This window comes from Acinetobacter indicus CIP 110367, from assembly GCF_000488255.1.
Taxonomy (GTDB): domain Bacteria; phylum Pseudomonadota; class Gammaproteobacteria; order Pseudomonadales; family Moraxellaceae; genus Acinetobacter; species Acinetobacter indicus.
Genome location: NZ_KI530745.1, coordinates 805,854 through 863,524, shown reverse-complemented (window position 1 = coordinate 863,524; position 57,671 = coordinate 805,854). Strand labels below are relative to the sequence as shown.

Annotated in this window: 48 protein-coding genes and 8 pseudogenes (2 of these 56 cut by a window edge); 27 read left to right on the top strand and 29 right to left on the bottom strand. The window is 45.6% G+C overall.

The genetic code is table 11. The features are described 5' to 3' along the window. The 11 genes from pcaF to P253_RS04140 all read right to left on the bottom strand — a co-directional run. Positions 1-744: the 5' portion of a 3-oxoadipyl-CoA thiolase gene (pcaF, locus tag P253_RS04190; protein ID WP_016658114.1), read on the bottom strand. Its footprint begins 462 nt before the window's first position; the window shows 744 of its 1,206 coding nt (coding positions 1-744); the start codon lies at positions 742-744; its stop codon lies off the left edge, out of view. A gap of 134 nt (positions 745-878) precedes the next feature. After that, entirely contained in the window at positions 879-1,532 is a 654-nt protein-coding gene (locus P253_RS04185; RefSeq protein WP_016658115.1) for a 3-oxoacid CoA-transferase subunit B, read from the bottom strand. Between the two features lie 19 nt (positions 1,533-1,551). Then, a complete protein-coding gene (locus tag P253_RS04180) occupies positions 1,552-2,238 on the bottom strand; it encodes a 3-oxoacid CoA-transferase subunit A (RefSeq protein ID WP_016658116.1) in 687 nt (228 codons plus the stop codon). Between the two features lie 24 nt (positions 2,239-2,262). Continuing rightward, positions 2,263-3,489: a benzoate/H(+) symporter BenE gene (benE, locus tag P253_RS04175; protein ID WP_016658117.1), complete on the bottom strand. Its 1,227-nt coding sequence runs from the start codon at positions 3,487-3,489 to the stop codon at positions 2,263-2,265. A gap of 53 nt (positions 3,490-3,542) precedes the next feature. Continuing rightward, positions 3,543-4,328: a benzoate diol dehydrogenase BenD gene (gene benD, locus P253_RS04170; protein ID WP_005178084.1), complete on the bottom strand. Its 786-nt coding sequence runs from the start codon at positions 4,326-4,328 to the stop codon at positions 3,543-3,545. 18 nt (positions 4,329-4,346) lie between these two features. Next, positions 4,347-5,363, bottom strand: coding sequence for a benzoate 1,2-dioxygenase electron transfer component BenC (benC, locus tag P253_RS04165; protein ID WP_005178083.1), 1,017 nt, complete (start codon positions 5,361-5,363; stop codon positions 4,347-4,349). A gap of 95 nt (positions 5,364-5,458) precedes the next feature. Continuing rightward, positions 5,459-5,950, bottom strand: a complete 492-nt coding sequence (gene benB / locus P253_RS04160) for a benzoate 1,2-dioxygenase small subunit (protein WP_005178081.1) — start codon at positions 5,948-5,950, stop codon at positions 5,459-5,461. Next, on the bottom strand, positions 5,947-7,332 hold the full coding sequence (benA, locus tag P253_RS04155) for a benzoate 1,2-dioxygenase large subunit (protein WP_005178080.1): 1,386 nt from the start codon (positions 7,330-7,332) through the stop codon (positions 5,947-5,949). The genes benB and benA overlap by 4 nt, the downstream gene beginning before the upstream one ends. A gap of 75 nt (positions 7,333-7,407) precedes the next feature. Continuing rightward, complete coding sequence (gene catA, locus P253_RS04150) at positions 7,408-8,328, bottom strand: catechol 1,2-dioxygenase (RefSeq protein ID WP_016658118.1); 921 nt, start codon at positions 8,326-8,328, stop codon at positions 7,408-7,410. A 166-nt stretch (positions 8,329-8,494) separates the two neighbouring features. Next, entirely contained in the window at positions 8,495-8,785 is a 291-nt protein-coding gene (gene catC, locus P253_RS04145; RefSeq protein WP_005178078.1) for a muconolactone Delta-isomerase, read from the bottom strand. 11 nt (positions 8,786-8,796) lie between these two features. After that, entirely contained in the window at positions 8,797-9,906 is a 1,110-nt protein-coding gene (locus P253_RS04140; protein WP_016658119.1) for a muconate/chloromuconate family cycloisomerase, read from the bottom strand. A 118-nt stretch (positions 9,907-10,024) separates the two neighbouring features. Between P253_RS04140 and P253_RS04135 the strand changes: the two genes are divergently transcribed. The 6 genes from P253_RS04135 to P253_RS04105 all read left to right on the top strand — a co-directional run bounded on the left by P253_RS04135 (position 10,025) and on the right by P253_RS04105 (position 18,329). Next, positions 10,025-10,939 carry a LysR family transcriptional regulator gene (locus P253_RS04135; RefSeq protein ID WP_005178075.1) on the top strand — a complete coding sequence of 305 codons (915 nt, stop codon included), beginning with the start codon at positions 10,025-10,027 and terminating at the stop codon, positions 10,937-10,939. Positions 10,940-11,230: 291 nt separating this feature from the next. Continuing rightward, positions 11,231-12,613: an aromatic acid/H+ symport family MFS transporter gene (locus tag P253_RS04130; protein ID WP_005178072.1), complete on the top strand. Its 1,383-nt coding sequence runs from the start codon at positions 11,231-11,233 to the stop codon at positions 12,611-12,613. 106 nt (positions 12,614-12,719) lie between these two features. Beyond that, on the top strand, positions 12,720-14,033 hold the full coding sequence (locus P253_RS04125) for a DcaP family trimeric outer membrane transporter (protein WP_016658120.1): 1,314 nt from the start codon (positions 12,720-12,722) through the stop codon (positions 14,031-14,033). A 372-nt stretch (positions 14,034-14,405) separates the two neighbouring features. After that, entirely contained in the window at positions 14,406-15,428 is a 1,023-nt protein-coding gene (locus tag P253_RS04115) for a ferredoxin reductase (RefSeq protein ID WP_016658121.1), read from the top strand. 17 nt (positions 15,429-15,445) lie between these two features. Then, positions 15,446-16,609, top strand: coding sequence for a fatty acid desaturase family protein (locus P253_RS04110; protein ID WP_016658122.1), 1,164 nt, complete (start codon positions 15,446-15,448; stop codon positions 16,607-16,609). A gap of 316 nt (positions 16,610-16,925) precedes the next feature. Next, the gene (locus P253_RS04105) at positions 16,926-18,329 is read left to right on the top strand and encodes an iron-containing redox enzyme family protein (RefSeq protein ID WP_035363023.1); all 1,404 of its coding nucleotides are present in this window, start codon (positions 16,926-16,928) and stop codon (positions 18,327-18,329) included. A gap of 98 nt (positions 18,330-18,427) precedes the next feature. On the opposite strand, the gene P253_RS15730 is transcribed toward P253_RS04105, so the two are convergent. From P253_RS15730 to P253_RS04090, 3 genes are all read right to left on the bottom strand, one after another. After that, complete coding sequence (locus P253_RS15730) at positions 18,428-18,592, bottom strand: hypothetical protein (RefSeq protein ID WP_016658124.1); 165 nt, start codon at positions 18,590-18,592, stop codon at positions 18,428-18,430. 81 nt (positions 18,593-18,673) lie between these two features. Next, positions 18,674-19,555, bottom strand: coding sequence for an SDR family oxidoreductase (locus tag P253_RS04095; protein WP_228128862.1), 882 nt, complete (start codon positions 19,553-19,555; stop codon positions 18,674-18,676). A 94-nt stretch (positions 19,556-19,649) separates the two neighbouring features. After that, positions 19,650-19,889, bottom strand: coding sequence for a DUF2171 domain-containing protein (locus P253_RS04090; RefSeq protein ID WP_016658126.1), 240 nt, complete (start codon positions 19,887-19,889; stop codon positions 19,650-19,652). A 659-nt stretch (positions 19,890-20,548) separates the two neighbouring features. On the opposite strand from P253_RS04090, the gene P253_RS04085 reads away from it, so the two are divergent. Then, positions 20,549-21,790, top strand: a complete 1,242-nt coding sequence (locus P253_RS04085) for an MFS transporter (protein ID WP_016658127.1) — start codon at positions 20,549-20,551, stop codon at positions 21,788-21,790. Positions 21,791-21,945: 155 nt separating this feature from the next. On the opposite strand, the pseudogene P253_RS04080 reads toward P253_RS04085, so the two are convergent. Continuing rightward, positions 21,946-22,878 (bottom strand): annotated as a pseudogene (locus P253_RS04080) (IS5 family transposase). 399 nt (positions 22,879-23,277) lie between these two features. Between P253_RS04080 and P253_RS04075 the strand changes: the two are divergent. Continuing rightward, a pseudogene (locus P253_RS04075) lies at positions 23,278-23,757 on the top strand (KGG domain-containing protein); the annotation flags it as partial. Between the two features lie 242 nt (positions 23,758-23,999). Here the strand turns inward: P253_RS04075 and cynS are convergent. Next, positions 24,000-24,449, bottom strand: coding sequence for a cyanase (gene cynS, locus P253_RS04070; protein ID WP_005178047.1), 450 nt, complete (start codon positions 24,447-24,449; stop codon positions 24,000-24,002). 292 nt (positions 24,450-24,741) lie between these two features. Here cynS and P253_RS04065 point away from each other — a divergent pair, with 292 nt between their 5' ends. Together P253_RS04065 and P253_RS04060 are read left to right on the top strand one after the other, a co-directional pair. Continuing rightward, complete coding sequence (locus P253_RS04065) at positions 24,742-25,551, top strand: formate/nitrite transporter family protein (protein WP_005178046.1); 810 nt, start codon at positions 24,742-24,744, stop codon at positions 25,549-25,551. A gap of 62 nt (positions 25,552-25,613) precedes the next feature. After that, positions 25,614-27,368, top strand: a complete 1,755-nt coding sequence (locus P253_RS04060; protein WP_016658129.1) for a bifunctional protein-serine/threonine kinase/phosphatase — start codon at positions 25,614-25,616, stop codon at positions 27,366-27,368. Positions 27,369-27,499: 131 nt separating this feature from the next. Here P253_RS04060 and P253_RS04055 read toward each other — a convergent pair whose 3' ends face one another. Together P253_RS04055 and P253_RS04050 are read right to left on the bottom strand one after the other, a co-directional pair. Then, the gene (locus P253_RS04055) at positions 27,500-28,177 is read right to left on the bottom strand and encodes a type 1 glutamine amidotransferase domain-containing protein (RefSeq protein WP_005177934.1); all 678 of its coding nucleotides are present in this window, start codon (positions 28,175-28,177) and stop codon (positions 27,500-27,502) included. Positions 28,178-28,309: 132 nt separating this feature from the next. After that, positions 28,310-29,194, bottom strand: coding sequence for a LysR family transcriptional regulator (locus P253_RS04050; RefSeq protein WP_016658130.1), 885 nt, complete (start codon positions 29,192-29,194; stop codon positions 28,310-28,312). Positions 29,195-29,371: 177 nt separating this feature from the next. On the opposite strand from P253_RS04050, the pseudogene P253_RS04045 reads away from it, so the two are divergent. Continuing rightward, positions 29,372-30,274: pseudogene (locus P253_RS04045) on the top strand (aldehyde dehydrogenase family protein); the annotation flags it as partial. A gap of 553 nt (positions 30,275-30,827) precedes the next feature. Here P253_RS04045 and P253_RS04040 read toward each other — a convergent pair. The 5 genes and pseudogenes from P253_RS04040 to P253_RS04020 form a co-directional block, all read right to left on the bottom strand. Then, positions 30,828-31,928, bottom strand: coding sequence for an ABC transporter permease (locus tag P253_RS04040; protein ID WP_016658132.1), 1,101 nt, complete (start codon positions 31,926-31,928; stop codon positions 30,828-30,830). Further along, complete coding sequence (locus P253_RS04035; protein ID WP_016658133.1) at positions 31,925-33,055, bottom strand: ABC transporter permease; 1,131 nt, start codon at positions 33,053-33,055, stop codon at positions 31,925-31,927. Before P253_RS04035 ends, P253_RS04040 begins: the two co-directional genes overlap by 4 nt. Next, positions 33,055-34,185 carry an HlyD family secretion protein gene (locus P253_RS04030; protein ID WP_005177920.1) on the bottom strand — a complete coding sequence of 377 codons (1,131 nt, stop codon included), beginning with the start codon at positions 34,183-34,185 and terminating at the stop codon, positions 33,055-33,057. Before P253_RS04030 ends, P253_RS04035 begins: the two co-directional genes overlap by 1 nt. Before the next feature lie 11 nt (positions 34,186-34,196). Continuing rightward, positions 34,197-35,657 (bottom strand): annotated as a pseudogene (locus tag P253_RS04025) (TolC family protein). Between the two features lie 171 nt (positions 35,658-35,828). Then, positions 35,829-36,317, bottom strand: a pseudogene (locus P253_RS04020) (IS3 family transposase); the annotation flags it as partial. Between the two features lie 27 nt (positions 36,318-36,344). Between P253_RS04020 and P253_RS04015 the strand changes: the two are divergent. Further along, positions 36,345-36,829: pseudogene (locus P253_RS04015) on the top strand (IS3 family transposase); the annotation flags it as partial. Positions 36,830-36,840: 11 nt separating this feature from the next. On the opposite strand, the pseudogene P253_RS15725 reads toward P253_RS04015, so the two are convergent. After that, positions 36,841-36,942 (bottom strand): annotated as a pseudogene (locus P253_RS15725) (transposase-like zinc-binding domain-containing protein); the annotation flags it as partial. 54 nt (positions 36,943-36,996) lie between these two features. Between P253_RS15725 and P253_RS16105 the strand changes: the two are divergent. After that, positions 36,997-37,134, top strand: a pseudogene (locus P253_RS16105) (IS982 family transposase); the annotation flags it as partial. A gap of 78 nt (positions 37,135-37,212) precedes the next feature. On the opposite strand, the gene P253_RS04010 reads toward P253_RS16105, so the two are convergent. Continuing rightward, the gene (locus P253_RS04010) at positions 37,213-37,821 is read right to left on the bottom strand and encodes a MarC family protein (RefSeq protein WP_016658135.1); all 609 of its coding nucleotides are present in this window, start codon (positions 37,819-37,821) and stop codon (positions 37,213-37,215) included. 12 nt (positions 37,822-37,833) lie between these two features. Then, the gene (locus P253_RS04005; protein WP_016658136.1) at positions 37,834-39,870 is read right to left on the bottom strand and encodes a choline transporter; all 2,037 of its coding nucleotides are present in this window, start codon (positions 39,868-39,870) and stop codon (positions 37,834-37,836) included. A gap of 231 nt (positions 39,871-40,101) precedes the next feature. Between P253_RS04005 and betI the strand changes: the two genes are divergently transcribed. From betI to P253_RS03985, 4 genes are all read left to right on the top strand, one after another. After that, positions 40,102-40,686, top strand: a complete 585-nt coding sequence (betI, locus tag P253_RS04000) for a transcriptional regulator BetI (RefSeq protein WP_035363085.1) — start codon at positions 40,102-40,104, stop codon at positions 40,684-40,686. A 17-nt stretch (positions 40,687-40,703) separates the two neighbouring features. Beyond that, positions 40,704-42,179: a betaine-aldehyde dehydrogenase gene (gene betB / locus P253_RS03995; RefSeq protein WP_171066688.1), complete on the top strand. Its 1,476-nt coding sequence runs from the start codon at positions 40,704-40,706 to the stop codon at positions 42,177-42,179. A gap of 16 nt (positions 42,180-42,195) precedes the next feature. Then, entirely contained in the window at positions 42,196-43,863 is a 1,668-nt protein-coding gene (betA, locus tag P253_RS03990) for a choline dehydrogenase (RefSeq protein WP_016658139.1), read from the top strand. Between the two features lie 157 nt (positions 43,864-44,020). Then, complete coding sequence (locus tag P253_RS03985) at positions 44,021-44,794, top strand: TorF family putative porin (protein ID WP_005177899.1); 774 nt, start codon at positions 44,021-44,023, stop codon at positions 44,792-44,794. Between the two features lie 23 nt (positions 44,795-44,817). On the opposite strand, the gene P253_RS03980 is transcribed toward P253_RS03985, so the two are convergent. Then, entirely contained in the window at positions 44,818-46,209 is a 1,392-nt protein-coding gene (locus P253_RS03980) for an ATP-binding protein (RefSeq protein ID WP_016658140.1), read from the bottom strand. Positions 46,210-46,211: 2 nt separating this feature from the next. Further along, positions 46,212-46,883: a response regulator transcription factor gene (locus tag P253_RS03975; protein ID WP_016658141.1), complete on the bottom strand. Its 672-nt coding sequence runs from the start codon at positions 46,881-46,883 to the stop codon at positions 46,212-46,214. Between the two features lie 109 nt (positions 46,884-46,992). Between P253_RS03975 and dsbD the strand changes: the two genes are divergently transcribed. The 5 genes from dsbD to P253_RS03950 all read left to right on the top strand — a co-directional run bounded on the left by dsbD (position 46,993) and on the right by P253_RS03950 (position 51,970). Beyond that, positions 46,993-48,975, top strand: coding sequence for a protein-disulfide reductase DsbD (dsbD, locus tag P253_RS03970; protein WP_016658142.1), 1,983 nt, complete (start codon positions 46,993-46,995; stop codon positions 48,973-48,975). Next, a complete protein-coding gene (locus P253_RS03965) occupies positions 48,972-49,814 on the top strand; it encodes a TlpA disulfide reductase family protein (protein WP_016658143.1) in 843 nt (280 codons plus the stop codon). The genes dsbD and P253_RS03965 overlap by 4 nt, the downstream gene beginning before the upstream one ends. A 12-nt stretch (positions 49,815-49,826) precedes the next feature. Continuing rightward, positions 49,827-50,567 (top strand): thiol:disulfide interchange protein DsbG, encoded by a 741-nt coding sequence (gene dsbG / locus P253_RS03960; protein WP_016658144.1) that lies wholly within the window; start codon positions 49,827-49,829, stop codon positions 50,565-50,567. Positions 50,568-50,839: 272 nt separating this feature from the next. Further along, entirely contained in the window at positions 50,840-51,763 is a 924-nt protein-coding gene (locus tag P253_RS03955; RefSeq protein ID WP_016658145.1) for an Abi family protein, read from the top strand. 3 nt (positions 51,764-51,766) lie between these two features. Then, on the top strand, positions 51,767-51,970 hold the full coding sequence (locus P253_RS03950) for a hypothetical protein (protein WP_016658146.1): 204 nt from the start codon (positions 51,767-51,769) through the stop codon (positions 51,968-51,970). A 153-nt stretch (positions 51,971-52,123) separates the two neighbouring features. On the opposite strand, the gene P253_RS03945 is transcribed toward P253_RS03950, so the two are convergent. Beyond that, the gene (locus tag P253_RS03945; RefSeq protein ID WP_016658147.1) at positions 52,124-53,131 is read right to left on the bottom strand and encodes an OmpA family protein; all 1,008 of its coding nucleotides are present in this window, start codon (positions 53,129-53,131) and stop codon (positions 52,124-52,126) included. Positions 53,132-53,790: 659 nt separating this feature from the next. Here P253_RS03945 and P253_RS03940 point away from each other — a divergent pair. The 5 genes from P253_RS03940 to P253_RS03920 form a co-directional block, all read left to right on the top strand. Next, positions 53,791-54,777 carry a DUF1852 domain-containing protein gene (locus tag P253_RS03940; protein WP_016658148.1) on the top strand — a complete coding sequence of 329 codons (987 nt, stop codon included), beginning with the start codon at positions 53,791-53,793 and terminating at the stop codon, positions 54,775-54,777. 28 nt (positions 54,778-54,805) lie between these two features. Then, positions 54,806-55,834, top strand: coding sequence for a methionine synthase (locus P253_RS03935; RefSeq protein WP_016658149.1), 1,029 nt, complete (start codon positions 54,806-54,808; stop codon positions 55,832-55,834). A gap of 109 nt (positions 55,835-55,943) precedes the next feature. Further along, positions 55,944-56,435: a flavin reductase gene (locus P253_RS03930; protein ID WP_016658150.1), complete on the top strand. Its 492-nt coding sequence runs from the start codon at positions 55,944-55,946 to the stop codon at positions 56,433-56,435. A gap of 41 nt (positions 56,436-56,476) precedes the next feature. Further along, on the top strand, positions 56,477-57,277 hold the full coding sequence (locus tag P253_RS03925; RefSeq protein WP_016658151.1) for a sulfite exporter TauE/SafE family protein: 801 nt from the start codon (positions 56,477-56,479) through the stop codon (positions 57,275-57,277). 352 nt (positions 57,278-57,629) lie between these two features. Next, positions 57,630-57,671, top strand: partial view of a TonB-dependent receptor gene (locus tag P253_RS03920; RefSeq protein ID WP_016658152.1) — the start only. 2,148 nt of this gene lie beyond the right edge of the window; 42 of the gene's 2,190 nt are visible here — the first part of the coding sequence; the start codon lies at positions 57,630-57,632; its stop codon lies off the right edge, out of view.

Here is a 57,671-nt window from a genome sequence, read left to right as displayed (position 1 = left end):
CACAGTACCATCGGCTTTGACCACAGGTTTGAGTTTCGCCAGACCTTCTAACGTGGTTGATGCACGTGGATGCTCATCGGTATCGACCACAACTGGTTCGCCTTTACGCTGTGGAATGACCACAGGTACGATTTCATTTTTAAAGAAACCTTTGGCTTGGGCAGCAGCAGTACGTTGCTGGCTTTCAAACGCAAACTTGTCCTGATCTTCACGGTTAATGTTGAACTGTTCTGCCACGTTTTCTGCAGTTTGTGGCATGGTTTCAACACCATACATTTCTTTCAGTTTCGGGTTAATGAAGCGCCAGCCCATGGTGGTGTCTTCAATTTTCTGGCTACGGCCATAGGCAGATTCAGATTTACCCATCACAAATGGTGCACGTGACATGCTTTCTACACCACCCGCCACAATCAGATGTGCTTCACCAGCTTTAATGGTACGCGCTGCCATGGCAACCGCATCCAGTGATGAGCCGCATAAACGGTTTAAGGTTGTTGCAGGCACCTGATGCGGCACACCCGCCAATAGCGCAGACATACGGCCGACGTTACGGTTGTCTTCACCGGCCTGGTTGGCACAGCCGTAAATCACGTCATCTACTTTTTCCCAGTTAACACTTGGGTTACGCTCCATCAGCGCCTGAATGGGAATGGCACCCAGGTCATCTGCACGTACAGGAGCAAGTCCACCTGCGTAGCGACCGAATGGGGTGCGAATAGCATCAATGATATATGCGTTTTTCATTTTTTCTGTTTCCTAAATTCTTTTTTAATCCCCCTAAATCCCCCTTTAGAAAAGAGGGACTTTTCCTCCCTTGCTTGCGCTGAGTTTTTAAAGCCGTGCTTTAAAACTCGCTCAGGGAGGTTGGGAGGGATTACTTAACCCTGTGTCGCATCAATCAGCTTCGCACCGGTCAGGGATTGCAGCTCTTCAAATGACAGACCGTCAACTTTCTCAATCACTTTCATGCCTTCAGCAGTCACATCAATCACGCACAGGTCGGTATAAATACGATCTACACATTTCAGGCCAGTTGCTGGATAGCTCAGCTCCGCTACAATTTTCGGCTCGCCTTTTTTAGTCACGTGATCGGTAGTGATAAAGACTTTCTTGGCACCAACTGCAAGGTCCATTGCACCACCTACTGCAGGAATTGCATCTGGGGCACCAGTATGCCAGTTGGCCAGGTCACCATTTTCTGCAATCTGGAAGGCACCCAATACGGCGATGTCCAAGTGACCGCCACGCATCATCGCGAAAGAATCTCCATGATGGAAGAAACAGCCACCGGTTAGCATGGTTACATATTCTTTACCGGCATTGATCAGTTCCGGATCTTCTTCACCTGGCGCAGGTTTTGGACCAAAGGCCAATAAACCGTTTTCAGAATGCAGGAATACATCTTTATCTGCAGGCAGGTAGTTTGAAATTTTGGTTGGCAGGCCAATCCCGAGGTTGACATAGGCACCATCTGGAATGTCTTGGGCAACGCGTTCAGCAATCTGGTCACGTGTTAATTTGGTATAGCTCATCGTGTTCTCCTTCACGTATTTATGCTGATTGTTCAGGCTGTTTGGCAGCAACTGACACCACATGCTGTACAAAAATACCCGGAGTGATGATGTGCTCAGGATCAAGCTCACCCAGTTCAACCACTTCAGCGACCTGTGCAATGGTGACATCTGCCGCCATGGCCATAATCGGGCCAAAGTTACGAGCAGATTTACGGTACACCAGGTTGCCCCAACGGTCGCCTTTGTAGGCTTTAATTAAAGCAAAATCGGCTTTAATCGGGTTTTCCAGAACGAATTCTTTGCCTTCGTAATTTAAGGTCGGTTTACCTTCAGCCAGTAAAGTACCAAAGCCAGTTGGGGTGTAGATTGGGCCTAAACCCATACCTGCAGCCTGAATACGGCAAGCCAGGTTACCTTGCGGCACCAGTTCCAGCTCGATTTTGCCAGCACGATACAGTTCATCAAAAATATAAGAGTCAGACTGACGAGGGAACGAGCAGATGATTTTACGTACAGCGCCTGCTTTGAGTAATTTGGCCAAACCGTAGTCGCCATTACCGGCATTGTTATTGACGATGACCAAATCCTTGATGCCCAGTTCAATCAGGCCATCAATCAGTTCAGCAGGCTGACCTGCAGTACCGAAACCACCAATCATGATGGTTGAACCATCTTTAATTTGAGAGAGCACATCTTTTAAAGATGCTGAGCTTTTATCAATCATAGTTGTTTCCTAGTCAAACAAACTTCATTGACCCGTGCTTTTGCTTGGGCTTGAAGGTGAGGTCAGTCCTGATAAACCGGTTCTGCTTAAAATGACATGAGCCAGAATACCCAGACAAATTCCCCAAAAAACTGAGCTGAGACCTAAAAACTGCATACCCGATGCAGTTGCCAGGAAGGTAATAAGTGCTGCGTCACGCTGGTTTTCCTGATGCATGGCGGCATTTAAATTGATGCCAATGGCTCCTAGAAGTGCCAGACCGGCCAATGCTGCCACCAATTCTTTCGGGAGCAGGCTAAACAGCATCACAATGCTGCCGGCAAATAAACCGCCTAAAATGTAGAACAGGCCGTTGGCAATCCCGGCGATATAGCGCTTTTCTTTCAGTTCATGCGCGTCTTTGCCCATGCACAGCGCGGCGGTAATTGAGGCCAGGACAATAGTGATCCCGCCAACACACGCCACCGCCAGCGAAGCGATACTGGTGGTGGTAATAATGGGTTTAGCCGGCGTGTCGTAGCCACTGAGCTTTAAAATGGCCATCCCCGGTAGAAACTGACCAGACAGGCTGACTAAAATCAGCGGTAAGGCCAGGTTAAGGGTCGAGTTCCAGGTCCATTCCGGCGCAATAAACTGCGGCACTGCCAGGCTAAAACTCATTTCGACCGGATTCATGGTGCCGAGCAACAGGCTCAGGCCAATTCCAGTCAATAGCACATACAGCATGGCATAGCGCGGACTAAAACGTTTGGCCAGTAAGAACGCCAGCAACATGCCAAATACAATAAACGGCATGTTGTTACTGGCGGTAAACAGACCAAAGCCAAACTGGCACAAAATGCCGGCCATCATGCCTGCTGCAACCGCTTGCGGAATTAAGGCCAGCAATTTGTCGAAATAACCGGTAATCCCAATAATGAAAATCACCACGGCTGAGGTGATGTAGGCTGCAACGGCTTCGTTCAGGGAAATATCAGGAAAGAGGGTGACCAGCAAGGCCGTTCCGGGTGCCGACCAGGCGGTGACCACCGGAACTTTGAATTTAATTGAAAGGAAGATACCGGCAACGGCTGCGCCAATAGAAATGCCCCAAATCCATGAAATCATCATGGCATTGGACACTTGAGCCTGTTGGGCTGCCTGGAAGAAGATGATTAAAGGACCGGCATAGGAAATCAGTACAGCTAAAAATCCTGCAACTGTGGCTGATAAGGACCAGTCTTTTCTTAAGGTATCTAACAGGTGACTCATTGTTTGCCTCCGTGCAAGTCTGGCAATGATCCTGTACAAAAAAGATGATCAGGTTAACCCTGATCACCACCGCCGACAGGAACAACTGTGCCTGTCACATATGACGCATCGTCAGATGCCAGGAATAAAATAGCATTGACTTGTTCTTGAATGGTGCCGTAACGGCCAAGGAAGGTACGATCAATGGTCTGATCAACCACTTCCTGCATCCATGCCTGTTCTTGTTCAGACAATGGGGCAGTGTTACGTGGCACTTTACGTGGTGGTGCTTCAGTTCCACCAGTTGCCACGGCATTAACACGAATACCATCTTTCGCATGTGCAAAAGCCAGCGATTTGGTCAGGGCATTGACGCCGCCTTTAGAGGCAGAGTAAGGAATACGGTTAATACCACAGGTGGCAATAGATGAAACGTTTACAATGGTGCCTTTCTGATTTTTCAGCATTTCCGGCAATACTGCGCGGCAGCACCACATGGTTGGGAACAGTGAACGGTTCACTTCCTTGATAATTTCTTCTTCAGAAAATTCCTGGAAAGGTTTCATCCAGATGGCACCGCCGACGTTGTTGATTAAAATATCAACGCGGCCGTAAGTGTCGATGGCTTTGGCAACCACTGACTGCGCGCCAGCATAGGTTTCCAGGTCAGCATTAATGGTGACCGCATCACCACCGGCGGCCTGAATCTCTGCCAGCACTTCTGCGACATATTCAGAACGGTCGGCCATGACCACCTGGGCGCCTTCGGCTGCCACTTGTAGGGCAACCCCGCGACCGATGCCTTGGGCAGCACCAGTCACAATCACCACTTTATTTAAAAATCTTTGACGATCAGACATTGCGGGATTACTCGATTTTTAGTTAGCAGAGAATTTTTCGAACAGGAAGTTGGCCGGTTTTACACCTTCGCCATCTAACCAGCCGCGTACCGCTTCAACCATTGGTACTGGACCACACAGATACACATCAACATCGCCGCCATTGAGCCATTCGTTGTCAATATGACCAGTCACATAGCCTTTACGCTCATGTGCAGATTCCGGGTTTGCCACAACAGTGCGGTATTCGAACCATGGGAATTTGGCTTGCAGTTCGTTCAGTTTTTCCAGCGCAACCAGGTCAAAGTCATTGGTCACACCAAACACAAGACGCACTGGCTGATCTGAACCTTTTTCTTCCAGTACTTGCAGCATTGACATGAACGGGGCAATACCTGTACCACCCGCAAGCATCAGTACCGGACGCACCACGTTACGTAAGTAGAAGCTACCAAATGGACCGGTAAAGGTCATTTTATCGCCAGCTTTGGCATTTTTGCTCAAGAATTCGCTCATTTTGCCGTTTGGTACGTTACGTACTACGAAACCGGTTAAACGGTTGCCCGGTTTAGAGCTGAATGAATAAGAACGGGTTTCAGCTGTTCCTGGAATACCGACATTGACATATTGACCGGCCAGGAAGTGGATATCAGGCTGACCTTCGTCAAGCTGGATATCAAAGGTAATGGTTGAGTCAGACAGGTTCTCAACGCGAGATAAAGTACCTTCGAACGCGTGAATTTCAGTTTTACATACATCTGAAGATGCCTGAATCTGGAACACCGCATCTGAAGTCGGGCGGCATTGGCAGGCAAGGATATAACCTTCTTCTGCTTCTTCAGGTGTTAATGCATCTTCAATATAGGTTTCTTCAGGCATGTCATACGTACCTGATTCACAAAACGCTCGACAGGTACCACATGCACCGTCACGGCAATCCAGAGGGATATTGATCTTTTGACGGTAAGCTGCATCGGATAGAGTTTCACCTTGTGCAACTGTAATGAAACGAGTAACACCGTCTTCAAATTGAAGTGCAACATTGTGGTTTGACATGGCTGGAATCCTATAAAAATCTTTGAAACATTTTCAACCTTCAGCCAAGTTTCCGTTTGGCTGAAGGCCACATCAGTAAGCTAAAACAGCAGGGCTTACAGATGGTAAATATCAATTACTTGGTTGATGTAGTCGTTCTTCAGAACCACATACTTGTTCACGATTTTTGGTTCTTCGCCAGAGAAATCGATCACATAACGTGACATGCCGAAGTAGCTGTAGTTGGTTTTGTAACGGAAACTTAAAGTGTTCCAGTTAAAACGCACTGTGACTAAATCACCGTTTTGCTCAACCACTTCAATATTGCTGATGTTGTGGCTGGTACGGGTATCCGGCATGGTGGCAGAAGAACGTTCAGTTTTAATACGGAACACACGGTCTTCAAGGCCTTGACGGTCCGGGTAGTAGATCAGTGAAATTTCAGACTGTGGATCTTCAGTCAGTTTGTCATCGTCATCCCAGGCTGGCATCCAGAATTCTGCATTTGGCGCATAGCACTGTAACCAGTCGTCCCATTGCTCATCGTCTAAAAAACGTGCTTCACGGTAGAGGAATTGAGCAATATTTTCTAAAGTAATCGCGCTCATGCGTTTTCTCCTTCAGTTGCAGCAAGCTCTTTCTCGTCAGCAATCGCTTTTTTCATAAGTTTGAGCCAGAATTCGTGTTGAGCAAGGTATAAACCTTCATCTTCAGTTTTAATGCCTGAAAGTTTTGGTTTTAAACCAATTTCGTTAGCCGCATCATCCGGACCTTGGATCCAGTGTTTGGCACCACGGCTCATGTCGTTCCATTCCAGGGCAATACCGGCATAACCCGCTTGACATGCACGGAACTCTTCCAGGTCATCTGGAGTTGCCATACCTGAAGCGTTGAAGAAGTCTTCATACTGACGGATACGACGTGCACGTGCATCAGCGTCTTCACCGACAGGAGCGATACAGTAAATGGTCACTTCAGTTTTGGTTGGAGACAATGGACGAAGTACACGAATCTGTGAACCGAACTGGTCCATGAAGTAGACGTTTGGATAGATACACAGGTTACGAGAACGCTCGATCATCCATTTCGCCATTGGCGCACCGAATTTCTCGGTATATTCATCTTTTTTGGCAAAGTTTGGACGGTCTTCCGGGTTGGCCCATTGTGTCCAAAGCAGCATGTGACCATTTTCGAAACCGTATGAACCGCCGCCTTGTTTACCCCAGGCACCCGCGCTCATGGCACGAATGTTGTCGCCACCTTGCTTTTCTTTACGTTGTTGAGTGGTTGCGGCATAGTTCCAGTGTACTGCAGACACGTGGTAACCATCGGCACCGTTTTCAGCAGTCAGCTTCCAGTTACCTTCATAGGTATAGGTTGATGAGCCGCGTAATACTTCCAGACCCTGGTCAGACTGACCCACGATCATGTCAATAATTTTGGTGGCTTCGCCAAGATATTCTTCTAGTGGTGGAACATCCGGGTTTAAGCTACCGAACAAGAAACCTTTGTAGTTTTCAAAACGGGCAACTTTTTTCAGGTCGTGTGAACCGTCTTGGTTGAAGCAGTCTGAATAGCCTGCATCTGCCGGATCTTTTACTTTTAAAAGTTTGCCTGAGTTGTTAAATGTCCAGCCGTGGAAAGGGCAGGTATAAGTCGCTTTATTACCGCGTTTGTAACGGCAAAGCTGCGCACCACGGTGTGAACAGGCATTGATCATGGCATTCAGTTCACCGTTACGGTTACGTGCAATGATGATCGGCTGGCGGCCCATGTGAGTGGTGTAATAATCGTTGTTATTTGGAATTTGGCTTTCATGTGCCAAGTACACCCAGTTTCCCTCGAAAATATATTTCATTTCAAGGTCAAAAATGGCCTGGTCTGTAAATACTGAACGATGTAGCTTGAATTCACCTGTTTCATAGTTTTCAACAAGTAATTCGTCAATACGATCTAAATGGCTGGTGTTAATTACTGGAATACGAGGCATGTCCGTTCTCCGACTTTCCAAATTTGGGTAAGTCACCGAAATGTCTGGGAGTAGACATTTCGGTTCCCTGTATGATTAAGCGCTTGCGCGGCGGCGTTCAACTTCAGTAGAAGGAGCACCTTCTTTATCTTTCTGAAGAACTACATCAAAACGGATGTATTTGAACGGACCTTTCAAGCCACGACGCGCGATTTCAGCTTCATCAGTCACATCTTCAGCAACGGCTACCAGACCTTCACGTGTACCGAATGCGAAGTCGTCCCATAAGTATTTGTCACCCTCAATGTTGAATTGAGTTGTCAATTTACGGTGACCCGGTGCAGAGACGAAGTAGTGCACGTGTGCAGGACGTTGACCGTGACGCGCGATCTGGTTCAATACGCCTTGTAAAGGACCTTCTGGGTTCAGGCCATAACCTACAGGCATGGTAGTTTGTGCAACGTAGTTACCTTGGTCGTCTGCTAAAATGCTGCGACGCAGGTTGAAGTGTGATTGCGACTTGTCAAAGAAAGAGTAGTTACCATGGCTGTTGGCGTGCCACATTTCTACCTTCGCGCCTGGCAGGATGTTGCCATCAGTGTCAGTCACTTGACCTTCAATGATTAATGTTGCGATTTGACCTTCTTCAGAACCGTCGTCCATACGTGCAAAACCTACTGATTCAGGTGCGCCTGCAACATATAAAGGACCTTCAATTGTACGTGGCGTACCGCCAGTCAGGCCTGCTTTGGCATCTGCTTCGTCAGCACGAAGATCAAGGAAGTGTTCCAGACCAACTGCAGAACCCATTAATGCAAATTCATCTGCTTTGGCGATGTCAATAATGGTTTCAATACCTTTCCATACTTCAGACTGGCTTAAATCCAGGTCTTCAATCGCTTGGAAAAGATCAGTTACAAGACGTACCACAACCTGTTGAACGCGTGGATTTACCGGACCCTCTGCAGTGTCGACGTTACAAGCCTTAACTACGTTTTCAATTGTTTGACGATCCATACAATTACTCCTTGAATGTATGTATATAGTTGTCGTGGCTGCCTGAATGCTTGTTTGGCTGGCTGATCTGGCTGGCCACAATCCTTGTTTATTTACCCTTTGGATTTCTAAAGTCGCTACCCCGATAGCGGCTTTAAATTCTTAAAATACCGATATGAACTGTGAATCAGGTGTCATCATCACGGACAGAAGATGGGTGGCGGTTAAGCGCCATCACTTCAATATTCATGTATGGATACAACGGCAGACCTTGCAGCAGGTTGTGCAGTTCTTCGTTGCTCTCAACATCAAAAATACTGATGTTTGAATACTGGCCTGTAATGCGCCAGATATGACGCCATTTACCTTGGCGCTGTAATTCCTGCGAATATGCCTTTTCAACGGCTTTAATTTCATTAGCGCGTTCAGCTGGCATATCGAGTGGAATATTGACATCCATGCGTACGTGGAAAAGCATGTCTAGCTCCTTTATTGACGACGTAAGCGGTCAAGCTTGTCTTCATCCAGTTCAATACCTAAACCGGCAGTGGTTGGTAACACCAATTCAAAGTTTTGATATTGCAATGGTGTTTTTAAAATTTCTTCCGTCAGTAGCAATGGACCAAACAGTTCGGTGCCGTAAGCCAGGCTTTCAAAAGTCGAGAACACATGCGCTGAAGCAATGGTTCCTACCGGGCCTTCCAGCATGGTGCCGCCGTATAGGTCGATATTGGCCAGCTTGGCAATTTTGCCAACCTCACATCCTTCAATCAGGCCGCCGGACTGCGCCACTTTAACTGCAAAAACTGATGCGCCATTGTTACGGGCAATCTGGTAAGCGCTGTTTGGACCCATTAACGATTCGTCTGCCATAATGGCAATATCGAAACGGCGGGTGAGGCGACGCATCGCATCGAGGTTTTCAATGCCGCATGGCTGTTCAATCAGGTCAACACCGCCATCTTGCAGCAGCTGAATACCTTTAATGGCTTCAAGCTCTGACCAGGCACGGTTGACGTCAACACGAATAGAAACGTCTTTGCCTAATGCTTTTTTGATTGCCAGCACGTGTTCAACATCTTCTTCAACCGGACGAGAACCGATTTTCAGCTTGAACACATTGTGACGTTTGATTTCAATCATCTTCTGCGCTTCAGCGATGTCTTTTTCAGTATTGCCTGAAGCCAATACCCAAAGCACAGGAACGCTGTCACGTAAACGGCCACCAAGAATTTCACTCAGTGGTAAACCGAGGCGCTGTGCCTGAATGTCCAGTAAAGCAGTCTGGATGGCACATTTGGCAAAACGGTTGCCGTTAATATTCTTTTTCAGGGCGCGCATGGTTTGTGCAAAGTTCAAACCAGCCAATGTTTTTAGTAAAGGTGCGAAGTAAGTATCAATATTGGTTTTTACGCTTTCTGGGCTTTCTTCACCGTAGCCTAATCCACCAATTGTGGTTGCTTCGCCCCAGCCCACAAAACCATCGTCTGTGGAGATCTTTACCAATACCAGGGTTTGCGTCTGCATTGTCGCCACCGCCATTTTGTGTGGACGAATGGTCGGAATCTCGACAAGCATGGTTTCAATGGATTTATACATCACTTTACTCTTCGCAATCTTGCGTTGTGTATCTGATGTGATATACCTTAAAAGAATAGAAACGCACTGTCGAAGATCATTTTGGCATTTTATTATATTCTAAAGGTATGGAAAGGGTATGGAACTTAGACATCTCAGATACTTTGTTGCTGTGGTAGAAGAACAGAGTTTTACCAAAGCAGCTGAAAAACTGTTTATTGCGCAACCACCTTTAAGCCGTCAGATCCAAAATCTGGAAAGTGAGCTTGGAATTCAGCTATTTGAGCGCGGTAGCCGCCCATTACAGACCACTCCGGCAGGCCAATTTTTCTATCAGCATGCCGTAAAACTTTTGTCTAATGCGGAAGAGATCAAAACCATGACCAAGCGGGTGGGAATGGTCGAGAAAACCGTGACCATTGGTTTTGTGGGCTCTTTACTTTATGGTTTACTCCCCAGAATAGTCTATTTATTCCGCCAACAACATCCTAATTTAAAGATAGAACTGGTTGAAATGACCACCACCAACCAGATTCAGGCATTAAAAGAAGGTCGTATAGATGTCGGATTTGGCCGTTTACGCATTTCCGACCCGGCCATTCGACGTATTTTATTGCGTGAAGAACCGCTCATGGTGGCGGTGCATGACAGTCATCTATTTGCAACAAAGCGGCAGGGTATATACCTTTCAGATATTGTCGAAGAAAATATTTTTCTCTATCCAAACCATCCCAAACCGAATTTTTCGACCCAAGTGCGCGGCCTGTTTTCCGAATACAGTCTGGAGCCGCGCAGTTTAAAAGAAGTGCGTGAAATTCAGCTGGCTTTGGGGCTGGTAGCTGCCGGCGAAGGTATGTGTATAGTCCCGGAAAGCGCGCGTACCATACAGTTGCCGCATTTGAACTATATTCCTTTACTCGATGATGCTGCTAAAAGCCCGATTTTCCTGGCGATTCGCAGTATGGATGAAAGCGAAGATATCCGCTCACTGTTTGACAGTATTTATCAGGTCTATGATCTGGAAGCGATTAAATATGATCGTACTGTAATTTAAGGGCGTTGAAGTTTAGCTCTTTCCATCCTTTATATAGATAAAGTTGCAACAGGTCTGAACGGCGCGCTTTTGTTCAGACCTTTTTTTATGTTTCACAGCTTAAAAATAAACTTTAATTTATATTTCTTACATAAAGATAGATTGTTTAAAACATAAACAATTGTTTATAAAACTAATTTTTTCGCCTAACTTTTTAGGTATGAATATATATGCAATCGGTTTTGGACAAAAATAACGCATTGGGTCATTGTTTACAAAAATTTGGAAGGTTTCACAAGCAGGAGGCTTATCGTGAATACAACAGATTCAGTAAACATCAATACGGTGGTTGATAACGCGAAATTTACGCCATTTCACTGGGGCGTACTTTTATGGTGTTTATTAATTATTATCTTCGACGGCTATGACCTGGTTATTTACGGGGTGGCTTTACCACTATTGATGCAGGAATGGTCACTTGGTGCGGTAGAGGCAGGGCTATTGGCCAGTACCGCGCTGTTCGGGATGATGTTCGGTGCCATGAGTTTCGGAACGCTCTCCGATAAACTGGGCCGAAAAAAGACCATTATGATCTGTGTGGCCATTTTCAGTGGCTTTACCTTCCTGGGCGCTTTTGCCAGTAACCCGATTGAGTTTGGTATTTTACGTTTCCTTGCCGGTTTAGGTATTGGCGGTGTGATGCCAAACGTGGTGGCATTAATGACTGAATACGCGCCAAAACGGATTCGGAGTACTCTGGTTGCCGTGATGTTCAGTGGCTATGCCATTGGCGGGATGACCTCTGCCTTGTTAGGTGCATGGCTGGTGGCAGATTATGGCTGGAAAATCATGTTCTACCTAGCCGGTACACCATTATTGCTGTTACCGCTGCTGTGGAAATTCTTGCCAGAATCCCTGATGTTCCTCACCAAAAAAGGTGAAACAGAACAGGTCCGCACCTTTGTACAGAAAATTGCTCCAGAACAGAATATTGCGCCAAATACCCAGTTTGTGCTGAATGAAGTGATGGCCGGTGATGAAGCCCCATTACGTGCACTGTTCCAGCAAGGTCGTACCTTCAGTACCTTAATGTTCTGGGTTGCGTTCTTCATGTGTCTGTTAATGGTCTATGCATTGGGCAGCTGGTTACCAAAACTGATGATTCAGGCCGGTTATTCACTCGGTGCAAGTATGCTGTTCCTGTTCGCGCTGAATATTGGCGGTATGGTCGGTGCAATTGGTGGCGGTGCCTTGTCAGATCGTTTCCATCTGAAACCGGTATTGACCATTATGTTCACCGTGGGGGCAATTGCGCTAATCCTGCTTGGCTTTAACAGTCCACAGCCAGTGCTGTATACCTTAATTGCCATTGCCGGTGCAGCCACCATTGGATCACAAATTTTACTATATACTTTCGTCGCACAGTTTTACCCGACTACAGTACGTTCAACCGGTATGGGTTGGGCCTCTGGAATTGGCCGGATCGGCGCGATTGTCGGGCCTGTGCTGACTGGTGCACTGCTGACTTTAAACCTGCCACACCAGATGAATTTCATGATGATTGCCATCCCTGGTCTAATTGCAGCCGTAGCGATCTTTATGGTAAATCTGAAAGTCTCGGTAGATGGTGCCAAAGCCAAGCAGGAAAGCTTCGCCAACAGCAATGTCAAAGCAGTCAAAAGCTCTGCACATTAATCTCTGAGCAAACCGCTAGCTTGAGTTCTTCAGGCTAGCCAAACTTTAAAACAATGAAACTTTGTCAGGAACGACAAAAACGGATAGTCACAGGATAAGTGTGCCCATGAAAACAATGATGATCAAACCTTTAGTAATTGCTGTCGGTTTAACAATGAGTGTAATGGCCAATGCGCAAAGCAGCCAGGAAGTTGAGCAGCTTCGTCAGGAAGTGCAACAACTGAAAGCACTTGTTCATCAATATGCTCAACAAAATCAAACGGTTCAAGCGAATTTAAACCAACTTGCCAATACTGCGGTACAACCACCTGTTGCACAAAAAGCCAGCACTGAAAAGCGCGGCTTGGGTATGACGCTGGGTAATGCTGAATTTAACCTGTATGGAAACGTCCGTATGGATGGTTCTTATCAGGTTGAGGGCAGTAGCCGAGATTTGCCATATAACCATATTAATGCCGTAGCGTTAGAAGGCAATAATGAAAGTAGTGATCGTTTAAGATCAACGCTTTCTGCTACACGTTTAGGTTTGGATTTCAAAAGCCCTGTGGGTGATCAAGACGTAAAAGGTAAAATTGAAGTCGACTTCTTGGGCGGTTCAAATTTTGATAACTTACGTATTCGTCATGCTTACTTAAATTATAGTAACTGGTTAATTGGTCAAACCTGGTCTAACTTTGCGGTACCGGATTATATGCCGGAAACAGTCGATGCTTTGGCCTATGCCGGTGGCGCAGTTAAACGTACCCCGCAAGTGCGTTATACCGCGAAATTCAGCCCGCAAACCAATCTGGTGGTGGCTGCTGAAGACCCAAAAGATAACAGCATCACCCAGCGTTTACCGGCTTTAACTGTGCGCTTAAATCATCAGTTCGCCGATAACATGAGCGTGAGCGCACGTGCCATGGGCCATGAAAAACGCATCAATTCTGATGAAGAAATGGCGTGGGGTGTGGGCTTGGGCGCTAAATATGATGTGACCCCAAGCACGACTTTAAAAGCGGACTACTACCATGTGAAGGGTGATAGCAGCTTTGTGTCTTTTGCCAATACCGGCACCATCCAGGGTGCAAACGGTCTGGAGCAAAGCGAGTTTGATTCGATTACGGTCGGTCTGACCCAGAAGTTTAATGAAAAACTGCGCGGCACAGTGGGTTATGGCTATATGAGCTTTGATAATGATCAGAACTATAAAAATGCCTTGATTGCTTCAACACCGGCAACAGAGACACAGTCTAATGCAACTAGAGCCAACAAAGACTTATGGCAGGCATGGGCCAACGTGTTTTATAGTCCGATCAAGCCGGTTAGCTTAGGTCTGGAATATGTCTATGGTGAACGTACAGCTTTAGAAGCAGCAACGAATGGCAGTAATAAAGGTGAAGATAACCGTATTAATATGGTGGCCATCTATAACTTCTAATTACACGCTATAGATTAAAAAAGCCAGAAGGACACTTCTGGCTTTTTTGGTTTTAGACTTTTTTTGGACTTAAGTCTAATGTGGGGGCAATTACAGCAAAAATATCAGGCATTTTCACCAAGTCTGACAAAAGCATACGACATTTTCATGAAAAATCCTGCGCCTGCACAAAAGCAAATCAGAACAATAAAACTTCTCCCATCGAAGTTGGGACCGAAAAAGTGCAGAATCTTGTCAGACAAAACCAGCTAAAACATAAGGAAAAGACAAGTTTTGTCCTGCATTCACATGGAATCGAGATCATGAATCTATATAGTGGGCATGAACATTAAAAAAAGAACATCCGTTCACTGAAAAAATCATGAGGCCGCTATGAGCACTTCTGTAGAGTATAAACCCGAGTGGATTCGAGAAGATTTTATTGATTTTATTGCAGAAAAAATAAATCCAGTCTGGGCATTGAAAAAAGTCAAAGCCTACGTTGTTGAAATTCAGGCATTAAGTCCAGACTTTTATAAAATTCATTTACGTCCCAACCAGAATTTTCAGGCACAGCGTTTTCAGGCCGGACAAAGTATTCTGATCACGCTGGCGATGAATGGGGTCCGCCAGCAGCGCAGCTATTCCATTGTCACTTTGCTCGATAACGGCGATGTGATTCTGGCCATCAAACGGCAAGGCAAAATGTCCAATGCCTTGACCCGGTTACCGGCAGGGGCTGTGGTGGAGCTGTCCCAGCCGCAGGGCAATTTTGTGCTGCCGGCACAAGTTCCATCTTTATGTTTTATTGCATCGGGCAGTGGGATTACCGCCATTTATTCCTTATTACAAAAAGCCGTGGTCAGCTCGACCCAGCCGATAGACCTGCTGTATTTCACCCGGGATGATGCCTTCCATGCCGAAATTAAAACCCTGGCGCTGATGTATCCGCATTTTAAATATCATCATTTTAATACCGTAGAACAGCGTCAGCATTTGTCTTTGGCCTTACTGCAAAACACGGTCGAGCAACTGGGTGAGCGACATATTTATGCTTGTGGTTCAGCCTCGATGATGCAGGCCGCCCAGCAGATTTGTCAGCAGCTGGATTTAAGCGAGCAGTTTCATTCCGAGTATTTTCAAATGACCGCAGATGAAACTCTGGAGGCGCAGCCGGTGCAGTTCTTGCGCTCGCAGCAGGATTTTCAGGCCAACAGCAATTTGCTGGACAGTGCCGAAGCCGCCGGGTTAAGACCGGCCCATGGCTGTCGCATGGGAATCTGCAATACCTGTTCCTGTACCAAAGTCAGCGGCAGCGTGCGTAATCTGCTGACCGGTGAAATTGACCATAACCATAATACCCAAATCAAACTTTGCGTGACGCAGGCAATCAGTCCTGTCGTGATTAACTTATAATCTGGAGGGAACATCACATGAATATGCCTGCCGCGTTACATCCGAACAGCAAGTCAAAATATTTAACCGAGGCTCAGATTCAGGAATTTGGTGCCAAAGTGGAAGTCATCCGCCGTGAAGTCATGGACGATCTGGGGGAAAAAGATGCCCAGTATATTTATAAAATCCGTAATTTTGTCCGCTATAGTGAAATTGCCTCACGTGGGATGCTGATGTTTGGCGGCTGGATTCCGCCAGTATGGTTATTGGGGACTGGTTTACTCGGATTATCCAAAATTGTTGAAAATATGGAGCTGGGTCATAACGTCATGCATGGCCAGTTTGACTGGATGAATGATCCGACCCTGAACGGTGCCAGTTATGACTGGGACACCATTGCCACCGGAGACGACTGGAAATATACCCATAACTATATTCATCACACCTATACTAATATTGTCGACAAAGACCACGATGTCGGCTATGGCTTGCTACGGGTTAGCGAAGCACAAAAATGGGAACCGCGTTTTTTGATGAATATTCCGCTGGCCATTCAGCTGATGGTATTTTTTGAATGGTATGTGGGGCTGCAACGTCTGCATTTAGAAGATGTACTGGTTTATAAAACCAAAACCTGGAAACAGGTCTGGGATGAAGCGGCCGGTTTAAGAAAGAAAATGCGCCGTCAGGTGGTCAAAGATTATGTCTTTTTCCCGCTGCTTGCCGGGCCAAATGCCATTCCGGTTTTTGCCGGCAATGCTGTCGCCAATGTGATTCGCAGCCTGTGGGCATCCGCGGTGATCTTTAACGGCCATTTCACTGAAGATGCGGAAAATTTTGAAGCCGACAACACCGAAAATGAAAGCCGGGCTGAATGGTATATCCGCCAGATTCGCGGTTCGAGTAATTTTAGTGGCACCCAGTGGCTGCATATTTTAAGTGGAAATTTAAGCCATCAGATTGAGCACCATTTATTTCCGGATATGCCGGCCAACCGTTATGCCGAAGTAGCGCCAAAAATTAAAGCGCTGTGTGCAGAATATGGTATTCATTATAATGAAGCCAATTTTATCCAGCAGTTTTCCAGTGTCTGGGTGCGTCTGGCCAAGTGTTCGGTGCCAAATCACTGGCAGGACAAAATCGGGCAGGGCGGTCACCTGATTCGTACCTGTCTGGCCCAGCTGAAAGCCAAATTCCAGTAACAGCAGATTTTAGCCAGCTTTTATAAGACCAGAAGATAAGATGTCTTTTGGTCTTTTTTATTTTGCATAACTGCTGCATTTTTTACTCAAGACTCAAACTTGAGTGCAACAGCGCTACAGGAGCATGAGCTATTTTTACAGAAAAAACGCCCGGTCTTGCCGATTATGTAACTGAATTATCTTTATAAGTTTATGATATCTATGAGCTTTATTTTTGAGCAGCTGGCAAGTTAACGTGGTTTAACAAAACTGAACTATGGTGATTTTGGCGAATCTCCTAAGCTGGTTTGAGTGAAAAATAATGGAAAATAACAAGATGTCAGTTGTCTCTCAGAACAGTTATCGCCCCTTAAAACTCGAACGACAAAAAAGCTATCGGGAGCTGTTTCATTTCTTTCTGGATGAAAGCACGCCAGCACCAGAAAAAGAAAAGCTTTCGGCCCAGCTTTTACAGCGCGAGCTTCACCAGATAGATCCCCCATCTATTCCTTTACCCGATGAGCCAGTCCAGATCAAAGACTGGCTTTTTCAGCAGAATATGCAGAATTGTGAACGCTATCAGCAGTATTTAAGCCGGCGTCAGGCTGGTGGTCAGCGTGAATACTTTCAGCATGTAGCAGCAGCCTATGACTTTCTGGTGAAAGTCGCGCCAGTAAAATATGTCGATGGTTCCTGGCTGTATAGCACCTTAAAACATTGGTCTGATCCGAATTTTCAGCATCTGATCATGATTTATCTGGAAGAGCTGGGCCTCGGTTCAGCCAAAGCCAATCACGTGTCGATGTATCAGCAATTGCTCAGCAGTCTGAATCTGCAAGATCTGGTCGAAGGACTGGAAGATGAATACTATTATCAGCCCGTGGTACAACTGGCGCTGGCCTATGCACCGCAGCAATATCTGCCGGAAGTGATTGGTTTTAATTTAGGCTATGAACAGTTGCCGCTGCATTTGCTGATCAGTAATTATGAACTGGCCGAGCTGGGGCTGGATCATCAGTATTTTAATGTGCACATTACCATTGATAACCTGGACAATGGTCACGCGCATCGTTCAGTCGCTGCGCTGGAATATGCCTATAGTCAGGCCGCCAATAAAACAGAGTTTATTGAAAAACTGAAACGTGGCTATGCCCTGAATGATGTTGGCCTAGGCTCTACGGAAATTATTAAAAACAGTGATTTAACCCCGCTGATTGAAAAGATTTTCAAGAAAAAAGCTGTGGTCGGCAAGTTGATTCATAATAACCGTTGCCGCTTTGCCCAGGCATCGGTGAATGAATGGCTCAGCAATGACCAGAAAGTGGTTGAGTTCCTTCAGATGTTACAGGATAAACAGTGGATTAAACGCGGCCAGCATCCGAGTGAAAGCCGCTTCTGGCAGCTGATTCACAATGAAGAAGGTAAAATGTTTGGGGTGTTTTCAGTCGCTGAACAGCAGATTATTTATGACTGGATTGCCCAAGCCTATACCGAACGCCGTGCGCCGTTTAAGGCAGTAACCCCGGTGCAGCAGGCCGATGATTATATTGTCGATTATTTCAATTCAAGCGAACAGCAGGCCTTGCAGCAGCAATTAAAACTGGCGCGTAGCGCGGAAGAAAAAATCAATCTGCTATTGCCTTACTTGGCGCCGCATCAGCATCATAATCCCACTGGTTTATGGGCCACGCGTCAACTGACCCAGTTTTTATTCCCGCAGGCGCTGCAGCAGATTCAATAAAATTTGATGACTACTTGTCATCACCTAACAAAATGCCAATCCTAAGGATTGGCATTTTTATAGAAGTTTAAAAGGGTTCCAGCAGAACAGAAGGGCATTTAGTGGGATTTCTTTTTACCGCCGCCATCCTGTTTATTGACGGTAGACCAGCCAATGCGTTCTGCTTCTTCTTCGGAATGGCCTCGCTCTTTTTCCGATTCAATAATATGGCGGGCCTGACGTTTCTGCTTGTCGGTATAGGCCGACTTATCACCTCTAGACATCAGTTTCACTCCTGTATAGATATGCATGTTTCAATAAAACTCAAAATGTTATCTACATTGCTTGTGTGCCTTTAAATGCCGTTAACCATTGACAATGGTACCGCCATTGACATGAATCACCTGACCGGAAATATAGCTGGCTTCATCGGAGGCTAAAAACAGATAAGCTGGCGCAACTTCACTTGGCTGACCCATACGGCCCATGGGGGTATCTTCACCAAAACCTTTTAGCTGTTCTTCATCAAAACTGCTTGGAATTAACGGCGTCCAGATTGGGCCGGGTGCGACACCATTCACCCGAATCCCGGTTTTATTTTTTAGCAGGTTGGTCGACAGGCTACGGGTAAAGGCAGTAATAGCCCCTTTGGTACTGGCATAATCAATGAGCTCATTATGGCCCTGATAGCTGGTGATACTGGTGGTATTGATAATACTGTCACCGGGCTGCATTTGAGGAATGAGTAACTGGGTCACATAAAACAGCGGGTAGAGGTTGGTTTCAAAGGTTTTATGCAGCTGTTCGGGATTAATATCCTCAATGGTTTTTTGTGGATATTGTACGGCGGCATTATTGACCAAAATATTAATATGCGGAAATTGCTGCAAAGCCAGATCGACCATCTGCTGTACTGCCGCATGCTGGCGCAGGTCACACTGAATCAGCAGACATTGACGACCTTCCTGCTCGACTAGACGCTTGGTGTCTTGCGCATCCTGATCTTCTTCTAAATAGGGAATAATAATATTGGCACCTTCGCGGGCAAACAGCACTGCCACGGAGCGGCCGATGCCGCTATCACCGCCGGTAATTAAGGCCACCTTGTCTTTGAGTTTTTGACTGCCCTGATAATTGCTTTTAATAATTTCAGGTTCGGGCGTCATTTTATATTGCACACCAGGCTGATGCTCCTGTTTCTCTTGCGGAGATGGGCTGTCAGGATAATGATTCATGGAGTTCTCCAAGTTTTTGGGTCGATTTATTGTTTTGCTCAGTCAGATGATGAAGCTATCAGCAATAAAAAAAGCACGAATCTGAGCAGATCGTGCTTTTTAGAATTTATACCACTTCCCACTGACTGGTGACTTCTTCAGAATTCTTGTTCAGGATAATCTGGTTGCCACGAATTTCTTCCACCCAAGAGGTCGGAATGTAATGGTGCATGCCATCGCCAGAATCCTGCTTGGTTAGTTTGATTTTGTCGCTGCCTTCCAGATGATCGACCGTACCAATATGGGTGCCACAGGAGGCAATAACTTCGCTATGTTTCTGAATGTCATTTAAATTAATATCAGCCATTTTTATTACTCCAATTCAGATGAAATAAATATCTTTATTTAATTTAAACGCCTTAAAGAGATAAAAATAGCTTTATTTAAAATCGAAACAACTTCGCCATAGAGTATAACAATTTACTACATGCAGATATATATTACACATTATGAAATATCTAAATTATTGAAGCTAAATTTAAATTAATTAAAGCTATTTTTATATTGAAATAGATGAGTTGAGATAATTAAAACTAATATATTTATAAATCTCATTTTATTATTTTTAAATAAAAACTATAAACTACAAAGGAGCTCTAGTTACTTATTGGTTTAAACGCTTAATCCTGCATCAGCTAGATGGTTGAGCGGTCGAAATAATCAAAACTGAAAGGGCAGGGCTGTGTATCTGTATGTAAGCCAATTTTCAGGTAATCACTAAAACTCATTAAACTGATTGAATAAAACAATCAACCTATTAAGCATTTGTTTTTAAATGATTATATAAAAATATTGCAGCTGGAATTTTTCAAAAAAACGAGAAAAATGAAGTACTTTTTGTCATTACAAAATTGTTTGTAAAATAGACAAAAAAGGGCTGTACATTGCTGTGAATTGTGTATAATTCCGCCAACAAAAGCCCCTGCAAGTTTATAGATTTTTCTATAAGTGTGCAGGGGTTTTTCTATGGACAATTTTTTGGAATGGGATGCCCTGTTTTTAGAAGGTGGCACATACATGTTGTTTTCCAAAACCACAGTCGTCGATGCATCTGCCCAGCTCAATGCACAAGGTCTGGCAACCAAACTCAGCTTTTTTGGTCTGGGTTTAAGTACGGCATCTTGGGCACCGCTCATTCCATTTGCACAACAACGTCTTTCTTTAAACCATGCAGACTTTGGCCTGTTGCTACTCTGTATGGGGATTGGATCGATGCTGGCCATGCCTGCGGCCGGTCTGTTAATCCAGCGTATTGGCTGCCGTATTTTAATCGGGATTGCGCTGGTTGCAGCGATGATCATTTTGCCGTTACTGACGGTATTTGGTACTGCCTTAAGCATGGCAATTGTGCTGTTTATCTTTGGGACCGCGGTGGGTGCATTTGGGGTGGCCATTAATTTACAGGCGGTGATTGTTGAAAAGAACAGCCTGAAAAATATGATGTCCAGCTTCCATGGTATGTGCAGTCTGGGCGGTTTACTTGGTGTGCTGACTGTGACTGTGCTGCTGTCATTGGGTGTTTCACCGCTAATGAGCGCTTTAATCATGAGCGCGGTGCTGGCCTTTATTGCCATTCTGGCCGTTCCCAACAGCCTGTCTGAAATTGAGAAAAAATCAGACACAGCCCCAGAAGACACCGCACCATCAGCGAAGCAGAAATTTCGCCCAAGCCCGATGATTCTGTTAATTGGTTTGGTCTGTTTTATTGCCTTTTTATCAGAAGGCTCAGCAATGGACTGGAGCGGGATTTATCTGGTCAGCAACTTTGGGATGGACGCTTCTTTTGCCGGTCTGGCCTATACCTTCTTTGCCATTACCATGACCATCGGCCGTTTTTCTGGACGTCGCTTACTAAGAATGTGGGGCGAGAAAAACATCATCACCTATAGCGCGCTGTGTGCGGCCTTGGGTCTAGGGATTATTGTGATGGCGCCGCACTGGGCAGTAGTCCTGCTGGGCTATGCCTTACTCGGTTTTGGCTGTTCCAATATTGTGCCGGTGATGTTCTCCCGTGTTGGCCGTCAGAACATTATGCCTAAAGCGGCTGCTTTATCGCTGGTATCGACCATTGCCTATAGCGGTTCATTAAGTGGCCCGGCGCTGGTCGGTTTCTTAAGTGAAGCCATTGGCCTGAGCACCGTCTTTGCGCTGGTGGCCTTATTGCTGCTGTCGATTGCTGTCTTAAACCGCTTTACCCAGGTCGACTAAATCGGACATTCACTTACTTATCTGTGTCTTCCTTTTTTGCCAGTCAGCGCTCACTGACTGGCTTTTTTTATATTTAAGCAGCAATAACTAAGACAATAAAAAGGGCTTTGTTGCACAAAGATTTGAAATGCAAAGCGCCCCTAATTGAGCCAAATTTAAGGCGTAACTTGGGTAAGTGGTCGACCTAATTCCGTAAATCTGTTGAGGACTGCTACACGTGCATGAATCTCATTCACCTGACTAGGAAAGCTTCTTGCCATTAATTTATCGCCTAATAATTTGATGCAATGCATCTTGGTTTCCACCAAACTGCGGCGATGATAGCCTGACCATTTTTTCCATAGTGTCCTGCCTAAACGTTTAACTGTTCGAAGTAATTCATTTCGCTCTAGCGAGCTACTCTTTGTATCTTTCCATGGTTTCGCATTTTTTCTAGGTGGAATCACCGCATGCGCTTGCCGATCTGCAATGACCTGACGGCATTGCTTGGTGTCATAAGCTCCATCGGTATAAACAGAGTCAATCTGCTCATCTTGTGGAATCTGATTAAGTAAATCACCAAGCACCTGTGAATCACTGACATTATTGGTTGTAAGCTGAACTGCTCGTATTTGTAGGGTTTTAGCATCTATACCAATATGAAGTTTACGCCATTGGCAACGATATTCAGGTCCATGTTTCTTGCGCTTCCATTCGCCCTCACCTAGAAACTTCATGCCTGTAGAGTCCATGAGTAGATGCAGCCCATCGCTACTTTTTTGGTAGCTGATTACAATATCAATATGCTTTTGTCTTCTACAAAGCGTGGTGTAATCTGGAGCTATCCAATTTAATCCGCAAAGTTTAATCAGACTTTGCACAAAGCCAGTGACCATACGTAAAGACAGACGGAATAAGGATTTAATCATTAAGCAGCATTGGATGGCTGCGTCGGAGTAGGTTTGATTTCGCCCTTGTTTGCCTTTTGATGGTGCATACCATTGCGTAGCAGGATCAAACTAAATGGCAATATTTCCGCGACTCATGAGTGCTCGGTTATATGCGGGCCAATTGGTTGTACGGTAGATTTTGTGTGTAGGCTTCTTCATTTGAAAATTATATCGCTGAAAAAGCCTTTACAGATAGGTTTGTGCAACAAAGCCAATAAAAAGTGAAATCAAGGGACTAGAGAATATATTTAAAATTTATAGAATCTATTTAAATATTATTTATTTTTAGAATAATAAACTACCTTATCTTAACGCGTCTATTATTTAATTTTGTAAATAAAAACAGCTGAAATATAAAAATAGTAAAAAATTTAAAAAGATATTTAAAGGAATAAAATTTTACTATTTTAAATACAGCCTGTTAATTTTTTAAAATAAAAAAGACCTGCTACATTCCAATGATCTGAAACAAAGCGCGGCTGTTTATTTTAATTTTCACTCTTATCTTAAAAGAGTCGCAACATCGACAACCAAAATAAATAACAGGAAGGGTTAATCATGGCCAATACACGTAATGAGGGTACTTCAAATCGTGTATTTGCGAGTATGGATCCAGATGAACAAAGAGAAATTGCCAGTCGTGGCGGGCGTGCAGCCCATGCCAGCGGCAATGCGCATGAATTTACATCCGAAGAAGCGCGTGAAGCCGGCCGCGCAGCCCATGCCAGTGGCAATGCACATGAGTTTACGTCAGAAGAAGCACGCCGTGCCGGCGCCAGAAGTCATATAAACGACGACAATCGCCGTGGTCGTAACCGCGATGACGATGATGACGACGACGATTACCGCGGTCGTGACAGAGGTCGTGGTCGCAGCCGTGACGACGATGATGATGACGACGATTATCGCGGACGTGGCCGAGGTCGTGGTCGTAGCCGTGATGACGATGATGATGACGACGATTACCGTGGCCGTGGCAGAGGTCGTGGTCGTAGCCGCGATGACGATGATGACGACGACGATCGCCGTGGCCGCAGCTCATCTTCCAGCACGCTAAAACGCGACCGTTATGGACGCTTTACCTCGGACTAGTACAGCTTGCTAAAAAACATAGGCTTAATCTGACCGGATAAAACAGCAATCGTTTTTGTCCGGGTAGATTAAGCCTATTTTTATGGGGGAATGAATGTGGTTTTGATCTTTACTTGATCATCTTTATGAATAAGGTAAGCGCAGATTTTTGTGATTGCTTAGAGTTTTAAGCTCAACACAAACTCATCTTAATAGGATTTATAGGGCAAAAATTTCCCGGATAGCACCACATTTACCCGGTCGCCATTTTCATGGCTTTCCCGTTGAATATCCATACTAAAATCAATTGCGCTCATAATCCCGTCGCCAAATTCTTCATGAATCAGCTCTTTAATGGTAGAACCATAGACATTTACCACTTCATACCAGCGGTAAATTAAAGGATCGGTCGGAACGCTGGTCGGCAGGGAGCCTTTATACGGCACAATCTGTAGCCAGGCCACGGCTTCATCACTCAGGTTAAATATCTGACCAATTTTTTCGGCCTGTTCCTTATTCAAGGCCATTTGCCCCAAACAGGCTGCCGTCACCCATTCTTTGGATAAACCAATTTCCTGCGCCACACTGGACCACTGAATATTGTTCAGTACCTTGGCAGATAAAATCATGTCTGTCACTTGTTGGCGGTGGCTAATCATATCTATTTCCTCAACTGCTTATGGCTAAAACACTGAGAAGGGAAAAGCACAATGTATGCCAGCTTAAAATCAGCTCAGATCTTGAATCTGCCTGTGGCGTAAATTCATCTTTCACCAAAAGTTGGTACGTTCCTTGCTGTATCTCCACTGAACTGATGGCAATGACGCCATAAATTTTTAAAACATGTTAGATGGTTCAGGCAATGGCGCCTAAGACGTGAAAGTCGTCTTGGGCGCTTTTTATTTGCAAATCATCTCACCGCTAAATTTCAATCGTTGAGGGGTACTCGCAATGGCTTATCTTGCACCTTCCGAATTTGCAACCAAAGTTGTGGATGCAGGTGAATCGAAACTACATATGGCAAACCGTGATGTGCTGATCCGCGCCACCATGGCCGGGGCTATTCTGGCGCTGGCAGCGGTTTTTGCAGTCACCATTGCAGTGCAAACCGGCGTGCCTTTAATTGGTGCATTATTATTCCCGGTGGGCTTTTGTATGCTGTATCTGCTGGGCTATGACCTGCTGACCGGGGTATTTGTCCTGACGCCATTGGCCTGGCTGGATAAACGTCCGGGCGTGACCTGGGCCAGAATCCTGAAAAACTGGGGCGTGGTCTTTGTCGGTAACTTCACTGGTGCGCTGATTGTGGCGGTGATGATGGCAGCGGTCTATACCTACGGCTTTTCGACCGAACCAAACAAGGTCGGTCTGGCGATTGCACATATTGGTGAAGACCGGACGCTAGGCTACAAAGAATATGGCGTAGCTGGCTGGATCACGATTTTTATTCGCGGCATGTTGTGTAACTGGATGGTGTCGCTTGGCGTGATTGGCGCGATGATGTCGACCACCGTTAGTGGCAAGTTTATTGCGATGTGGATGCCGATCATGCTGTTCTTTGCCATGGGCTTTGAACACTCGGTGGTGAATATGTTCCTGTTCCCGTTCGCGATGATGATGGGCGGCGATTTCTCGGTGATGGACTACTTTATCTGGAATGAGTTACCGGTAGCACTGGGTAATTTGGTGGGTGGTTTGGCTTTAACTGGTCTTGCGCTTTATACCACGCATGTCCGCACTGCACCAAAACGTGAGTTCTAAGTTTTAAGCCCACAGGATGAATTTTGGAATCAGGGAAGATTCCAGCCAGTTGAGATCAGCGCATGTCCACTTTGCCATCTTCACACCAGACTTCACTTCAAATTCGGCTTGGGCAATATAGTTCTGCCGGCCGCAAAGAGAGCAATCAGGATTTTCATGGTGCGGCTGTTCCGGAGGGCTATCTGGCACAGCAAAAGGGCATTGCCTGCGCCATTGCCGATGGCATTAGCAGCAGCAATGTCAGTCATATCGCCAGTGAAACCGCTGTGTCCAGTTTTCTGGCCGATTACTTTTCGACGCCCGATTCCTGGAGCGTCAAAACTTCGGTCGACCGGGTGATTCGTGCCACCAATTCCTGGCTCTATGCCCAGACCCAGCAAAGTCAGAGCCGTGTCGATAAAGACCGCGGCTATGTCTGCACTTTTAGCGCGCTGGTATTCAAACATGAAACTGTACATCTGTTTCATATTGGTGATGCCCGTATTTACCGCTTGCGTGAGCAACAGCTGGAACAGCTCAGTGTCGATCATCGGGTCTGGTTATCTTCCCGGGAAAGCTATTTAAGCTGGGCTTTGGGCGTGGCGCAGAAAGTAGAGGTGGATTATTTAAGTCTGCCGTTGGCACAGGATGATATTTTCCTGTTGATGACCGATGGTGTATATGAATATCTGTCGGACAGCCAAATTATCGAGGCACTTCACAGCCCCGAAACTTTAGATCTTGACCAGGTAGCAGAAATGCTGGTCCATCTGGCCGATGCGCAGGGCAGTCCTGACAATTTAACCCTGCAAATTGTGCAGGTACAGCAGCTGCGACAACAGGCCCAGTCACAATTTCAGCCAAGTCACAACCAGCTAAGTCTGGCCCCGGATTTAAGCATAGGTCAGCAGTTTGAAGGCTACCGGATTCAAAATGTACTGCACCAGAACCATCGTAGCCGTTTATATCTGGCCTGGGATGAGACGCGGCAGCAGCAACTGGTCATTAAAATTCCAGCACTGGACTTAACTCAGGATGCGCAAGCGCTGGAGCGTTTTCTACTGGAAGAGTGGGTAGCAAAACGGATTCAGCATCCACAGGTGTTAGCGGCCTATCCGCATCAGCGCAGTAAATCTTATTATTTTCAAACCTATGAATATTTATCTGGCCAGACCTTAAATACATGGTTGCATCAGCAACGCCAGCCGATTGCGCTTGAAACCGCCATCCAGATTACGGAACAGATCATTAAAGGTTTGCAGGCTTTTCACCGGCTGGACATGCTGCATCAGGATATTCGCCCTGAAAATATCATGCTGAATGCACAGTTAGAGCTAAAACTGATTGATTTTGGTGCAACCCTGGTCAAGGGGATTTCCGAATCACAGCCGCAACATGCCGCGGCTTTGGGCACCTTGGCCTTTATGGCGCCGGAATATTTTTGCTCGCGGCCGGTTTCCACCCGTTCAGACCAGTTTTCACTGGCCGTGGTACTGTATTATGTACTTAGCAAACAGTTACCCTATGGCACCGAACTGGCGCGTTGTCAGACGTTAAAACAGCTAAAAACGGTGCGTTATCATTCAATTTTAGAATATCGGCCAGATATTCCGGTGTGGATTGATGGAGCCTTGCATAAGGCCTTGGCCCTGATGCCAAATGAACGTTATGAGGTATTGTCAGAATTTCTGTATGACCTTAAGCATCCTAACCGGTATTTTTTAAAGCCGGTTCATTCTTCCTTGCTGGATAAAAATCCTGTTAGATTCTGGCAGGCGGTTTCAGCTATGTTATTTTTATGCTTGCTGTTGTCTTTGGCGTTGATGTTTAATGTTTAGACATCAGCTGGCTTGAACCGGTGGGCATCATTCTTCAAGAGTTGTTCAATCCGAACAATTTAAAAACTCCTGAATAATCCATTCAGGAGTTTTCTATTAAGCACAAAAAGCGATGACGTCGATGACTATGCTTATTTCGAGAATTTCAATAATGCTTCTGCGGTCGCCTCTGAGGATGCCGGATTCTGTCCGGTAATCAGCAAACCATCTTGCTGTACATGCACCTGCCAGTCCTCAGCTTTTGAATATTGTCCGCCGTGTTCTTTCAGCATATCTTCAACTAAAAAGGGCACAACATTGGTCAGCCCAACCGCATCTTCTTCTGTATTACTAAAACCGGTCACAGTCTTGCCTTTGACCAATGGTTGGCCATCCTGTGCTTTGACATGACGTAATACTCCCGGCGCATGGCAGACCAACGCCACCGGTTTATTGGCTTGCAATGTTTGTTCAATCAAAGAGATAGAATCCGGGTCTTCAGCCAAATCCCATAAGGGTCCATGACCGCCCGGATAAAACACGGCATCAAAATCGGCAATCGACACCTCACTGAGTTTGCGTGTCTGCGCCAGATCTTGCATGGCGGCGGTATCCGCCTTAAAACGCTCGGTGGCTTTGGTCTGAGCATCGGGTTCATTACTTTTGGGATCAAGAGGCGGTTGACCACCTTTAGGAGAGGCCAAGGTCACCTCGGCGCCAGCATCAACAAAAGCATAATAAGGGGCGGCCAGTTCTTCCAGCCAGAAACCGGTCTGTTTGCCTGTATCACCCAGACGGTCATGAGAGGTCAGCACGATGAGAATCTTCATATCATTTTCCTGAATGGTTCATATTATTCGGTTCATCGGCTGTTAATTTAGCAAGCGTAATGGGCGCTAAGTGTTGTGATACGTTCAGTTGCTGTATCGGCATGTGTCAATCTCCAGATACTGCAAAGGATTTTAAGTGCCCATTAACAGGGCCTGCTGCACATCGGCCTGTTTGCGCAGGAAATCCCAGACCAGTTTGATTTTCGGCTCATGCTGTAAATCGACCAGGGTCAACATCCAGAAGGTATGGGTAAAACTGACCTGATCGCCCAGAACTTCTTGCAGATCGGGTTTATCATGCACCAGAAATCGCGGCAAAATTGCCAGTCCGGCGCCGGTACTGACCGCAATCTGCTGGGCCAGAATACTGTTACTGCGAAAACAAGCTGTCACTTGCAGCGGCAAACGTTCCAGCGAATACAGCGCCGAGCTATACACCAGATCATCAATATAATCGACAAATCGGTGCTGTTTCAGATCTTCCAGCTGTCTAATTGGTGGGTTTTGCTGTAAATAGCTTTGACTGCCGTACAGTTTTAAACAGTAATTTGAGAGTCGGGTAATGATATAAGGCCCGGATTTGGGCCGGTCAATTGAAATGACAATATCGGCCTCACGATGTGAAAGTTTGATGGTTTTTGGCACCGGAATCAGGTCAATAGTCAGCGAAGGATAATGCTGTGAAAACTCCGCCAGCAGCCGGGCCAGAAACGCCATCCCGAAACCTTTCGGCGCACCAATGCGTACCCGGCCTTGTAAAGGGTCATGGCGTTTATCAATCTGGATAAAAGACTGTTCCATCTGTTCGACGCGGGGCACCAGTGCCAGACCTTCCGCAGTCAGCTCATAGCCTTTGGCTTCACGTTTAAACAGCTGGGTACCCAAGGTATTTTCCAGCGCCTGAATGCGCCGTGCCACGGTGCTGTGTTCCACTTCCATCAGGCGCGCAGCATTGGTGAGGGTTTTGGCCCGGGCCAAGACCAGAAAAAAGCGTAAGTGATCCCAATCAACTTTCATTTTATGTTTAACATCCTGTTAAATCTCTGTGCAAATTTGCACAACCGTCGTACGCCAATCTCTATTGGTGCCAAAAGTGTTCTTTGTTAGTCTGCTGAAACAGCGTAAAAAATAATACGTTAAAAACAGCCAGTAAAGGCAGATAAAACGACAATAACAAACCAGCACGGAGCGACCATGAACGCGATTCATCATCCCCATTCGAATACCGGCATCACCACGGCAAAACTGCTGATTAATGGTGAATTTATCGACTCCAGAACCAGTCATTGGCAAGATATTGTCAATCCTGCTACCCAGGAGGTTCTGGGTCAGGTGCGGTTTGCCACTGCAGAAGAAGTCAATGCCGCCATTGCCGCAGCCCAACAGGCTTTTGCCAGCTGGCGTGAAACACCTATTCAGGCCCGTATGCGGATTATGCTGAAACTGCAGGAGCTGATCCGTCAAAACTTAAAAAGTATTGCACAAGTCCTGACCGCTGAACAGGGCAAAACATTAGCAGATGCCGAAGGTGATATTCAGCGTGGCCTGGAAGTGGTGGAACATGCCTGCTCGGTCGGTTCGCTGCAAATGGGTGAGTATATTGAAGGCGTGGCGCGCGGGGTAGATACCTATACCATGCAGCAACCCTTAGGTGTCTGTGCCGGAATTACCCCGTTTAATTTCCCGGCGATGATTCCATTGTGGATGTTCCCGATGGCCATTGTCTGCGGCAATACTTTTGTCTTAAAGCCGTCGGAGCAGGATCCGCTATCAACCATGATGCTGGTCGAACTGGCGATGCAGGCTGGTGTTCCTGCCGGGGTACTGAATGTGGTGCATGGCGGTAAAGAAGTGGTCGATCTGCTGTGTACACATTCTGACATCAAAGCCATTTCCTTTGTCGGTTCAACCGCGGTCGGCACCCATGTGTATAACCTGGCAGGTCAGCATGGCAAACGGGTACAGTCGATGATGGGCGCCAAAAACCATGTGGTGGTGATGCCGGATGCCAATAAAGAACAGACCTTAAATGCCTTGGTTGGTGCAGCCTTTGGCGCAGCTGGTCAGCGTTGTATGGCCCTGTCTTTGGCGTTGATGTTTAGTGTTTAAATTAAATCAGTGATTTTTAAACGCTGGACTGATTATAAAATCAGAGCCACTTGGCTCAGTGATTATTGTTTCAATATAGCCTCATTTTGATGATTAAGCTTTTGCTTTATATGTATTAATCCCAGCTCCCGAAGGAACTGGGATTACCTACAAAATTAAAGTGAAGAGTTATTCATAACGTCTTCAGGATTGGGTAAATGTGCCAGAAGCTTCGTTCTGATTCACCGGAATTACCTTACATATTTGGGTAATTCGTGTTAGCGGCAGTGTAAAACTGACCCCCTTGGTTAATATAGCGGTCATGGGGGAGATTAAGAACCACCACACCATGAGATCGTGACGGTACATTTGAGCCACATCTTACTAAAAAGAATCAGACCAGTATCACGCAAATAGATAGCCAGATTCTATTCCTATATTCGTGACTGGCGTTTAGCCATGAGCCGATTTATTATTAAATTCGGTGACCAGTGAAGCAATCACCTTTAAATTTATCAAAAGCAATTACATAAAATTATTTACAGGTTCAATAATATACAAGCTAGAAAGTTCCACAGTTTGAAATTAAACGTCGATAAGCCAAAAAAAAGCACAAGCTACCGATCATTCCAAGATAGAGCAATTTAGGCAAGATCAGTGTTGTAGGCACACCCATTTGATTGAGCTGAATAAACATCTGCACAATTTGGGTGGAAGGCAGGATTTCGCCAACGACTTGCATCCAGAGAGGCATGGCAGCATGTGGCCAGGCCGCACCAGATAAAAAGAACAGTGGAATAGAAGTGAATACAATGACATGCCCCGCACGTTCCGGCAGATCTAGAAAACTGGCAAATAGGCAGGTCATGCCAATTATCGTGTAGATAAAAACCGGAACAGCCAGTAGCATCCCGAACAGGTTGCCACCGTGCGGATAATCAAACAGCCAGAAGCTGAAACCGAATAAATAGAAACATCCCAGACAGCCAATAGTAAAGACCGCTAAACACATCCCAATCAATGCATTTGTGTTTAATTCTATTTTTCTTTCCCGATATACCAAAATCAGCATACTCAAACCCAGAAGAATAGTTTGGTGGATAATTAAAGGTGCAACCGCAGGAAAGACATAACTGCCATAGCCGGATAGCGGATTAAATAAAGGAATTTGATGCACAGAAAGGGCAGGTGAAAAGTCCGAGACCTCGCCAAAGCGTTCAGTATAGTCTGCCAAAGTTTGCTCAACCGATGTGGCTAAGCCCAGACCAATTTGTTTGGTCACTAAAAAGTTGGCTGTGCTTAAATACAGGCCAATGCCGCCTGTTTCACCATGCCTTAAGCTTTGCGATAAATTGTCCGGTAGCAGTAAAATGCCATCGGCTTTTTGAGATTCAACCCATTGTTTAGCTTCGGCAAAATTGCCGGTAATCGCCTCAATTTCCACATTGGGGCTTTGTGCCACCTGACCAATAATACGGGTGCTTAAGTTACTTTGTTCTTCATCGACAATAATAATCGGTAAGGCTTCAGCCTGCTGTGCCTGATAAGCGGTTGGATAAAAAAAGCTGTAAAATAAGACGGATAGAATCAGCGTGGTAAAGATCGCGCCGTGACTGACAATATCCTTGAAGCCTTGCAGATAGTAAAACCAGAGGGATTTCATTGGACTGCTCCTTTAGCTATTTTTTTAAGAAACAGATAAGCCAGCAGAGCGTAGACTAGGGCATAGATCAGCAGCATTAATCCAGCTTGCAGTGAAATATGCAATGGACTACCAATCACCCATTGTTCAGTTTGTAATTTGGCATAGGGCGTAAACGGAATAATATTGGACCAAAACTGGGTGAACAGGGGCGCATTATTTAAAGGGAGGGTCACACCTGCAAAACTCAAAGATGAACCACCATAGACCGCAATGATGCCAAAAGATTTACTTAAATCTTTGGTCGCCAGAACCACTGCACTGCTTAAAAATGCATAAGCGCTATATAGCAGAAATTGTGCCGATAGAATCAGAGCGAGCGAGCCAGCAACAAACCAGCCGCGAATTTCAATCAGCCAGAACATCCAGATCCAGGTCCATAGACTAAAAATAGCCACATAGACCAGGTTCTTAGACAGTAATGCCATCCAGATGGACGAGTTGCTAATCCAGCTTGTTAAGGTCTGTCGCTTCAGTTCCTGACCGACGGAAAATGCCACACAACAACACAGCAGTAAATGCAGAATTGCCGGAATGACATAGGGTTCCAGATAGAATTCATAATTTAGTTGCGGGTTATACAGCGGCGATATTTTGATATGCGGTGACGGTGCTTCGAGAGAAGGCAGCCGGTTGCCCAGATATTGCTGTCCGCTAAATTCAGCCAGTGCTTGCAGGGTACTGACCAGCATGGCAGAGGAAATGGTATTTCCGATACTGAAATAACTCTGGTTAAAGGCAATACTGATGTCAGCATCCCGGGCACGAACCAGACGTTGCTCGGCACCGCTGGGAATATGGATATAACCCCAAATTTTATTTTGATTTAACAGGCGCTCAATTTCAGCTGTTTGTTCCGACACTGTAGCAATTTTAAGAGTATGATTCAGCGCCACATGCTGATAAATGCTTTGACTCAGCGCACTCTGGTCTTGATCAATAATCGCAATCGGTAAATGATTCGGTTTCCCTTGAGCAAACATGCTGCTGAATAAAATAATCACCAGTGCAGGTGCGAGCGTGACCAGACACAGATCCCATTTTTCGCGGAGCAGATAGCGCAGTTCGCGCCATATACCCGTCCACATTATCGGGTCTCTTTCAGTTTAAATAACACGCTCATCCCAACTTTCAGTTCAGGAATCGCTGGTGTGGGCACAAGATGCAGCTTAAAACTTCGCACATCATAACCGCCGGTTTGGCGTGTGGTCTTAATGGTGGCAAATTCACCTTCAGCACTGATCTGCTTGATTTTAAAAGTGGCGGTTTTATCTAGGGCGGGAATATAACCTTCAATACTGCTCATTTTCTGAAACGGGGCATATTGGTCTTCACGAATATTCAGGCTCACCCACATTTGATCTTCAATCAGGCTGACCACAGGGACTGCGGTGGCTACCAGCTCCGAGACTTTGCCATAGGTTTTAGACACCGTTCCGTTTACAGGTGCTACTAATTGGGTTTCTGCCTCTAATGCATTGGCTTCATCCAGCGCAGCCTGGGCAATATCTACTTGTGCATCGGCAGAACTCTTTTGCTGCGAGGTGCTGCCACGTTTGGCACGTGCGTATTGCTGATACGCTGCTTCTGTCATTTGTGCCGCTGATTGACTGGCTGCATACAATTCATCACGGCGCTGGCGTGAAATCACACCTTCCTTAAATAAATTTGCACCACGCTCATAAGAAACTTTGGCTAAATTTTGCTGTGCTTTCAGCGATTGCCAGTTGGCATACAGGCTGGCGATATTTTCTTCTTGCGAGCCACGTTCAGCAGTCGATTGTAAGGCCAGCGCAGATTGTAAAGCCGCTGCGGCCTGCTGTTTTTTGGCCTGAATTTCCGGGCTGTTTAAGCGCACCAGCACATCGCCTTTTTTGACTCGCTGACCTTCTTCTACATAAATTTCTTCAATACGGCTTGGCACTTTGGTCGCCACCTGAACTGTTTCAGCTTCTACACGACCCTGCAATTCAAGCGGAGCCGGTTGGTAGCTTTTCCATAATCCAAATGCGATGACTGCCAGCAGAACTGGAATCAGGGCGAGCAATAAATATTTTTTCTTTTTAGCGATTTCAGGAGCTTGTTGTTGCTCGGTCGAAGTCGTCGCGTTGTTTTCTATTTCAGTTTTTGTTTCTACCTGTTGCGCAGGCGATTTTTCTGTATCGCTGGATGAAGCCGCTTCATTCACAGGATCATTGGGTTTTTGATCTTCGTTCATGTTCGGCTCCATTAGCGAATATAGTGAGTGTTGGTATGTTGGATGTAGTTCGGAAATTCTGCAATCGAGCCATGGCTTTGTAATAGTGTGGCCAGTGACATCACATATTTGTAAGCATTCAAGGCAGTTTCGGCTCGTAGTCCGCTCAGCATATTTTGTGCATCGATGACCTGTATGGCGGTGCCCATATCTTCTTTAAAGGACAATTCTTGGATGCGTAAATTTTCCTGTGCGGCTTTCAAATTTTGTGCCAGAAGTGCATCACTTTGCTGTGCGCTGAGTGCTTCGCTATAAGATTTATAAATCAGATTTTCAATTTCCTGCTGGGTGCGTGCAGTGAGCAGTTCTGTGGCAGAGCGTTTGAGTTCGGCAGCCTGAATATTTTTGTTTTTATCGATCCCAGAAAACAGGTTATAGCGTGCGGCAACTCCGACAATCCAGTTTTCATTTTGATCCAGACTATATTCGCCAAAAGCAAAAACATTCGGTTTTTTAGCTGCTTGCTGGGCTTTGACATTGGCTTGAGCTAATTGAGTATCCAGCTGCATTTTTTGAATCAGCGCAGAGTTCTGACTAAAGGTTTTCAGCAGATGATTTAAGGCCTGTGGCTCGGTTTTATTGACAAATAAAGGCGTCGAAAGTTCGGTGATGCTACTTTCCTGAAGCAGATTATTCAGCTGGAACAGGGCAGCATTCAAATTGGCCTGTGTATTTTGCTGGCTGCGCTCGGCATTATTGCGTGCCACTTCAAACTGCATGCGGTGCCCTTTACTGATAAAACCTTGCTGTTCCATCTTTAAGGCATTGCGATAATGCTGCTGCATGGCATTCAGATTAAACAGCGCAGCTGCATGCAGTTGCTTTTGGAGCTGTACATTAAAATAACTTTGAATCAGTTCAAAACGCTGCGTGTCTTGCTGCTGTTTGTTGCTGAGCTGACTACGACCGACCTGAATATTGGCGATTTCTTTAGCGCTGCTTGTCAGCCCACCGGTATAAAGCGGCATCATGACTGAAATCGTCGGGCGAATCACCTGATCATCCAGCACGACATGCGAACTATCAGGAATTAAGCCCACCCCATTTTGAATAGGTTGTCTTAGACTATTTTTTAGCGGGTCAGCCAGCCCCCCTAAGTTCAGTTCATCAATTCTATTATTTACACCATCCGTTAAGGATTGCTCTAAATTATTTTTTAATGCACCCAAAGGCAGATCGAGTTCATTATGAAAGGCATACGCACGAACATTCAGGTCGACTCGTGGCAGACCTATACCTTTCACTGCTTCAGCTTCAAGTTTTGAAGCCTGTTCCAGACTTTAATAGGCTTGGCTGCTATAAGAATTTTGCAACAACTGACGTTCAGCGTCCTGAAAGCTGATGCTCTGCGCATGAGCAAAGCTGCCATACATCATCGATGCAAGCAGATTTAAACCCCAGACAAGCTGTCTTTTATTTTTCTTTAAGTTCATAAAGTCGCTAAACTGATTTAAAGCCGGTGATGTTATTCGGCTAGTATAAATCAAAGGTTCGCAGATAGAACTAGTGTAAAGTTATAGTATTGTTTCTTTTACATCTGTATGGCTTTGTTGCACAAGCCTATCTGAACCGTACCGGGTTTGTCGGAGACTTTTTTATTTAAGTTAGGCCACCTGACCTAACGGGTTAATCTTATCATAGTACATTGCTTCAAACTCAAAAGGCGATACATAACCCAGTGCACTGTGTACACGCTTTTTATTGAACCAATCTACCCAGTTGAGTGTCGCTAGTTGTACATCTGCTAAACCTTGCCAATCTGCTTTTAAATATTCAATCACCTCTGTTTTGTATAAGCCATTCACCGTTTCAGCCAGAGCATTATCGTATGAATCACCAGTTGTACCGACTGATGCTCGTAAATTTGCAGCTTCTAAACGATTGGTATAGCGAATAGAAAGATATTGAACACCTCTATCGGAATGATGAATCACATTCTTTGGCATGCCTCGATCGTGCAATGCTTGCTCAAGTGCATCGAGTACCATATCTGTATTCATCCGTGTAGATACTTTCCATCCAACAATTGCTCGTGAGAACACATCAATAATAAAGGCGGTATAGACCCAGCCTGAATTTGTTTGAATATAGGGGTGAGTAGACCAAAGGAATCTCACCCTTATATCCGCACTTATGAAGGGTGGCTATATCTCGCAGTTGTGATTGACCTGTTTTCACGTCTTGTTGTTGGCTGGTCTATGAAATTCAGAATCACGGCAGATCTGGTTTTAGATGCGTTATTGATGGCTTTGTGGCGAAGAAACCCAAAGAACAAAGTCCTAATCCATTCTGACCAAGGCAGCCAATACACCAATCATGAATGGCAGACATTTCTCAAGCATCATAATCTTGAAAGTAGTATGAGTCGTCGACTTGCGCAGTACACTGCTCATGCCATGACAATGCTGTTGCCGAGAGCTTTTTTCAACTGTTAAAACGAGAGAGGATCAAAAAGAAAATATATGCATCAAGAACTGAGGCTAGGTCTGATATCTTTGAATATATTGAGATGTTCTACAATACAAAACGCAGGCATGGTTCCAATGATCAGCGTTCTCCATTAGATTATGAAAAGGCCCATCAAAAGATGATTATGTGTGTCTAGAATTTTGGTGGCTCTTCACATTGATAGTTTTGCTTGCCATATAGTTTGAGGCCATTTTTCTTTATACTGTCACTTAGACAGGTTGGACATTTGATTTCTAGTGTTATTTGCATCTCACTATCTTATCAAAAGCCAACCTGTTTTTTTCAGCATACTTTTTGAAACACCACCAAAAAACCAGGTTGAAAAAGTCAGCTTTAAGCTTGTCTGAAGAAATGACCATTGTCATTTTATTTCATCAATCCGGTTTTAGATTCTTCAAATATTTTTATTGCCAAATGATCGTTCCATTCTGGAAATCTGCTTTATTGTTTGAACCCCAATAAGCCAACTTTCCAAAATATGCTAAAAGGCTAAGTGGATTTCATCGAACTCAGGTTATTTTAGCTCTGCATAATTCCGCTGACACCGGTCACAATCATATCAATGGCAATGGTCCCAATCAGCAAGGCAGCCAGACGCCCGACAATATCGACATACAAATCAATATAATTGGAATGTTTATGCTGCAAATGATCATGCGCATATTTCATTAAAATAAGCAGGCTACAGGTCAAAAATAGCGTCACAAAAATCACCAGCACCAGTTGCCACAGGCTTAGCTGAATTCCGGTAATGACCGCGGCGCTGATGGTTCCCGGGCCAATCATAAACGGCATGGCAATGGTGCCGGCCAAATGATGTGGCGCACCGCGCATCACCCCAATGGTATCGGCGCCTTCAAACACATAGCGATAACCAATCACCAGAAAAATAATCCCGCCAAAAATCTGGAAAGATTCAAAACGGACATGCAGGATATCATGAAAAAAGGCTTCACCGGTTTTGGCGAAAATAATAAACACCACAAAGCTGATTAAACTGCCCTGAATCAGGGCGCGATTAAACACTCGGGCCTCGGAATTACGGATAATGCCGAGCATATAAATACTCATTAAAAACGGGTTTAATAATGAGAAAAACAGTGCAAAGGCGTGAAGCGATTCAGACATCCTACAGATTCCTTATTGATCCGGGTCTGGAAAGAGCGGGCGCTTGCCTGGACTAATCCGGTTGATGTGCAAGAACATCAAATGGCGCTCGTATTTATCCAGAATGTCGTTAATGACCTGTTCCTTGCTATAACCCACCAGATCATTGCCTTGCGAGCCTTCAAACAGATAGGTTTCCAGACGGTAATAGTATTTCTTGGTGCGTTTGCCGCGTGAACTGAAGTTGGGTGTGTCATAACGGATTGGCCAGATCTGGTAAACGAAGTTTTCTTCTTCATCCAGCTGAATGGTTAAATCCAGATGTGACAGTTCCGGTTCATCATCCAGGGCTTTTTCCGCCAGATCGACCTGAATGCCTTTGTTGATGAATTCTGTGGCCACCGCCTGCATTGCCGGTTTACAGACCTCTTCCAGCATTTGCTGGGTTTGCGATAAATTGGCATGCAGCATTACCCGGCTGAGGCGTTTTTTCCAGTTAAAGATGTCGACATTGCCGACCACGGGTGCCGCATTCATGCTGGTACTGGCCTGACGGAAATCTTCCAGTCTTAATGACTTGTACAGACCCGCCATCACAAAGAAAATCACAAAGCTAAAAGGCAGCCCCATAATAATGGTGGTGTTTTGCAGTGCAGTCACGCCATTGGCCATCAGCATGGCCAAAGTCAGTAAACCAATCGCCAGTGCCCAGAAGACACTTAACCAGCGCGGCGAATCATGTTCAATATTGCTAAATTTGGTGGTGAAATTCCCCAGTACCAGTGCGCCTGAATCGGCAGAAGTCACATAAAACAGCAAACCGGTAATGGTAGCGACGCCGGCCAGAAATGGGAACCACGGATATTGGGCAAGCAGGTCATAGAAACCATGTGCCGGATTGGCCAATACGGTGGTGGCCAGCTGGGTATTGCCATCAAAAATTACGCTGTGCAGGGCGCTATTTCCAAAAATTGACAGCCAGGTCAGGGTAAACAGCAGGGGAATAATTAAGGTACCGGCCACAAATTCACGGATGGTTCGGCCACGGGAAATTCGCGCCAGGAACAGGCCGACAAATGGCGACCAGGCAATCCACCAGGCCCAGAAAAACAGGGTCCAGCTGTTCATCCATTCTTTCGGTTGCTGAAACGGAAAACTGGTTAAGGACAGTTGCGGGAACTGGCTAATATAGTCGCCAAAGTTCTGGATTAACGCTGCCAGTAAAAACTCGGTATTGCCCATCACCAGAATAAATAGCAGCAGACCAATTGACACATAAATATTGACTTCAGACAGAATCCGGAGGCCTTTATTTACCCCAGAAGCCACTGAAATTGCAGTAATAATCACTGCAACGGCAATCAGTGCCGACTGGATCAGCAGGTTTTCCGGCACATCAAATAGCACATGCAGGCCATAGTTGAGCTGAACCACACCAATCCCGCAGGTGGTGGCAATACCGAAAATAGTGCCCAAAACGGCCGCAGTATCGACACTATGTCCAATCCAGCCATTAACACGCTTGCCAAAAATCGGATAAAGCGCCGAGCGGATGGTTAGCGGCAGGTTATAACGATAACTGAAATAACCCAAAGCCATGCCAACCAAGGCATACATGCTCCAGCCAGTTAATCCATAGTGGAACAGGGTCCAGACCATTGACTGGCGCGCAGCCTCAAAAGTCTGGCCTTCGCCGACAGGCGGATTCATATAGTGAGACAGCGGTTCGGCCACCGAGAAGAACATCAGGTCAATCCCGATTCCGGCCGAGAACAGCATTGCCGACCAGCTCAGCAGGCTAAATTCCGGCTTGGAATGTTTGGGACCTAATTTGATATCGCCATAACGCGACAGGGCAATAAACAGTACAAAGACCAGATATAAGGTGGCCGCCAGCAGGTAATACCAGCTAAAGGTCCGGCTGACCCAGTTCAAGATTTGGGTAATGAGCTGATTCGCCTGGTCATTAAATAAAATCGTAACCAGCGAAAACAGCAGGATGAGTGTTGCCGAAAGAAAAAAGACAACTTTGTTCAGACTATCGGTCGTCTGTTCAGTTTTCTTTTGCATAAATCTGTGACCATATTTTTTTAATTCGGATCTACAGCGCAGTGTGTTTTGGCTTAACCAGACTCTATAGGCATGGTTCTCATTACAAACATTTGCAAATGAAAAACAAACTGAGCTGTACATCAGGAAGCAGAGGAGACTATAATTTATTTTAATTGAACGTTCAATTAAAATAACGTTTTTATATGTTACCTTGCCTTGTGCATGATTTTTATTAGTCAGGTCGATCTTATGCCTAAAGTTGGTATGCAACCGATTCGTCGTCAACAGCTGATTGATGCCACCTTATCTGCCATTAATGAACTGGGTTTTACTGAAGCATCTATCAGCCAGATTGCCCAGCGGGCAGGTGTGTCTACAGGCATCATCAGTCACTATTTTCAGGGCAAGCATGGCCTGATTGAAGCGACCATGCGTTATTTGCTGCAACAGCTGGGCGATGCCATTTCTGCCAGTTTAAACGCCGCAGAAAACACGCCGGAGCAGCGCCTGATTGCAATTGTGTGTGCCAATTTCTCGGCCGAACAGACTGACAAAGCGGCCATGAAAACCTGGCTGGCATTCTGGGCCAACAGTATGCATCAACCTGACTTGCATCGTTTGCAGCAGGTTAACCATTACCGCCTGCATTCCAATATCAAGCATGAGTTTGCCAAACAGCTGGACCGCGAGCAGGCCGAACGCGCCGCCCAAGGTCTGGCCGCACTGATTGACGGTTTCTGGTTACGCGGTTCCTTAATGACCACTGACCTGGATGCCGATTTACCTATTCAGATTTGTGCCGACTATATCCGTCAGCAACTCAATATTCACTAAATTACGAGGAGAACCGATTGATGCAATTCAATACACAACGACCTTATATTCACGGTCAGTTTGTCGATGCTTCATCCTCTGAAACATTCCAAAGTATTAATCCGGCCAATGCTGAGGTGTTGGCCACCATTCAGGCATGTAACCAGGCCGATGTTGATCGGGCAGTACAGTCTGCCAAACAGGGACAAAAAGTCTGGGCAGCCATGACCACCATGCAGCGTTCACGCATTTTAAATCAGGCTGTAGCCATTTTACGGGCACGCAATGATGAGCTGGCAGAAATTGAAAGCCTGGACAGTGGCAAGCCTTTAAGTGAAACCCGGAGCGTCGATATTGTGACCGGGGCAGATGTGCTGGAATATTATGCCAGCATTTTACCAGCGCTCGAAGGCCAGCAAATTCCATTAAGAGAAAGTTCTTTTATTTATACCCGCCGTGAACCGCTGGGTGTGGTGGCCGGTATTGGCGCCTGGAATTATCCAATCCAGATTGCGTTATGGAAATCTGCACCGGCCTTGGCCGCAGGCAATGCCATGGTGTTTAAAGCCAGTGAAATTACCCCACTGACCGCGTTAAAACTGGCCGAAATTTATAGTGAAGCCGGAGTACCAGACGGCGTCTTTAATGTGGTGACCGGTGGTGGCGATGTGGGTAGTTACTTAACTGAGCATCCAGAGATTGCCAAAGTATCCTTTACCGGCGGTGTGAGTACCGGTAAAAAAGTAATGGCACAGGCAGCGGCGTCCAGCTTAAAAGAAATCACCATGGAACTCGGTGGAAAATCACCGTTAATTATCTGTGAAGATGCTAATCTGGATCTGGCTGCCGATATCGCCATGATGGCCAATTTCTACAGCTCTGGACAGGTGTGTACCAATGGAACCCGGGTGTTTATTCCTGCTGCTTTAAAAACTGCTTTTGAAGAAAAGATTCTGCAGCGCATTCCTTATGTGCGGATGGGGCAGCCTTTAGACCCGAACACCAATTTCGGACCACTGTCCAGCTTTGCCCATATGGAAAAAGTATTGCATTACATTGAGCTGGGCAAGCAACAAGGCGCCCGTCTTTTAACAGGTGGACAGCGCGCAGCGGCAGCTGAATTTGCGCACGGGGCTTTTGTTGAACCCACGGTATTTACCGACTGTCATGATGAAATGCGCATTGTTCAGGAAGAAATTTTTGGCCCGGTTATGAGCATCTTAAGCTATGACAGCGAAGATGAAGTGATCCGCAGAGCCAATGCCACCACCTATGGTCTGGCTGCCGGTGTGGTCAGTCCAGATTTAAGCCGGGCCCATCGCATTATTCATCAGATTGAAGCAGGGATTTGTTGGCTGAATACCTGGGGCGAATCTCCGGCAGAAATGCCGGTTGGTGGCTATAAACAGTCCGGTGTTGGCCGTGAAAATGGTCTGGTGACCTTACAGCACTATACCCAGACCAAATCGGTTCAGGTAGAGCTAAGTCCTTTCCAGTCTGTATTTTCAGCTTAAGGGAGGATCATGCTGCATGAACTATGACTATATTATTATTGGCGCAGGTTCTGCCGGGAATGTGCTGGCGGCTCGATTAACTGAAGATCCGGACACGACGGTGTTGCTCCTAGAAGCAGGTGGGCCGGACTATCGGCTGGATTTTCGTACCCAGATGCCTGCCGCGCTGGCTTATCCCTTACAGGGCCGGCGTTATAACTGGGCTTATCTGACCGACCCGGAACCGTATATGAATAATCGCCGCATGGAATGTGGTCGCGGTAAAGGCTTGGGCGGTTCCTCCCTGATTAACGGCATGTGTTATATCCGCGGCAATGCGATGGATCTGGAACAATGGGCCAGTTTGAAAGGACTGGAGCATTGGAGCTATGCCGACTGCCTGCCTTATTATAAAAAGGCCGAAACCCGTGATATTGGCGGCAATGACTATCATGGCGACAGCGGTCCGGTACGGGTCGCCACCCCGAAAGCCGGAAATAACGAGCTGTTTCATGCCATGGTCGATGCTGCGGTGCAGGCCGGCTATCCACGTACCGATGATTTAAATGGCTATCAGCAGGAAGGATTTGGTCCGATGGACCGTACCGTAACCCCACAGGGACGCCGTTCCAGCACAGCGCGCGGTTATCTGGATATGGCCAGACAGCGCCCGAATTTAACCATTCGCACCCATGCCATGACCAATAAAATTCTATTTCATGGCAAGCAGGCTATAGGCGTCGAATATTTTCAGGGACAAAGTACCGCGCAGCCACTCCAAGTCTTTGCTGAAAAAGAAGTGTTGCTCTGTGGGGGTGCCATTGCTTCCCCGCAAATTCTGCAGCGTTCCGGTGTCGGTAATGCCCAGCATCTAAAAAGCCTGGAGATTCCGGTGGTTCATGATTTACCGGGCGTGGGCGAAAACCTGCAAGATCATCTGGAAATGTATTTACAGTATCAGTGCAAAAAACCGGTCAGCTTATATCCCGCCTTAAAATGGTATAACCAGCCAAAAATTGGCGCAGAATGGCTGTTTTTAGGTCAGGGTGTGGGTGCCAGTAACCAGTTTGAAGCCGGTGGCTTTATCCGCACCTCCGATGAGTTTGCCTGGCCGAATATCCAGTATCACTTTTTACCGGTCGCCATTAACTACAATGGCAGTAATGCCATTCAGCAGCATGGTTTTCAGGCGCATGTCGGTTCCATGCGCTCTCCATCCCGCGGTCGGGTCAAACTGCGCTCCAAAGATCCGTTTCAGCATCCAAGTATCCTGTTCAATTATATGAGTACCGAACAGGACTGGCGCGAGTTCCGTGATGCCATCCGCATTACCCGGGACATCATGCATCAACCGGCTTTAGATGCCTATCGCGGCGAAGAAATCAGCCCGGGCAAACAGGTACAAAGTGATGCCGAGCTGGACGAATTTATCCGTAACCACGCTGAAACTGCGTTCCATCCATCTTGCAGCTGCAAAATGGGTGAAGATGATATGGCCGTGGTCGATGGCTACGGGCGGGTACATGGGCTGCAAAACCTGCGAGTGATTGATGCTTCCATCATGCCGCTGATTATTACCGGCAACCTGAATGCCACCACCATTATGATGGCCGAAAAACTGGCCGATCATATTCGCGCCAAACCGGCGCTGGCCAAATCTACGGCGCCATTTTACCGGGCCAATACGCCAGTCCGGTCAATCTAGCTGCAACAGAACACTTTGATCTTGACATCGTTTTGATGTGCATTTTTATACACATCCTTTTTTCTTAGTTAAAACCAGATACCCAACCATCCGCACAGCTCACGGTCGGATGGTTGGCTGGGATTTTTTACATTCAATCAGGTTAAATTTTAAAACAATGATTCCATTTACAAGAACGGTGGTCGCCGCCGGATGTCTGTCATGTATCAGCATGTCCAGCTGGGCCAATGATGCATCGTCTTCCTCTATTGATGTGTCCGGTCAGCTGACCGCAGTATCCAAATATGTGTCGCGCGGTCTGACCAATGCACCAGAAAATGAAGACCTGGCTTTGCAGGCCTCTTTAACCCTGGGTTACGGAAATTTTTATGCTGCTTATTGGGGCAGTACACTGGGTTATTCATACCGCGATTTACAACAAGGCCGGCAATACAGCACCGATAAAATGGAACATGATTTTATTGTCGGGCATGTGTCAGATTTTAAAGGCCTGACTTGGGATCTGTGGAATGCGACCTATTATTATCCGGGTGGGGACAGTACCACCTCCAATGAACTGGGCCTGCGTGTCAGCAAGAATGTGAATGATCAGGCTACACTAACCTTCGGCGTGTCGACCTATTTATATGATGTGGTGTATATGAATCAGGGGGATACCTATGTCAGCCTGAACTATGCCCATCAGCTCAGCGACAAATTAACTGGAAATCTGGCCGTTGCCGGTTCCTATTTTAATGATTCCGGCAAATATGAAGGTCAGGAATTTTTAGATACCCAGACCGATACTGCTTTCCGTTTTGCCTCGGTCGGGCTGGATTATGCAGTTGCGCCGAATGTGAATGTCTTTTCCGATTTCATTCTTGGTGGCTATGACCGCAGTAAAATCAAACAGAAAAATCAGGCGGTTTGGGGCTTAAGATATAGCTTCTAATCTAGTCCCCAAGCATCAACCCTTTAATTGAGCGTGGAAGAGGGCTGCTCCGGCCGAGTGCGAATGCTTAAACCCTGAGGAAGGTTCAGGCTTAAATCCATCTGGTAGTGATGATGTTGGAGCAGCGCTTTCACCAAAGCCAGCCCTAAACCATGACCCTGTTGCTGGGCAGATTTACGCCAGAAGCGCCGGGTCATCTGGGTCAGTTCCGCCGCAGTCAGCCCCTGACCATCATCTTGTACCAGCAGTTGCTGATCATGCATGATAATTTCAATCCGGCTTAAGCCTTGGGCATGTAGCAGGGCATTTTCCAGCAGATTTTTCAGGATGGTATGCAAGCTCAGCGGTGGCAATTGCAGGGTCTGCAGACTTTCCCAATCGACCTGTAATACACAATTTAAATGCGGATAAACCGGACTTAATTCTTCCATCACTTGCCTCAAAACTGGTGCGACTTCGGTGGTTTCCGAATTTGGGGCGGCTTGCGCAGCGTCATGATCGGTCTGGCTCAGTAATAACAACTGTTCCAGCAACTGCTGATAGCGCCAGATACTGTTTTCGGCCTGTTTCAGGTTTTCAATCAGCTTGCTGGCCTGTGCCGGATTCTGTTCAACCATCATCCGGCTGAGTTGTACATGAGTTTTAATTGCGGTTAAAGGGCTACGCAGTTCATGCGCGGCATAGGCGGTAAACAGTTTTTCATTTTCCAGACTATGATGCAGATTCTGAATCAGCTGATTGGAATTATCGACAAAAGGCTGGACTTCTTTGGGAATTTTGCGCGCATCCAGATGTTGCAGATAATGCGCCGCATCTGACAGCGAATGCTGCTTATCTGCCAGTTGCTGGGCCATATCATCTAAAGGGCGGAATTCTTTACGCAAAATATGAATCACCAGCGCCATACAGATCAATAGCGATAACACCAGCGGAATCAGCACCGATTGCAGAATCTGTTGCAATAAAGAGGCTCTAAGCACCAGCCGTTCTGCGGCCACCACCTGAATATCACCTTTACGCAGCACATAACTGCGCCATTCCACACCATTTTCCTGCCAGGTACTAAAGCCCGGTTGCTGTCCGGTCAGCTGCGCCGGCGCACCGCGGGTGCGAGCCACCACATACGGCCCCAAGGTAATATCCGAGCTAAACACCGACACCTCACAGGCAATCAGATTTTGCGCATGATACTGTTCGGCCACCTGTTTTAAGGAATCGGGATTAATTTCCTGTAGCGGCAAATGCTGAATCAGCCGCGCCACCATTTGTGCAGAGGCAAACAGGCGCTGATCCAGCGTATCTTGCAGCCGCTGCTGCAAATCATAATACAGCCAGCAAAACACCAGACTCCACAGGCTAAGAAACACCACCATAAACATGCTGACCAGCCGCCATTTTAAACTGTAGTTCTGCATATTCAGCTCTCGGTTTCCGGCACTTTAAACATATAGCCCACACCACGAATGGTCTGAATCAGCTGCGGCTCTAGTTTCTGGCGTAAATGATAAATATGCACATTCAGCGCGTTGCTCTCGATACTGTCCTGATAGCCATACAGTTTATCGAGCAGCTGTTCATTTTTTAAAATCTGGTTGGGATGGCTCATCAGGGTTTCCAGCAGGCTGTATTCACGCCGTGACAGAGTCACCGGCTGCTGCTGGAACGTCACTTCCTGGGTATCGCGGTTTAACTGCAAATCGCCCAGTTGTAACAGATTGGAAGAAAAACCTCGATTACGCCGTGCCAGCGCATGAATACGGGCAATCAGCTCATCCAGTTCAAAGGGTTTGGTCAGGTAGTCATCGGCCCCCAGATTTAAGGCTTCTACACATTGCCGGGTTTGATGTCGGGCGGTTAAAACCAGTACCGGAAGATGAATTTCATCCTGGCGCCACTGCTGCAGCAGTTCCAGACCGTCCTGATCGGGCAGGCCCAAATCCAGCAGGCACAAATCGACCGCACTTTGCCGGATAAAATAATCAGCAGCGCGTGCAGTGGCCACATGCTCGACTGAAATATTTAAATAGTCCAGCGCTGAACAGATACTTTGGGCAATATAAGGATCATCTTCGACCAGAACCACAAACATAGTTACTCTCCACCTGAAATCCTATTTTATAAATAATGAGCTATGTTAATGTTCTCTTAATTTAATCTTTTTAATAATGAATCGGGTTTTCTACAGAAAAATGGACGTCATGATTACGCGTGTAAGTGCTTTGCTTGTGGTTCTTTGTGCATTCTGGCCAGTCTGGTCACAGGCGCAGGAGTTCTTGCCACCCGATCAGGCGTTTCAGTTTCAGGCGCGTTCTATTAGTGATGATCAGGCGGAACTGCGCTGGACCATCGCCGAGGATTATTATTTATATCATGATCAGCTGCAGGTGCGTAGCGATGCCGGTGCGCTAAAATTACAGCTGCCAGTCCCGGAAGATAAGAACGATCCGACCTTTGGCCAGACCAAGGTGCATTATCATCAGGTCAAGACCACCATTACGGTCGCGCCAAACCAGCAATTTAAAATTCAGTGGCAGGGCTGTGCCGAAAGCGGTTTATGTTATCCGGTGCAACGCGCCACCATTCAGACCGATGCGCAAGGCTTGTTGCCCCAGTCAGATGCACCTTCAAGCGAACGGCGTTTATTAAGCGCTGCCAAACCGGTCGCGCTGGATGCACCGGCTAAAATTGAAGCAGCACCAAGTAAGCCTGAAAAAACAGCACTGACAACTGCGCCAATTACAGCTGAAGAAGTAGTCATTGAAGATGAAGCGATTGCAGCAGTAGAGAATACAGAGCCGACAAAACTCACCGACGCTGTCGCTGCTTCAGAAATTTCAGTCGTAGCATCCAATCCGGTGCCGGCCAGTGAAATCGCAGGCGAGACGCAAACGGCAGCCGCTGCGTCATTGCAATCTGAATGGAACAACGACCAGTATTTTTTCAATTTACTCTCGGAACATCATTTATTTTTTAATCTGCTGATTTTTCTCGGTTTTGGCATTTTACTGGCCTTTTTACCTTGTTCTTTGCCACTGATTCCAATTCTATCCGGTATTCTGGTACAACGTCATCGCGGTTATCGTGCTGCGTTGATTGCGCTGGCTTTTGTACTGGGTATGGCCGCAGTGTATGCGGTGATGGGACTGGCGGTTGCACAACTGGGCTATAGTTTCCAGCGCTGGTTCCAAAGCCCGATCTTTATTGGCATCTTTGCAGTGCTGTTTATTTTATTTGCCTTGAACCTGTTTGGGGTGTATCAGCTCTCCTTACCACAAGGTTTATTGCAACGACTGGACCGATGGCAGCAAAAACAGCAGGGCGGTACGCTGGTGGGTGCTGCGTTAATGGGGATGATTTCCGCGCTGATTGTGGGTCCGTGTATGAGCGCGCCTTTGGCTGGCGCTTTACTGTTCGTATCACAGTTGGATCAGCCAGTACTTGGCGCGACCTATCTGTTTGTACTGGGTTTGGGGCTCGGGATTCCTTTATTTATTGCCGCCGTATTTGGCGCCAAATATTTACCGAAACCGGGCCTATGGATGGACCGGTTAAAATTCAGTTTCGGCTTTTTAATGCTGGCGCTGGCGGTTTATTTCGCCCGTCCATTGCTGCCGACCGTGGCCTATTTCCTGTTGATGGGTATTATTTTTCTGGCGCTGGCGATTTACTGCTTCGATTTAATCCGCAGACATCTGCAAGGTAAAATCTCGCGTGTTGGCGTTATTGTGCTGGCGCTGGCCATGATCGGCATTGGTATTTGGCATATTCAACATGGCCTTCAGCAGATGGGTGCGGTCCATGCCCAACAAACACTCAGCTGGCAAAAGGTGCATACCCAGCAGGAACTGGCACAGCTGCTACAGCAGAACAGTGGACGCAGTATCGTGATTGATGTCTATGCCGACTGGTGTGTGACCTGTCAGCCGGTAGAAAATGAAGTCCTGCCACGTACCGATGTACAGGCAGCCTTGCAGGATGAGGTGCGGATTAAACTGGATTTAACCGAGTATCATCCATCTCAAGATGCATTACTGCGTGACTGGCAGATTCTTGGCCCACCGACCATGATTTTCCTGGACAGCCAGCAGCAGGAACAGCGTACTTTACGTTTAACCGGCACCTTTACCGCGACCCAACTTATTCAGCGCTTGCAGCAACTTCAGCAGGCGAACACGCCATGATGGTTTCTGCAACGGCGCTGCATATGGGCCCACTAATGTTGCCGTGGCAGATGGTGCTGCTGCTCACCGGTTTAGTGCTGGTGTATGGGGCAGGGCGATATTTCAGACAGAAACAGCAATGGCCTGAACCTAGCTGGCGCATCTTTAGTGACAGCTTGTGGACATCATTCTGGGTGGGATTAATTGCCGCACGACTGGTTTTTGTACTAATGCATGCCGATCTTTATCTGGCGACACCACTGGATATAATCAAAATTCAGGACAAAGGCTTTCATTTTTATGGCGGATTGATTGCCGGCATTGGGTGGTTTTTATGGAAAAACCGGTCATTGGCCAATCTGCCTAAAGCGATATTGATTACGCTATTTGTTGCGATCCAGCTTTGTCTGAATTGGGGTATTCAAACGGTTTTACCACAGCAGAATCAGTATCCTGACCTGCAATTTCAAAATTTACAGCAGCAACAGGTGCCACTACAGCACTGGGTTGGCAAACCGACCGTCATCAACCTGTGGGCCAGCTGGTGTCCGCCGTGTCACCGGGAAATGCCGGTTTTACATCAGGCCCAGCAGGATTATCCGGACATTCATTTTGTAATGCTGAATCAGGGCGAAACGACTGACACCGTACAGGATTATCTGCGTCAGCATGGTTTTAATTTCCAGCATGTCCTGTTTGATCCTCAAGGTGACATGGCCACCCAGATGAATATGTATGGCTTGCCAAGCACCTTGTTCTTTAATGCACAAGGACAGCTCGTGCATCGGCATATGGGCGAACTGACCCAGCCGATGCTGCGTCGCTATATCAATGATCTTTCTGCTCCATCTTCAAAATAACAGGAAATTATCATGAAAATGATTTATCCCGCTGCGTTGTTCCTGCTGCTGTTAAATACGACAGCATTTGCCCAGACTGATCTGAAAAAACAGATTGAGCAGGAAGGCTTTGAATTTATCAAACAGATTGAAGCGCCAGAAAAAATGACCGGATGGGCCGGGCATATGCAGCAAAGTCCGGCAACCGTGTTTATTTCCAATGACCAGAAATATTACATTATTGGCGATTTGCACAATGCCAAGGGTGAGAACCTGACCATCAAAGCGCTTGAAACCCATGTCAAAGACGCCGTGCTGGATGATGTCTGGAAAAGTCTGGAAAACTCCACCTGGATTCAGGACGGACAAAAAGATGCGCCGCGGATTGTATATGTATTTTCAGACCCGAATTGTCCGTATTGCCATACCTTCTGGCAAAAGGCACGTCCGTGGGTGAAGGCGGGGAAGGTACAGCTTAGACATATTCAGGTGGCAGTCATTCGTGATGAGAGTCGCGGGCAAGTGGCAACCATGCTGATGGCTAAAAATCCACAGCAGGTGTTTACCAGTTACAATGCCAACAAAGGGCAAAACAAGTTAAAAATTACCAAGAATATCCCTGCTGATATTGCTGCAAAAATAGATGCCAATCAGGAACTGATGGCTAAATATGGTTTCTTTGCCACGCCGTCAATGGTGTGGAAAAACCAGCAAGGCGAGTTTAAGTCCGCCCAAGGGATGACGGAGGATTTAAGAGAGATTTTGGAGAAGTAAAAGGTTCATGAACAATGGCAGATGTTGTTTAGGTTAGCGCTTGGGGTGTAAAAAATCTTCCCCTTGTGGAATGCTGTTCCTCACCTCTTTAATAAAGAGGGGTTAGGGGAGATTAGATATAAAAAAGACTGTCGCTAAGGGCAGTTTTTGATCATAACTTGCTAATAATAACAATTGTCGCTATTATGTACTTAATACAGCCGCCACGCTTAGTTCTTCTTTTGAAGTCCGCGCAACCTTGGCGGTTTTTTATGCCTCGATTTTAGTGAATTATGTTAAAACCTTATAATAAAAAGCCTTTATCATATGCTGAGCAAGTGCATCATCTACAGTCTAAAGGATTGAGTATTCATAATGTTGCTTGGGCTGAAGGAATATTGGCAAAATATGGTTATTATCGCTTAAGTGCATATTGGTATCCTTACCGAATAAGGTCAGGAAATAATGTCTTAGATCGATTCAAGCCGGGCACTTCGTTTGAAAAAATTGTGCAATTATATGAATTTGATACTGAATTACGATTACAAATATTCGGTGCTATCGAAATTATAGAAACGTTTTTACGAACGAAATTAACGTATTATCTCGGTCATCAATATGGTGCATTTGGTATCTACAATGCACAAAATTTTTATCCCAAATTTAACCATAGAAAATTTTTAGAAACATGCAACAAAGAAGTTGGACGCTCTAAAGATACGTTCATCCAGCATTTTCAACAAAATTATGATGGTTTTCCTCAAATCCCAATCTGGATGCTGACAGAAGTTTTAAGTTTTGGTTCATTGTCATTTTTATATAGTGGTTTAATAAATAATAAGGCAAACAATAAAGAAGATAAGAAAGCTATCGCACAGCATTTTTCTTTGCATCATGAAAAATTAGCTGAATGGTTACATATATTGACCTATGTAAGAAATATTTGTGCCCATCATGGACGGTTATGGAATAAAGAATTAGCTATTAAATCTAAAGCCGACAAAGATCCAAATTGGCAATCACCGATTACACCGACGAATAAACGTATCTTCTATGTACTCTTAATCTTAAAAACCTTGCTAAGACCGACAGTATTTGATTCAGAGTGGTGCAATCAATTGAATAAACTCTTAAAACCTATTGTGAAAGATGAAAATTGGCGTGTTGCAATGGGTTTTCCTGATAATTGGGAAGAACATCCTATTTGGAGCTTATGAAATATGGTAAAAAAAATACCAGAATTTTTAGAAGGTCGTAGCCCTGATCGTCAAAATCGCATTTTGGAAAATACAAAAATAATCTTAAAAGATTGTGTTATGGATGAGGTTTATTTATTACAACTAGCAGAAAAAGCGAAAAGTGAAGAAACTATCAGGATAACTTTAGATGACTTAAGAGTTCGAGTTCACAAAAACCGCACTTAAAAGTTTGATAAGCTGAAACCGCGTATCGCTTAGTCTATCAAGTCATTGACGCCAAAATTGTGGTGCTTGTCTTAGACGTTGACCGCCGTGACACCATTTATAAAAAGATGTAAAAAAGACCGCTATATTGCGGTCTTTTTAGTATTTAGACTTTTATAATTTCACCAACTCCACCCGACGGTTTTTCGCGTTACCATCTTCAGTCGCATTATCTGCAACAGGCTGAGTATCCCCAAAACCTTTGGCTGTCAGACGATTTGTATCAATGCCTGCTTTGGTTAGAGCAGTCACCACAGCTTGCGCACGTTGCTCAGACAGTTTTAAATTATGCGCCACATCGCCTGTATTATCAGTATGTCCGTAAATGCCAAGTTTTAAATCATCGTTATCTTTCAGTAAAGCAATAATCTGATCTATTTGTTCTTGTGAGTCTGGCAAAATATCGGCTTGATCTGTGGCAAAGTTAATTTGCACACTCACTTTACTGTCCTGATCCAGACTTTGTTTCAGTGCACTCGACGTCAGTGCTTTGGCAGTGATATTTAAGGGCTGACTTTCCGCTACCATTAAACCCATATAGTGACCAGATTGCGCCAAATGGAACCAAATATTTTTATCCGCTTGTCGAATCACATACGTTTGCGCAGGGTAATTATAAATATCAGCCAAACCTGAACCATGTTGCACCCGAATGGCATCAGGCAGACTGTTGGCAAGCTCTTTGGGGATTTGACTATTGGCAACTTCTACACCGCCAAGCTGTTTAATTACCGCATCAAGATTACGCTGTATTTCTAAATAACTGCCTTCTTTATAATCTGATTTAGCGGTAATACCCGAACTAAACAGTTTTCCTTCAACCCAGTGAAAGTCATGTCCTGTCCAAAACGGCACACGTTCAAACTTTCGATTTTCATCATTCTGATAGCGATAACCCTGTGGTAACTCAATATAAGGAAACTCGCCAAGCACTGCGGTCGAAATGGGGATGTTATTCAGATCAAAATCTGAGCTGGCTTTGGCAGTTTCATTTGAATCCGATGTGATTTCAGAAGTACTGACTTCAGTTTCAGCCTGATCAGAAGCCGGTTTGGTACAGCCATATATAAGTGCCAGTACACAACTTAAACTTAGCCCCAAAATTGTTTTTTGAAAAGTCATCAGATATTTCCTTATTTTACTGATCTCAATATTCTGCTTATATTTTAAACAGTATAGCTGAGCCGGTTTAAATTTTCATTTCTTATAGAGGCTGAGCGTCGCCAAGTCGCCTCTCAAGAAGATATGGCTACAGAAGATCACTGCATCTATTCGTTTAATAGGAAGGTAAATCACTGATCATTTACAAGCTAAACCCCTTGATTTTTCCTCATCTTCAACTGAGCCAAATTCATGTTGATGCTTTTATAGACATTTTTATATAAGCGCCGTTTGACCTAAACAGACCAGATCCAAATATTTAGGCGAGCCAATTTTTTATTCCATCAAGAAGCTCATTTTCTTCAACAAAATGTGAAGATATTTAGCTACAATAAAAATTATAAATAATTGTTTTTATTAAAATTAAAAAAATATATTTTGATTCTAAATCTAGCTTTTTGGCCTTTTTCCAGCAAGAAAAATTGGACTCGATTGATGACTCATAGGGCAGTCTATTTTTCTATATTTTCGCCTTAAATAACGCTATTCAAATCAAAACATGAATTTAATTCACTATTAACTTAGATTAAATCATTTTTATTCATCTTAGGGTTCACGTATAACTAAAACCAGAAAGATATTCAGATTTTTATTTTTAGATATTTAAAGCGGTGGAACAGATGAGTCAACAGTTTGCATGTTCAATTAAACGTATTCGTTTTGATGAAAACTATCAACCAGCGGACAGTACCCGTTTAACAACCAACTTTGCCAATCTGGCGCGTGGCGAAAGCCGTGAACAGAACCTGCGTAACACGCTGCGCATGATCAATAACCGTTTTAATGCCTTGGCACATTGGGATAATCCGAAGGGTGACCGTTATTCACTGGAAATTGATATTGTGTCTGCAGATCTTGATGTCGAAGGCAATGGTAACGCCTTTCCAGCCATTGAAATGCTGAAATCGACGATTGTTGATCATCGTACCAATCAGCGTATTGAAGGCATGATCGGAAACAGTTTTTCATCGTATGTACGTGATTATGACTTTAGCGTGCTTTTATTGTCCCAAGGCCATAAAGCCGGGGAAATGCCTGACAACTTTGGTGATTTGCACGGCAAGCTGTATCAGTACGTGGTGAATTCCGAGGCGTTCCAGTCACAGTTTAATAAACAGCCGGTGATCTGCCTGAGCGTATCGACCACCAAAACCTATTATCGTACCGCCAATATTCATCCGGTGTTAGGGGTTGAATATCAGCAAAATGAATACTCAAGAACAGATCATTATTTCGCAAAAATGGGTTTAACTGTTCGCTATTTTAAACCGGAAAATAGTGCTGCACCTTTGGCGTTCTATTTTAGCGGTGATTTATTGGCGGATTATACCGATCTTGAATTAATCAGCGCGATTAGCACCATGGAAAGCTTCCAGAAGATTTATCGTCCTGAAATTTATAATGCCAACTCGACTGCAGGTCAGGTCTATCAACCTAGTCTTGAGTACCCGGATTATTCCTTAACGCAAATTGTCTATGACCGTGTCGAGCGTAGCCAGCTGGCCGTAAAACAGGGCAAATGGACAGAAGAACACTTTATTAAACCGTATCAGCACATTCTGGAACAGTGGGCTGCCAGCTACGCCGTAGCAACCAACGCTGCTTAATTCAACGTATAGAGATAGAAGATTAAAGATGAGCATTTTACTACCAACCTCAACCGCAGGCAGCTTACCGAAACCATCCTGGCTGGCAGAACCGGAAAAACTCTGGTCGCCATGGGAACTTGAAGGCGATGCACTGCGTGAAGCCAAACAGGATGCCTTGAGCCTGTCACTGCATGAACAGTTACTGGCCGGAATTGATATTGTCAGCGATGGTGAGCAGACCCGTCAGCATTTTGTCACCACCTTTATTGAACATCTCGAAGGTGTGGATTTTGAAAAACGGGAAACGGTGCGTATTCGTAACCGTTATGATGCCAGCGTACCTTCGGTGATCGGTGAGGTGGCCCGGAAACAGCCGGTGTTTGTAGAAGATGCCAAGTTTTTACGCAGCCAGACCACTCAGCCAATTAAATGGGCTTTGCCGGGTCCAATGACCATGATTGATACCCTGTACGATGGTCATTACAAAAGCCGTGAAAAACTGGCTTGGGAATTTGCCAAAATCCTGAATCAGGAGGCAAGGGAACTCGAAGCTGCTGGGGTTGATATTATCCAGTTTGATGAACCTGCTTTTAACGTGTTCTTTGATGAGGTCAATGACTGGGGAGTGGCCACGCTGGAACGCGCACTGGAAGGTCTGAAATGCGAAACCGCCGTGCATATCTGTTATGGCTATGGCATTAAAGCCAATACCGACTGGAAAAAAACCTTAGGCTCCGAGTGGCGTCAATATGAAGCCGTGTTCCCGAAACTGCAACAATCCAAAATTGATATTGTATCGCTGGAATGCCAAAACTCACGCGTACCGATGGACCTGATTGAGCTGATCCGCGGTAAAAAAGTCATGGTTGGCGCTATTGATGTGGCCACCAGCCAGATTGAAACCGCAGAAGAAGTGGCCAATACCCTGCGTAAAGCTTTGCAGTTTGTTGATGCCGACAAGCTTTATCCATCGACCAACTGTGGTATGACGCCGTTATCGCGTCAGGTGGCGCAAGGCAAACTGCGTGCTTTAAGTGCCGGCGCCACTATTGTGCGTCAAGAACTGAGTGCTTAACGCGCAGGCACATCATGTGGCAGAGCTGATGGGAATGGATAGAAAACATCTGGCCCCTCCGCTTAACAACCATTTCAAGCATAACCCAAGAACATGAAGGAATCCGGTGATGATTGAAGCAGCAGACTTTAGAAATGCCATGTCTTTGCTCAGCAGCGCGGTCAATGTGGTGACCACGGCAGGGGCGTCTGGTGTGCATGGATTTACCGCATCTGCCGTGTGTAGTGTAACCGATACACCACCGACCTTATTGGTTTGCATGAATCAGGCTTCACGCTCACACGCCCATTTTATTGAAAATAAAATCTTGAGCGTGAATCTGCTAGGCGCGCAGCATCAACAAATCTCCAATGTCTTTGCCTCCAAAATGAATTCTGAAGAGCGCTTTCAATATGGAACCTGGACCGAACTGGAAACCGGCGCACCGGTGTTAGCAGATGCTTTGACCAGTTTTGATTGCGAGATTGAGCAGATTCAGCAGGTGGGTACGCATAGTATTTTTATGTGCCGTGTGGTGGCCATTCAGCACAGTCAACAAGAACATGGTCTGGTGTATTTTAATCGTGCCTATCATCAGGTTGGTGAGCTGGAACCTGCTTAAGGCGCCTTGTTTTTAATTTCAAATTATTCAGAAAGTATTTTGTGGAAATTATCATTTTTTTAATCATCGGGGCTTGCGCAGGCTTTGCCGCTGGGCTGTTTGGGGTCGGTGGCGGAACAATCATTGTACCACTGTTATATATCGTGTTTATGCAGATGGGTTATAGTCCGGATGTGATTATGCATTTGGCTTTAGGTACATCGCTAGCAACTATTGTGATCACCTCTATCAGTTCATTGATGGCGCACCATAAGAACGAGGCAGTGCTGTGGCCAGTCTTTAGACATCTAGCTCCGCCTATGGCCATTGGATGCTTTTTCGGTGCAGGGATTGCCGGTTTAATTTCGGGCTTACATTTGCAGATTGTGGTAGGAATCTTTCTGATCTGGGTAGCGTATACCATGTTCATAGGTAGCAAAAAGCCGGCAGAGCAAGGGCGAACCTTGCCCTCAACCGGTCAACAAATCGCTGCAGGTTCGGGAATTGGTTTTGCTTCAGCCATCTTTGGGATTGGCGGTGGCAGCTTGACCGTACCGTATCTCAACCGTTATGGTGTGGTCATGCAACAGGCAGTAGGCACATCTGCAGCCTGTGGTTTCCCCATTGCAGTTGCCGGTGCTTTGGGATTTATGATTTTTGGGATGCAGGCGCAGGTGAATGTGCCCAATACTATTGGCTTTGTTCATATTTATGCTTTTCTTGGTATTAGCATTATGAGTTTCTTTACTGCCAAACTTGGGGCGAAAACAGCACATGCATTATCGCCACAAATCCTGAAAAAATGTTTCGCCGTGTTATTGGTGATTGTGGGCTGTTTCTTTCTGGTTAAGGGTTTGGGTTAAGCTGAAGGCAATTGGAAGATAACGAATACGCTCATAATAGTGGTTTGATTATAGAGCGTATGCTTCTTAGCAGATTCATGATCTAAATAATTATCTTTAGAAGGAGCTTCCTGTTCAATTTGGATTACTTAATTTACTTAGAAGAAGTCGGTTACCTCAATTAAAAATAGATCAATAAATATTAATTTTTTTCATTTCAAAGCAGTGTTCATTGTCTGTTTTATGAAATTTTTCCTGTGAAGTTTCAAGCCAGGAAAGTACTCAATAAAATTTTTAAATAATAATTTTACATCATTAATAATAATGATTATCATTTGCCACAAAATTAACAATTGCAATCTAGGGAATGAAAATGCGGCGATCTCAATTTAATCTTTGTCTTCTCACAATCGCT

Bases quoted from the DNA above. Each gene is read 5' to 3' on its own strand.
- P253_RS04125 (WP_016658120.1), top strand. From the start codon at position 12,720: ATGAAAACAATGATGATCAAACCTTTAGTAATTGCTGTCGGTTTAACA.
- P253_RS04040 (WP_016658132.1), bottom strand. From the start codon at position 31,928: ATGAAATCCCTCTGGTTTTACTATCTGCAAGGCTTCAAGGATATTGTC.
- P253_RS03950 (WP_016658146.1), top strand. From the start codon at position 51,767: ATGGTAAAAAAAATACCAGAATTTTTAGAAGGTCGTAGCCCTGATCGT.
- P253_RS04035 (WP_016658133.1), bottom strand. From the start codon at position 33,055: ATGTGGACGGGTATATGGCGCGAACTGCGCTATCTGCTCCGCGAAAAA.
- P253_RS04115 (WP_016658121.1), top strand. From the start codon at position 14,406: ATGAGCACTTCTGTAGAGTATAAACCCGAGTGGATTCGAGAAGATTTT.
- P253_RS03935 (WP_016658149.1), top strand. From the start codon at position 54,806: ATGAGCATTTTACTACCAACCTCAACCGCAGGCAGCTTACCGAAACCA.
- P253_RS04010 (WP_016658135.1), bottom strand. From the start codon at position 37,821: ATGTCTGAATCGCTTCACGCCTTTGCACTGTTTTTCTCATTATTAAAC.
- cynS (WP_005178047.1), bottom strand. From the start codon at position 24,449: ATGATTAGCCACCGCCAACAAGTGACAGACATGATTTTATCTGCCAAG.
- P253_RS04185 (WP_016658115.1), bottom strand. From the start codon at position 1,532: ATGAGCTATACCAAATTAACACGTGACCAGATTGCTGAACGCGTTGCC.
- P253_RS04135 (WP_005178075.1), top strand. From the start codon at position 10,025: ATGGAACTTAGACATCTCAGATACTTTGTTGCTGTGGTAGAAGAACAG.
- P253_RS04030 (WP_005177920.1), bottom strand. From the start codon at position 34,185: ATGAACGAAGATCAAAAACCCAATGATCCTGTGAATGAAGCGGCTTCA.
- P253_RS04055 (WP_005177934.1), bottom strand. From the start codon at position 28,177: ATGAAGATTCTCATCGTGCTGACCTCTCATGACCGTCTGGGTGATACA.
- P253_RS04180 (WP_016658116.1), bottom strand. From the start codon at position 2,238: ATGATTGATAAAAGCTCAGCATCTTTAAAAGATGTGCTCTCTCAAATT.
- benC (WP_005178083.1), bottom strand. From the start codon at position 5,363: ATGTCAAACCACAATGTTGCACTTCAATTTGAAGACGGTGTTACTCGT.
- P253_RS04065 (WP_005178046.1), top strand. From the start codon at position 24,742: ATGGCTTATCTTGCACCTTCCGAATTTGCAACCAAAGTTGTGGATGCA.
- dsbG (WP_016658144.1), top strand. From the start codon at position 49,827: ATGAAAATGATTTATCCCGCTGCGTTGTTCCTGCTGCTGTTAAATACG.
- benE (WP_016658117.1), bottom strand. From the start codon at position 3,489: ATGAGTCACCTGTTAGATACCTTAAGAAAAGACTGGTCCTTATCAGCC.
- P253_RS03940 (WP_016658148.1), top strand. From the start codon at position 53,791: ATGAGTCAACAGTTTGCATGTTCAATTAAACGTATTCGTTTTGATGAA.
- P253_RS03965 (WP_016658143.1), top strand. From the start codon at position 48,972: ATGATGGTTTCTGCAACGGCGCTGCATATGGGCCCACTAATGTTGCCG.
- P253_RS04005 (WP_016658136.1), bottom strand. From the start codon at position 39,870: ATGCAAAAGAAAACTGAACAGACGACCGATAGTCTGAACAAAGTTGTC.
- benA (WP_005178080.1), bottom strand. From the start codon at position 7,332: ATGCCTCGTATTCCAGTAATTAACACCAGCCATTTAGATCGTATTGAC.
- P253_RS04140 (WP_016658119.1), bottom strand. From the start codon at position 9,906: ATGTATAAATCCATTGAAACCATGCTTGTCGAGATTCCGACCATTCGT.
- P253_RS03985 (WP_005177899.1), top strand. From the start codon at position 44,021: ATGATTCCATTTACAAGAACGGTGGTCGCCGCCGGATGTCTGTCATGT.
- catC (WP_005178078.1), bottom strand. From the start codon at position 8,785: ATGCTTTTCCACGTACGCATGGATGTCAATATTCCACTCGATATGCCA.
- P253_RS03975 (WP_016658141.1), bottom strand. From the start codon at position 46,883: ATGTTTGTGGTTCTGGTCGAAGATGATCCTTATATTGCCCAAAGTATC.
- P253_RS03980 (WP_016658140.1), bottom strand. From the start codon at position 46,209: ATGCAGAACTACAGTTTAAAATGGCGGCTGGTCAGCATGTTTATGGTG.
- P253_RS04105 (WP_035363023.1), top strand. From the start codon at position 16,926: ATGTCAGTTGTCTCTCAGAACAGTTATCGCCCCTTAAAACTCGAACGA.
- P253_RS04060 (WP_016658129.1), top strand. From the start codon at position 25,614: ATGTCCACTTTGCCATCTTCACACCAGACTTCACTTCAAATTCGGCTT.
- betA (WP_016658139.1), top strand. From the start codon at position 42,196: ATGAACTATGACTATATTATTATTGGCGCAGGTTCTGCCGGGAATGTG.
- P253_RS04085 (WP_016658127.1), top strand. From the start codon at position 20,549: ATGGACAATTTTTTGGAATGGGATGCCCTGTTTTTAGAAGGTGGCACA.
- catA (WP_016658118.1), bottom strand. From the start codon at position 8,328: ATGGATCGTCAAACAATTGAAAACGTAGTTAAGGCTTGTAACGTCGAC.
- P253_RS04110 (WP_016658122.1), top strand. From the start codon at position 15,446: ATGAATATGCCTGCCGCGTTACATCCGAACAGCAAGTCAAAATATTTA.
- betI (WP_035363085.1), top strand. From the start codon at position 40,102: ATGCCTAAAGTTGGTATGCAACCGATTCGTCGTCAACAGCTGATTGAT.
- P253_RS15730 (WP_016658124.1), bottom strand. From the start codon at position 18,592: ATGTCTAGAGGTGATAAGTCGGCCTATACCGACAAGCAGAAACGTCAG.
- P253_RS04050 (WP_016658130.1), bottom strand. From the start codon at position 29,194: ATGAAAGTTGATTGGGATCACTTACGCTTTTTTCTGGTCTTGGCCCGG.
- P253_RS03955 (WP_016658145.1), top strand. From the start codon at position 50,840: ATGTTAAAACCTTATAATAAAAAGCCTTTATCATATGCTGAGCAAGTG.
- dsbD (WP_016658142.1), top strand. From the start codon at position 46,993: ATGATTACGCGTGTAAGTGCTTTGCTTGTGGTTCTTTGTGCATTCTGG.
- P253_RS03945 (WP_016658147.1), bottom strand. From the start codon at position 53,131: ATGACTTTTCAAAAAACAATTTTGGGGCTAAGTTTAAGTTGTGTACTG.
- benD (WP_005178084.1), bottom strand. From the start codon at position 4,328: ATGTCTGATCGTCAAAGATTTTTAAATAAAGTGGTGATTGTGACTGGT.
- P253_RS03930 (WP_016658150.1), top strand. From the start codon at position 55,944: ATGATTGAAGCAGCAGACTTTAGAAATGCCATGTCTTTGCTCAGCAGC.
- P253_RS04090 (WP_016658126.1), bottom strand. From the start codon at position 19,889: ATGGCTGATATTAATTTAAATGACATTCAGAAACATAGCGAAGTTATT.
- benB (WP_005178081.1), bottom strand. From the start codon at position 5,950: ATGAGCGCGATTACTTTAGAAAATATTGCTCAATTCCTCTACCGTGAA.